This window comes from Streptomyces sp. NPDC000594 (assembly GCF_040299965.1).
Lineage (GTDB): Bacteria > Actinomycetota > Actinomycetes > Streptomycetales > Streptomycetaceae > Streptomyces.
The window spans coordinates 1-57,671 of record NZ_JBEPCY010000022.1 but is presented as its reverse complement, the minus strand read 5'-3'; the positions used below and the strand labels follow the sequence as shown (position 1 = coordinate 57,671).

The window sequence follows — 57,671 nt, the reverse complement described above, 5'->3', positions numbered from 1 at the left end:
GGTGCTGATGGAGCGCCACCCCACCCTGCGGGCCGGTTTCACCAGTGAGGGGCTGCGCCGCCCGGCGCAGTTCGTGGCCGGTGATCCGGCCGTCCCGCTGGAGGAGGCGGATCTGTCGGGGCTCGGCGAGGACGAGCGGGCCGGGCGGCTGCGGCTCCTGCTGGACGAGGCCCGCGCCCGCCGCTTCGAGCTGGCCCGGCCGCCGCTCTTCCGGCTGCTGCTGATCCGTTCGGGCGCGGCGGACGGCGGGGACCGGCTGCTGATCAGCCGTCATCTGCTGCTGTGGGACGGCTGGTCGGCCTGGCTCTTCCTGGACCAGCTCTTCGCGCTGTACGCCAACGGGGGCGATCCGGCCCCGCTGCCCCCGTCCGGCTCCTACCGCTCCTATCTGAGCTGGCTGGAGCGGCAGGACGACCGGGTCGCGCTCGATGTCTGGCGTGCGGCGCTGGCGGAGCTGGACGAGCCGACCCTGCTGCGGCCGGACGGCGCGGACGGGGAGGCCCCGGCCCCCGCCGTTCCCCAGCAGCTCGACCGCGAGCTGGACGAGGAGACCGGCGAGCTGCTGCGCCGCACCGCGCGCGGCCGGGGGCTGACCCTGAACACGGTCCTCACCGCCGCCTGGGCGCTGGTGCTCGCGGGCGCCACCGGACGGACGGATGTGGTCTTCGGGACCACGGTCGCGGGGCGGCCCAGTGAGGTCCCCGAGGTGGAACACACCCTCGGGATGTTCCTCAACACCGTGCCGGCGCGGATCGCCCTCGACCCCCGGGAGCCGGTGGAACGGCTGCTGCGGCGGATCCAGGACGAGCGGATGGAGCTGATGCCGTACGACTGGGTGGGCCTCGGGGTCCTCCAGGCCCAAACGGGCCACCGCAGGCTCTTCGACACCCTCTTCGTCCTGCGGAACGCCGACACCGAGGAGCGGCTCACCGCCCTGGCCGAACGGTACGGCGCCCGGGCGGTCGCCCAGGCCGACGCCACCCACTACCCCGTCAATGTAGTGATCACTCCGGGGCGGCGGATCCGCTGCACCCTGGCCTACCGTCCGGACGCGCTGGACCCGGCGGCGGCACAGCAGCTGCTGGAGCGGTTCACCCTGGTCGTGACGGCGCTGATCGCCGATCCCGAGGCCCTGGTGGGATCGGTGGACACGACCCTTCCGGCCGAACGGGAACGGCTGCGGCGCATGGACCGGGAGAGCCGACAGCCGGTTCCACGTGAAACGATCGCCGATCTGCTGGCCGCGCAGGCGGCCCGTACCCCCGGGGCGACGGCGCTGGTGTTCGGCGCGCGGACCCTCTCGTACGCCGAACTCGACGCACGCTGCAACCGGATGGCCCGGCTGCTGATCGCCCGGGGCGCCGGGCCGGAGACCGTGGTGGCGCTCGGGCTGCCGCGCTCGATCGACATGGTGGTGGCCCTCTTCGCGGTGCTGCGCACCGGCGCCGCCTATCTGCCGCTGGAGCTGGACCATCCCGCCGACCGGCTCTCGCTGATGCTGGCGGACGCGGAGCCGCTGGTGCTGGTCTCCACCACGGCGGTCGCGGCGACCCTCACCGGCGGGCGGCGCCGGGTGCTGCTGGACGACCCGGCGCTCACGGCGGAGCTGGCGGAGTGCTCCGGGGACCCGGTACGGGTGACGTTCAGCCCGGAGCACCCGGCGTATGTCATCTACACCTCGGGCTCCACCGGCCGCCCCAAGGGAGTGGTGACGCCCTATCGCGGGCTGACCAATATGCAGCTCAACCATCAGAAGGAGATCTTCGCCCCGGCCGTCGCGGCGGCGGGCGGGCGGCGGCTGCGGATCGCGCACACGGTCTCCTTCGCCTTCGACATGTCCTGGGAGGAACTGCTCTGGCTGGTGGAGGGCCATGAGGTCCATATCTGCGACGAGGAGCTGCGCCGGGACGCCCTGGCGCTGGTGGCCTACTGCGAGGCGCACCGGATCGATGTCGTCAATGTGACCCCCACCTATGCCCATCTGCTGCTGGCGGAGGGGCTGCTGGAGGGGCACCGCCCGCCGCTGGTGCTGCTGGGTGGCGAGGCGGTGACCGAGACGGTGTGGAACCGTCTCCGCGACACCGAGGGCACCTATGGGTACAACCTGTACGGGCCGACCGAGTACACCATCAACACCCTCGGCGGCGGCACCGACGACAGTGCGACGCCCACCGTCGGCCGTCCGATCCGCGCCACCCGGGCCCATCTCCTGGACACCTGGCTGCGACCGGTGCCGGACGGCGTCGCGGGCGAGCTGTACATCGCCGGAGTGGGGCTGGCCCGGGGGTATCTCAACCGGCCGGGGCTGACCGGGGAGCGCTTTGTCGCCGACCCCTTCGGCGCCCCCGGTGAGCGGATGTACCGCACCGGCGACCTGGTGCGGCGGCGCGCCGACGGCCATCTGGACTTCCTGGGGCGCACCGACGACCAGGTGAAGATCCGGGGCCACCGGGTGGAGCCCGCCGAGATCGAGACCGTACTGGACCGGCTTCCCGGGGTCGCCCGGGCGGCGGTCGTCGCCCGTCCGGACACCTCGGCCCCGGGCACCCAGCGGCTGGTGGGGTATGTGGTCCCGGCCGAACCGGACCGGGCGGCCCGGGAGGAGGCCGAGCGGGCGCAGATCGGCGAGTGGGAGGAGATCTACTCCGCCGAGTACACCGAGATCGGTACCGCCCTGTTCACCGAGGACTTCGCGGGCTGGGACAGCTCCTACGACGGGCTCCCCATTCCGCTGGAGCAGATGCGGGAGTGGCGGGAGACCACCGTCGAACGGATCCGCGCGCTGCGCCCCCGGCGGGTGCTGGAGATCGGTGTGGGCTCGGGGCTGCTGCTCTCCCGGCTGGCCCCGGCGGCGGAGGCGTACTGGGCCACCGACTTCGCGGCGCCCGTCATCCGCAAGCTGGGCGAGGAGCTGCGCCGGGGCGATCCGGCCCTGGCGGACCGGGTGGAGCTGCGCTGTCTGCCCGCCGGGGTCACCGAGGGGCTGCCGACCGGGTACTTCGACACGATCGTGGTCAACTCCGTGGTCCAGTACTTCCCCGGTCCGGACCATCTGGAGCGGGTGATCGCCGGGGCGCTGGAGCTGCTGGTGCCGGGGGGTGCGCTCTTCCTGGGCGACATCCGGCGGCTGCGGCAGGCACGGGCCTTCCACACCGGGGTCCAGCTGGCGCGGGCGGGCGCGGACCCGGATCCGGCGGCGCTGCGCGCGGCGGTGGACCGGGGGATCGCCCTGGAGAAGGAGCTGCTGGTCGACCCGGAGTGGTTCACCGCCCTCGGCCTGGCGGTGGAGGTGCGGACCAAGGACGGCCGGTACCACAACGAGCTGACCCGGCACCGCTATGACGTGGTGCTGCGCCGGAGTCCGCAGGACACCGGGGCGGTGGTGGATCTGGCCGGAGCGGCGACGGCCGTCTGGTCCGGCCCCGAGGAGCTGGCCGGACGGCTGGCGCGGATCCGGGGCCCGCTGCGGGTGGTGGAGGTGCCCGACCCCCGGATCGCCGGGGAGCTGGCGGCGGTCCGGGCCCTGGCCGAGGGGCGGCTGCCCACGGCGGACGAAGCGGGGGCAGGGACGTCGGCCGAAGGAGTCGAGCCGGCGGAGTTGCGGGAGCTGGCGGCCCGGTACGGGCTGCGGACCCTGACCACCTGGTCGGCGGAGCCGGGCCGGTACGAGGCGGTGTTCCTGCCGGCCGACCCGGCGGGGGCCACGGTGACCACCGGGCTCTACCGGCCGTCGGGCGCGCCCGGCCCGTACACCAACGCCCCGGCGCGGAACCGGGCATCGGCCGGGCTGGTCCGCCGGGTACGGGAGGAGCTGACGCGGCGGCTGCCCTCGTACATGGTCCCCTCCGCGCTGCTGGTCCTGGACCGGCTGCCGATGAACGACAACGGCAAGCTGGATGTCCGGGCGCTGCCGGAGCCGGAGCCCGCCGCCGCGCGATCGGCCGGGCGGGGCCCCCGTACCCCCGTGGAGGAGGTGCTCTGCCGGCTCTTCGGCGAGATCCTGGGGGTGGAGGGGGTCGGCGCCGAGGACCACTTCTTCGAGCTGGGCGGCCATTCGCTGCTGGCGACCCGGCTGGTCAGCCGGGCCCGTACCGAGCTGGGCACCCAGCTGGCCATCCGTGATCTGTTCGAGGCGCCGACCCCGGAGCTGCTGGCGGAGCGGGCGGTACCGGCCGGGAGCGCCCGGCCCGCGCTCACGGCCGTCCGCCCCCGCCCGGAGCGGATCCCGCTCTCGGCGGCACAGCGGCGGCTGTGGCTGGTGGAGCGGATCGCCGGGGGTTCGGTCGCGTACAACTTCCCGTTGGTGTTCCGGCTGCGGGGAACGCTGGACACGGCGGCGCTGCGGGCGGCGGTGCGCGATGTGGCCGGGCGGCACGAGTCGCTGCGGACCCGGTTCGCCGAGGAGGAGGGCGAGCCGTACCAGTGGATCGTCCCGGCCGGGGAAGCGGAGCCGGAGTTCACCCTCGGGGAGGGGACGGAGGCGGAGGTCCCGGCGTGGGTCGAGGGGGTCCAGCGCCGCCCGTTCGATCTGGCCGGGGAGCTGCCGCTGCGCACCTCGGTGCTGCGGCTGGCCGCCGATGACCAGGTGGTGGCGGTGGTACTGCACCACATCACCACGGACGAATGGTCCGACCGGCCGTTCCTCGCCGATCTCCAGAGCGCGTACACGGCGCGGGCGGCGGGCCGGGCCCCGGTGTGGGAGCCGCTGCCGGTGCAGTACGCGGACTTCGCGCTGTGGCAGGAGCGGCTGCTGGCCCAGGTGGGCGCGGAGCAGCTCGACTACTGGACCGGGGCGCTGCGCGGGCTGCCGGAGGAGGTGCCGCTGCCGCTGGACCGGCCGCGCGCCGCCCGGTCCACGGGCCGCAGCGGTACGGTGCGCGCCGGGCTCCCCGGGGAGTCGGCCGAGGCCCTGCGGGCGCTCTGCGCGGAGTGCGGCGCCAGTCCGTTCATGCTGTTCCAGGCGGCGACGGCGGCGCTGCTGCACCGCCTGGGCACGGGGGACGACATCCCGCTGGGGGCGCCGATCGCGGGCCGTACGGACACGGCGGTGGACGAGGTGGTCGGCTTCTTCGTCAACACCCTGGTGCTGCGGGCCGATCTGTCGGGAGATCCGACCTTCGCGGAGCTGCTGGGGCGGGTACGGGAGGGTGCGCTGGCCGCCTTCGAGCACCAGGACCTCCCCTTCGACCGGGTGGTCGAGGCGGTGAACCCGGCGCGGGTCGCGGACCGCAATCCGCTCTTCCAGGTGATGGCGGGGTATCACCACCGTCCGGGCGGCGACCCCCGGCTGCTGGGGCTCGCCACCGAGTGGTTCGACATGGACACCGGGATGGCCAAGTTCGATCTGGACTTCACCCTGGTGGACGGGGGTGAGGACGGGCCGATGACCGTACTCCTGGAGTACGCGGCGGATCTCGCCGACCCGGAGACGGCCGAGGCGCTGCTGGCCCGGATGGTCTCACTGCTGGAGCAGGTGGCCGGGGATCCGGGGCTGCCGGTCCGGGAGATCGAGGTGCTCACGGAGGCGGAGCGGTCGGCCGCCGCGGTGGAGTGGAACGCCACGGAGCTGCCCGGGGCGGTACGGACGGTGCCGGAGCTGCTGGCCGCCGCCGTCCGCGCGTACCCGGAGCGGACGGCGCTGGTCAGCGGGGAGTCCCGGCTGACCTTCCGGGAGCTGGCGGTACGGGTGGACACGGTCGTGGCGCTGCTGCGGGAGCGGGGCGCCGGGCCGGGGGCGGTGGTCGCGCTGGCGCTCCCCCGCCGGGAGACGGTCCCGGCGATCCTGGGGGTACTGGCCTCGGGCGCCGCCTATCTGCCGCTGGATCCCGGGTATCCGGCGGACCGGCTGGCGTTCATGCTGGCGGACGCGGCCCCGCATACGGTGGTGACCACCGAGGAGCTGGCCGCTCGGCTGCCCGCCACCGGCCATGACCGGGTGACCCTGGACGGGCTGGTGGAGCGGGCGCCGGTGGTGCCGGTGACCTGGGAGGCGCCCGATCCGGCGGGGGCCGCGTATGTCATCTTCACCTCGGGGTCCACGGGCCGCCCCAAGGGGGTCGTGGGCACCCATCGGGGGCTGGGCAATCTCTTCGCCTCGCACCACCGGGATCTGATCCTCCCGGCCGAGCGGGACGCGGCCGTACAGGACAAGGGCGGGCGGGACACGGCCGGGCGGCCCCTGCGGGCGGTGCATGCCGCGTCGTTCAGCTTCGACGGTTCCTGGGAGCCGCTGCTGTGGCTGCTGGCGGGGCATGAGCTGCATGTGGTCGACGAGGCGACGATGGCCGACCCGGCGGCGCTGCTGGCGGGCCTGGACAGCTGGGGCATCGACTTCCTCGATGTCACCCCCACCTATCTGCGCGAACTGGAACAGCTGGGCTTTCTGGCCCCGGGCCGGCGCCGTCCGGCCACCCTCGCCGTCGGCGGTGAGGCGACCCCGGCCCCGCTGTGGGACCGGCTGTGCGCACTGCCGGGGGTACGGGCCCACGATCTGTACGGCCCCACGGAGTGCGCGGTGGACGCCTACGGCTGGCACGGACCGGCCCCCGAGCACCCGGGGGCCGGCAGGGAACGGACGGGCCGCTGGGCGGAGCCGGTGGCGAACATCCGGGCCCATGTACTGGACGCGGGGCTGCGGCCGGTGCCGCCCGGGGTGACCGGAGAGCTGTATCTCGCCGGCGCCGGGCTCGCCCGGGGCTATCTGCGCCGCCCCGCGCCGACCGCCGAGCGCTTCACCGCCGACCCCTTCGGCGCCCCCGGTGAGCGGATGTACCGCACCGGCGATCTCGCCCGCCGCCGCCGGGACGGCACCCTGGAGTTCCGGGGCCGCGCCGACGGCCAGGTGAAGCTGCGGGGCTTCCGGATCGAGACCGCCGAGATCGAGGCGGTGCTGACGGACCGTCCCGAGGTGGCGACGGCCGCCGTGGTGGTACGGGAGGACACGCCCGGGGTCCGCCGGCTGGTGGCCTACACGGTGGCCGCGCCGGGCCGCACGGTGGACCCGGCGGTGCTGCGGGACCGGCTGGCGGCGGCCCTGCCGGGGCATATGGTCCCGGCGGCCTTCGTCGCGGTGGCCTCGGTCCCCCGGACCGTCAGCGGAAAGCTGGACCAGGCGGCACTGCCCGCCCCCGGCCTGGTCCGCGACCCGTCGGCGCGGGCGCCGCGCACCCCCCGGGAGGCGGCGCTGTGCGCGGAGTTCGCCACCGTGCTCGGTCTCGCCCCGGCACCGGGGACCGGTACGTCCCGGTCCGGCGATCCGGTCCCGCAGATCGGCGCCGACGACGACTTCTTCGTTCTCGGCGGCCACTCCCTGCTGGCGATGCGGCTGGTCGCCCGGGTGCGGGCGGCCCTCGGCGCGGAGATCTCGCTGCGGGACGTGTTCGACGCCCCGACCCCGGCCCGGCTAGCCGAGCGGCTGACGGGCGCCGGGCGGAGCGAGCGGCCCGCGCTGGCCGCCGGACCCCGGCCCGAGCGGCTGCCGCTCTCGTACGCCCAGCGCCGGATGTGGGTGCTCTACCGGGTGAACGGGGTCGACGCCACCTACACCATGCCCTCGGCCTGGCGGCTGCGGGGCGCGCTCGATCCGGGGGCGCTGCGCGCGGCGGTCCTGGATGTGGTGGGCCGGCACGAGACCCTGCGGACCGTCTTCCCGGAGCGGAACGGCAAACCGTACCAGCGGATCCTCACCCCCGCCGAGGCCGCCGTCCCGGTGACGGTGACCGGGGCCACCGAGGAGGAACTGCCCGCCCGGCTGGCCGCGTCGGCCGCCCGGGGCTTCGCGCTCGACCGGGAGGCGCCGCTGCGCGTCGAGGTGTTCCGGCTCTCCGACGAGGAGCATGTCCTGCTGCTCCTGCTCCATCACATCGCGGGCGACGAGTGGTCGGACGTACCGCTCCACCGCGATCTCGCCCTGGCCTACGGCGCCCGGTCGGCGGGCCTGGCGCCCGGCTGGGACCCGCTGCCGGTCCAGTACGCCGACTACACCCTGTGGCAGCGCCGGGTGCTGGGCGAGGAGTCCGACCCGGCGAGCACGACCGCCCGTCAGACCGCCTTCTGGCGGCGGACGCTGGCGGGGCTGCCGGAGGAGACGGCCCTTCCGCTGGACCGCCCGCGCCCGGCCGAGAGCACCCACCGGGGCGGCACGGCGGCGCTGGCCCTCGACCCGGAGCTGGCCGGGCGGCTGCGCCGGCTCGCCCGCTCCTGCGATGTCAGTATGTTCATGGTGGTCCAGGCGGCGGTGGCGACCCTGCTGCACCGGCTGGGCGCGGGGGACGACATCCCCCTGGGCACCCCGATCTCGGGCCGCTCCGACCAGGGTCTGGACGATCTGGTGGGCTTCTTCCTCAACACCCTGGTGCTGCGGAACGACCTCACGGGCGACCCGGCCTTCCGGGAGCTGCTGGCCCGGGTGCGGGAGACGGACCTGGCCGCCTTCGACCATCAGGAACTCCCCTTCGACCGGGTGGTCGAGGCGGTCAACCCGGTGCGCTCGCTGGCCCGGCACCCCCTCTTCCAGGTGATGGTGGTCTATCTCGCGGCGGGCGGCGAGGAGCCCGTCCTGCCGGGGCTGCGCTCGGAGCCGGCGGAGGTGGGGCAGGCCACCGCCAAGTTCGACCTCTCCTTCGACTTCATGGAACGGGCCGGGGACGGCGGGGTGGACGGGGTGCTCGAATACAGCACCGATCTCTTCGACGCCGCCACCGCGCGGTCGTTCGCGGCCCGGCTGCTGCGGATCCTGCGGGCCGTCGCCGACGACCCGGGGGTACGGATCGGCGCCATCGGGATCCTCGGCGGGGCCGAGCGCCACCGCCTTCTCGGGGAGTGGGGCGGCAGGCCCCCGGTGGCCGCGCCCACCACCGTACCGGCGCTCTTCGAGGCCCAGGTGCGGCGCTCACCGGAGCGTCCGGCGGTCGCCTCCGACGGGCTGGTCCTCTCGTACACGGAGCTGAACACGGGGGCCAACCGGCTCGCCCGGCTGCTGGTGGAGCTGGGCGCCGGGCCGGAGCGGACGGTGGCGCTGGCGCTGCCGCGCACCGCCCGGTTCCTGCTGGCGGTCCTGGCGGTGCAGAAGGCGGGCGCGGCCTATCTGCCGCTCGACCCGGAGAGTCCCGGACAGCGGCTGGCCGCCGTCGTCGCCGACGCCCGGCCGGTGCTCGCCCTGGCCACCCGGGAGACCGCCGCCGCGCTGCCGCCGGAGCTTCCCGTGGTGTTCCTGGACGACCCCCGGGCGGCACGGCTGGACGGCGGTGACCTCACCGACGCGGACCGTACGGCTCCGCTCACCCCCCGGCATCCCGCCCATGTCATCTACACCTCGGGGTCCACGGGACGCCCCAAGGGGGTCGTCGTCACCCATGGGTCCGTCGGCCGGCTCTTCCACAGCCACCGCGACACCCTCTACGCCCCGGCGGTGGCGGCGACCGGCCGCCGGCATCTGCGGGCCGGGCACGCCTGGTCGTTCTTCTTCGACGCCTCCTGGCAGCCGCAGCTCTGGCTCCTCGACGGCCACTGTGTCCATATCGTCTCCGAGGAGGTCCAGCGGGATCCGGCGCTGCTGGCGGCGGCGGTGACCGCGCACGGCTTCGACTTCCTGGAGGTCACCCCGTCGTTCTTCGCGCAACTGGCCGACCACGGGCTGGTGGACGGGGACCGCTGCCCGCTGGCGGTCCTCGGGGTCGGCGGCGAGGCGGTGCCCGCGCCGCTCTGGTCCCGGCTCGGGGCACTCACCGGGACCGAGGTGTTCAATCTGTACGGCCCCACCGAGTCCACCGTGGACGCCCTGGTGGCGAGGGTCGCGGAAAGCGAACGGCCGCTGGTGGGGCGGCCGGTGACGGGGACCCGGGTCCGGGTGCTCGACCGATGGCTCGCCCCGGTGCCCCCCGGGGTGCCGGGCGAGCTGTATCTGTCGGGCGGCGGGCTGGCCCGCGGCTATCTCGGCGACCCGGGGCTGACCGCGGAGCGCTTTGTCGCCGATCCCTTCGGCGGCCCCGGTGAGCGGATGTACCGCACCGGGGATCTCGCCCGCTGGACGGCGGACGGCCGGATCGACTATCTGGGCCGCGCCGACGACCAGGTGAAGATCCGGGGCTTCCGGATCGAACCGGCGGAGGTGGAGGCCGCGCTGCTGACCCATCCCGCCGTGGGCCAGGCGGTGGTGACGGTCCATCAGGAGGGGGTCCGGACCCTGCTGGTGGGGCATGTGGTGCCGGTTTCGGGGGGTACGGCGGACCCCGTGGCGGTCCGCGCGCACACCGCCTCCGCCCTACCGGACCATATGGTTCCGGCCGTGGTGACCGTACGGGACGGGCTGCCCCGGCTCGCCAACGGCAAGCTGGACCGGGCGGCGCTGCCCGCACCGGACCTGGGGGCGCTGGCCACCGGCCGGGAGCCGCGCACCCCGGTGGAGCACGCCCTCTGCGCCGTCTTCGCCGAGGTGCTGGAGGTGGCACGGGTCGGCGCCGACGACGATGTGTTCGCGATCGGCGGCGACAGCATGCTGGTGATGCGGATCGCCGACCGGGCGCGGTCGGCGGGGCTTCCGCTCACCCCCCGGCTGATCTTCCGGTACCGCACCGCCGCCGCGCTGGGTACCGTCTTGGTATCCGATGGCACCGACCGCACTGAAGGAGAGACACGGTGAGCAACCCGTTCGAGGACCCCGACGGCGTCTACACGGTCCTGGTCAACGACGAGAACCAGCACAGCCTGTGGCCGGACTTCGTCCCCGTACCGCCGGGCTGGGACCCGGTCCACGGGCCGGGTCCCCGGCAGTCCTGCCTGGAGTACATCGAGACCCACTGGACCGATATGCGCCCGGCGAGCCTGGTCCGCGCGATGGAGGGCTAGGAAGCTCCCCACGGATCAGGCCGCCGCTTGTATCCTGCTCGCCGTACCGCCCCTGGCCGGCCTCACTCCGGCCAGGGGCGGACGCGGAGCGGTTACGGCACCCGCACCGACTGGGCGTGCCGGAAGAAGTTCTGCGGGTCCCAGGTGGACTTCGCCCGCTGGAGCCGGGCGTAGTTGCCCTTGTAGTACAGGGTCTGCCAAGTGGTCCCCGAGGTGTTCAGGGCCGGGTCGCCGAGATCCTTGTCGGGATAGTTGATGTAACAGCCGTCGTTGATCGTGTTCGGCACCGGAACGCCCCCGGTCTCCGCGTACATCTGCTGATAGAGGTCGCGGATCCAGGAGAGGTGCAGAGCCTCCTGGGCGGGGTCGGTCCAGTAGACCTGGAACTGGAGCTTCATGATCGAGTCGCGCTGCGGCACGGCGGTGTCCGCCGACGGGACCGCGTTGATCCGGCCGCCGTACGAGTCGACCTGGACCAGGGCGCCATCGGGGTTCCGGTAGGTGGTGTACAGATTCCGGTGCAGCGCCGCGATCTGCGCCGGGGAGAACGGCTTGCGCGCGTACGACGACTTGTACTTGCCGTACTGGCCGGGGTTGCCGCCGCTGAGATGGTCGGTGGCGATGTACCAGGGCAGCTGGCGCGCGCTGCGGAACTGCGTCAGGGCCGCGTGCTCGCCCATCCGCTGGGTCATCGCGGTCGGCTGGACACCCACCCCGGCGGTGATCGCGGTGAGGTACTCGTGCAGCCGCTGCCGGGCGTTGGGCACCGAGGCGTCCATCTGGGTGATCAGCCCGATCTCGCCCGCCCCGCTGTGGGTCAGCTTCAGCAGACCGAAGAGGGATTCGTACGGGGAGCCGGGCGCGCTGTTCTGCTCGTGCCAGGTACCCCAGTTCTGCACCAGCCGGGTGAACGAGGTCTCGGTGAGGTCCGCCCACTTGAAGGCGCTGGCCTGGAGCAGCACCTCGGACGGCGGCCGGGGCAGCAGCTGACCGGGGTCGGTACTGGTCGAGCCGGGCTTCTTCAGCCAGTAGCGGGTGATCAGACCGAAGTTGCCACCTCCGCCGCCGGTATGGGCCCACCACAGATCCCGCAGATCCTGCTCGGGGGAGTTGCGGAACGCCTGGACCTTCTGGGCGGTGCCATTGCGCACCACGACGACCTCGACCCCATGGAGATAGTCGACGGTCAGTCCGTGCAGCCGGGAGAGCAGACCGTAGCCGCCGCCGGATATATGGCCGCCGACGCCGACGGAGGCACAGCTGCCCGCCGGGAGGGTCACCCCGTAGAGCTTGTACAGCTTCTCGTAGATGTCGAGGTTGGAGGCGCCGGCCTCGATCTCGAAGGCGTGGTGGGTGGGGTCGAAACGTATCTGGTTCATCGCCGAGAGATCGACGACGACCTGCACCGCGTTGTTGAAGACGAAGTCCTCGTAGCAGTGGCCGCCGCTGCGCACGGTCAGCCGCTTGCCCGCGGTGACCGCCTCCTGTACGGCGCTGACGGCATGGTCGGCCGTGGTGACGAGGACGACCCTCTCCGGGGCGGCCTGCCAGCGCATGTTGTTGCCGCGGACGAGGTCGGGGAAACGGGGGTCGGTGGGGGTGACGACGACCGGTGCGGCCAGGGCCGCGGTCGACGGGCGGGCGGCGGCGACGGCGGAGGCGGGGGCCGCCTGCGCGTTCGCCGGAAGGGCGGTGGAGAGGGCGGCCCCGCCGGCGACAGCCGCGGCACCGGCGAGAAGGGACCGGCGGCCGACGTTCTGTTCCGGGTTCTGCTTGCTCATGGTCATGACTCCAGGAGATCCGACGAGAGACGGAAGCTGATCGATAATCGATCAGTGCTGTGGAGCGGTCGAGCGTCGCCGTGCGGGACCGGCACCGCCCGTCGATCCTGGGCGTCATGAGGTCAACTTCCCCGCGTGATAAGGGAGTCGGCCCCGCCGCGGTATCCCGCTCGGCTGGTGAATCGTCCGGGAAGAGGGCCCGAGCGGCGAAGAGGTTGCGGCGGAACGGCGATTGATCGGCAACTCCCGGGAAGTCGGCCAACCCGCGTCGATTCCGCGCCAGAGAGGGGCGCGCGGGGTTTGCGCCGGGGCGCATCCGGAAACGCCGGGGCCCGCCCCCCGAGGGGGACGGGCCCGGTGCGCGGTGGCGGGGTCAGGAGGCGGGCTGCTCCACCGGGGTCTCCTTCTTGCCGTCGACGGCCGCGGCAAGCTGGGGACCGAGGCGGTCCAGGACATACGGCAGGCTCAGCACGGTGCCGAAGGTGGCGGCGTGACCGTAGTCGCTGGTCTCGTGGATATAGACCTCACGGCCCTCCTTGACGACCTTCAGATCGCCGTACGAGGGGTCCTTGCGGAGCTTGGCGCTGTCCTTGGCGACATCTCCCACCATCCAGACGATGGTGTCCTGGTCGAGGAGGTCGGTGCGCTCCTTGCTGATGTTGGCGCCGAACTTGCCGCCGATGGCCTTGTCCAGACCGGACGGCAGGGTGAAGCCGAGGTTGGTCAGCAGCCGCGAGCGGGGGTCCTGGCTGCCGTAGACGAAGATGCCCTCGTACGGGGTGCCCATCACGGCGGTGGCGTTCTTGAACTCCGGGCGCGCGGTGGCCTTGAACTTGGCCTCGACATCGGCGACGGCCTTGGCCGCCTGATCGGACTTGCCGAGCGCCTTGCCGATGATGGTGGCCTGCTCCTGCCACGGGACGCCGTAGTCCTGGTACTTCTTGGGCTGGGCGACGACCGGGGCGAACTTGCTCAGGGTCTCGTACTGCTCCTTGGTGAGACCCCCGTACACGGAGATGATCAGGTCCGGGTCGAGCGCCGCGACCTTCTCGATCTGCGGGCCGGTGCCGGTGTCCTTGAGGACGGTGGGCGGCTCGGCGTCGCCCAGCTCGTCCTCGGCCCAGGGGCCGACGGTGCCCTTGAAGTTGCCGATCCAGTCCATGGAGCCCACCGGGACCTCGCCCAGGGCGAGGACGGCGTCCTGGTCGGTGAGGCCGAGGGTGACGATCCGCTTCGGCTGCGAGGGGATCTTCGCCTCGCCGTACTTGTGCGCGATGGTGACGGGGAAGGCGGACCCGGAGGTACCCGCCTTCTCGCCGGTGTCGTCGGAGCCCTTGCTGTCCTCGGAGCCACCGCCACAGGCGGCGGTGGTGAGGATCAGCAACGCGGAGGTGAGCACGGCGGCGACGCGCGGTGCTCTCAGGGAGCGGGCCATGGACGGTCCTTCTGTTCTGTCGATGGTGCGGGACGGATGGTCTGGGGGGTGGCCCGGTCCTGCGCGGGAGGGCGACTCTCCGCACTGTCCGGCTCGGGACCGTCCACGGGGGGACGGTCCGGCGGGTGGGGACCGGACACCCGGGGGCCCTGGTCCTGGTCCTGGCCTTGGTCCCGGTCAGGGGCCATGTCATGGTCGGGGGCGCGGGGCGCGGGCGGCCGGGGGTCCGTGACCCGGCTGTCGGACCAGGCGCTCCAGAGGGTGGCGTACCGGCCCCCGGCGGAGCGCAGCTCGTCATGGGTGCCGCTCTCGACGATCCGCCCGGCCTCCATGACGACGACCCGGTCGGCGCCGGCCGCCTGGGTCAGCCGGTGGGCGACGATCAGCGCGGTCCGTCCGTCCACCGCGCGGGCGACGGCCTTCTCCAGGGCACGGGCCCCGGTGCTGCCCGCCTCGGCGGTGGCCTCGTCCAGGATGACCACCGGGGGGTCGGCGAGGACCAGCCGGGCGAGGGCGAGGGCCTGGGTCTGGGCCCCGCTGAGCCGGTGGCCGCCCTCGCCGACCACCGTGTCCAGCCCATCCGGCAGGGCGTCCACCCAGCTCAGGGCGGAGACCCGGTCGAGGGCCGCACGCAGTTCGGCGTCGGTGGCGGTGGGGGCGGCGAGCCGCAGGTCCTCGGCGAGCGGCCCGGCGAAGACATGGGTCTCCTGGGTGATCAGCGCGATATGGCGGCGGGCCGCCACGGGGCCGATGGCGTCCAGTGGGACGCCGCCGACGGTGATGGTCCCGGCGGTCGGCACATGGATGCCCGCGATCAGTTTGGCCAGGGTGGTCTTGCCCGCGCCGCTGGCGCCGACGAGGGCGACCCGCTCCCCGGGCCGCAGCACCAGGTCCACCTCGGAGAGGACCGGGTGGCCCGCGCGGTAGGCGTGGTGGAGACCGGCCACGGCGATGGAGGCGTCCTGGGGGACGGCGGGCCGCTCGGGGTCGCGGGGCTGCGGCTGGTCCGCGACGCCGATGATCCGGGAGAGGCTCGCCACGGCGGACTGGGCGTCGTCCAGGAGCCCCAGCGCGGAGTTGACCGGGGTGAAGAGGCTGTGGAAGTAGAGGGCCGCCGCCGTCGCGGTGCCGACCGAGGCCGAGCCGTCCCGCACCAGGAGGTATCCGGTGGTCAGCACGGCGGCCAGCCCGATGAACTCGGCGATGTGCAGCCTGCTGTAGAAGCTGATCACCAGGTCGATGCCCCGCATGATCAGCCGGACCATGGACCAGGAGCGCTCGGTGACCCGGTCGGTGTGGTCCCGCTCCAGCCGCAGGGCGCGCACGGTGGAGGAGCCGCCGATGGTGTCGAGGAGCTGCTGCTGCTGGGCTCCCCCGGCGACCCGCTGCGAGGCGAAGAGGGGCACGGCCCGGCGGAGGTACCAGCGCGCGGTCCAGATCTGGACCGGCAGCGCGAGCAGCGCGGCGAGCAGGAACCGCCAGTCGAGCAGGGCGAGCGCGCCGAGGGTGAGCACGATGGCGAGGACGGAGCGGGCCAGCTCCGGCAGGGCGTTGCGGACGCCGTCGGCGATGACGGAGACATCGCCGGTGACCCGGACGGTCAGATCGCCCGAACCCGCCCGCTCGACCTGTTCCAGCGGGAGGCCGAGGGCACGGGCGACGAAGCGCTCGCGCAGCTGGGCGAGGATGGTCTCGCCCAGCCGGGAGATCAGGCCGAGGCCGAGGCCGGTGGTGAGGCCCTGCACCACGGCGACGACCGCGAGCAGGACGACGGTGCCGGTCAGGGCGTCCGGGGGCCTGCGGTCGGCAACGAGGTCCACGATCCGGCCCAGCAGGGGCTGGGTGAGCAGGCCCACGGCGGTCGCGACGACCATGACACCGAAGCCGGTCAGGGCGAGTCGGCGGTGGGGGCGGAGCAGCTCGCCGACGGCGGCCCGGGTACGGGCGGCGGTGGCGATGGGGAGCAGGACGCGGCCGGAGCCGGTGGACGGCGCGGGGCCGGCCGCTTCGGGGGTCGTGTCGGGGTGCCGCTGGGGCTCGGTCATGAGAGCACCGCCGTCCGGTAGCCGTCGCGGTCGTGGACGAGTTCGGCGTGGGTGGCGTCGGCGACCAGCCGGCCGTTCTCCACGAGGACGACCCGGTCGGCCACCGCGAGCAGTGCGGGGCTGGTCGTGATCATGATCGTGGTACGGTCCCGGCGGATCTCCCGGATGCCGTCGGCGATGCGGGCCTCGGTGACGGTGTCCACGGCGGTCGCGGGTTCATGGACCACCAGGACGGGGGCGTCGGCGGCGAGGGCGCGGGCGAGGGCGACCCGCTGGCGCTGCCCGCCGGAGAGGGAGCGTCCGCGTTCGGTGATCTCGGTGTCGCCGCCCTGGGGCAGGGCGTCGGCGACATCGTCGGCCCCGGAGGCGGTCATCGCGGGTCCGATGTCGGCGCCGGGCGCGGCGGCGGCCCGGACATTGCCGGTGAGGGTGCCCTCGAAGAGGTCGGCGTCATGCTCGGCCACCAGGATGGCGCCCCGCACGGCGGCGGGGTCGAGGGTGGTCAGCGGGACGGTGTCGAGTTCGACGGTGCCGTGGTCGGGGTCGCCGTGGCGGCCGAGGAGGCCGATCAGGGCGGCGGCGTCGGCGGGGTCGGGGGCGACCACTCCGAGGACGGTGCCGGGGGCGATGTCGAGATCGATGTCCTGGAGCGGGCCGCTGGAGACGGAGCGGAGGCGGAGCCGTCCCTCGACGGGGTCGGGCGGGGTGCCGTCACCGGGGAGTACGGCCCGGTCGGCGGCGAGCACCGCGGCGATCCGGGCGGCGGAGGCCCGGCCCTGGGCCAGCTCGGCGTTGACCCAGGAGATCTCGGAGAGCGGGCCGATGAGGAAGAGGGCGAGGCCGACGGCGGAGACCAGCTCACCGAGGCTGATCTCGCCCTGGGTGGCGAGGCGCCCGCCGATGAGGGCGACCAGGGCGATGAAGATCCCGGTGAGGGTGAGGACGATGCCGTTCTGCCAGGCCTGGGCGCGGGCGGCGCGCAGGGTGGCGGTGAGGGAGTCCCGGCTGGTGCGGCGGTAGCGGGCGACGGCGGCGGGCTCGGCGCCGATGCCCTTGAGGACGCGCAGCCCGGCGACGAGGTCGGCGGCGACGCCCGAGGCATGGGCGGCCCGCTCCTGCTCGGCGCCGCTGCGGCGCTCCAGCGGCTTGCTGACCAGGTGGCCCAGCCAGAGCAGCAGGGGGGTGCCGAGGAGGACGAGCAGACCGAGCGGGAGCGAGATCCGCAGCAGGATCACGGCGGCGACGAGCAGGCCCATCAGGGCCCAGATGCCGACGATGAGCGCCATGGTGACCGCGCCGACGCGCTTGGCGTCCTGGGTGGCGATGTTGGTCAGCTCACCGGAGAGCCGCCCCTGGTCGGCACCGCCCTCGGGGGCCAGGATGCGGGCGACCAGGCGGGTACGGAGGCGGTGTGCGGCGGTCTCGGCGGCGCGCTCTCCGGCGCGGGCGCCGAAGCGGAAGCTGAAGGAGAGGGCGATGTAGACGAGGCCCAGGGCGGCCAGGCCGAGGACGAGGTCGCCGCTGTCGCCCCGGGCCACGGCCCGGTCGATCACGACGCCGATGAGTACGGGGACCAGGGCCTCGCCCGCCTGGTGGCCTGCGCCCAGGGCGGCGCCGACGACGACATCGCGGCGTTGTCCGGTCACCGCCTCCCGCAGAACTGTCCTGCCCGACAGATCTGTTGAAACCACCCGCACCCCTCCGGAGCCGTCCGGTGCCCCTGGAACGAGCACAGCAAGGAAGTAAGGTTAGCCTAAGCCGCAACCGTGGAGCCACCCGAACGCATCCCCCGGCCCCGGCGCGGCCACCGCGAGGGCGGCCCCGCCGGGCGGCGCTCTCCTTGTATAGAGGGAGAACCTCCGGAGGGTCTCCCTCGCTCCGTCCCCGCCGGGAATCCCTCCCCCGCCCGGGGCCACCCGACCGCCCGGCCCCGGCGGTGACCCGCCCGGCACGGCGGACCGCCCGGGCGACCGGGCGCGATCACCCGGGGATCACCTCGGCCGGTCGTGGTCGCACCGGGGCCGGGAATCCGGCGGCGGTACGTGGGCCGGGACCCGGCGGGGGTCGGGCCGCGCCCCGGTCGCGGGCGCGGCCCTGCGTGCGGCCTCCGGGGGCGGGACCCTCGGTCAGGGGCCTCGCTCAGGGGCCCTCCGGGGCGGGGTGCGACTCCGGGGTCAGGGTGTCCGCGGTGGCGCGGGGGGCCGGGACCGAGGGGGACGGGGTGGTCGACCCGTCCAGCCGGACCAGCCGGTAGCGCCGCTCGTAGCGGGGGGCGCCGCGCCGGTCGCCCTTGCGGGGGCGGGCCCGGCGGGCCGCCGCGACCAGGGCCGCGATCTCCGGCCGCTCCCGGCGCAGCCGGTAGAGCGCGCGCCCCGACATCCCGATGAGCGCCGCGGCCGGTGCGTGCAGCGCCCCCGCGCGCAGTGCGGTCAGCAGGACCCGCAGCGCCGCCGGGTTCAGCCCGGCCGGTCCCGGCTCGGCCCGGCGGGTGCGGGCGAGTTCGACCGCCGCCGCCATCGCCGCCCCGAACGAGGCGTCCCTGGCCTGCCAGTTGGCCAGCAGCCGCTCCGACACCCCGGCCGCCAGCGCGCAGGCCGCCGGACTCAGACCGAGGGCGGCGGCCCGCAGCGCGTCCGCCATCCGTGTGCTGTTCTCCTCCCCCAGCGTGGGGCCTCTGCCCAGCGCGCGACGGAGGGCACGGTCGATACCCTCATGCGCGTCGAGCCCGGCCAGTACCTCGTCCGCCCACGTATCCAGTCGGCTCGCGGGGACCTCTCGCCACTCGTCCACTCAGCAACACCTTCTTAGGTTAGCCTCACCTAAGCATAGTCATGATCGTGTCGGGCAATCCCGTTCGACACGGCGGAGTTACCGGAGCACCGGCCGGCACAGGACACCGGCGAGCGGGCCGGCACCGGGCTCCGACGGTTCCTGGGAAAGGAAGTGTCCGTGCTCTGCGCCAGATTCAGCAACGCGAACGTCATCACCATGGACCCCACCCGCCCCACCGCCCGTGAACTCGGTATCTGGCGTGGCCGGATCGTGGGCCTGGACGAGGAGGTCTCCGGCCTTCCGGCACGGCGGGTCGTCGACCTCGACGGAGCCACCGTACTCCCGGGCTTCATCGACAGCCACACCCATCTGACCTGGGCGGGACTCAAAGCCCGCGCGGTGAGCGTCGCCCCCTGCGCCCGGATCGAGGAGGTGCTCGCGGCGGTCTCCCGGGCGGTCGCCGCCGCCCCGCCGGGCGGCTGGGTCGATCTGGCCGGATACGATCAGCGCCCCCTCGGCCGTCATCTCACCGCCCGGGAGCTGGACGGGGTGAGCGAGGGCCGCCGGGTCCTCATCGGGCATGTCTCCGGCCATGGCTGCGCCGTCAACTCCGCGGTCATGGAGGCGCTGCCCGCCGCCATCCGCACCGAGGGCTTCCTCGCGGAGGAGGCCATGGGCGCCGCCCGCGCGCTGCGCCCGCCGTACACCCTGGCCGAACTCGCCCGCGCCATCGGCACCGCGGCCACCCAGTGCCGTGCCGAGGGGGTGACCGCCTGCGCCGAGGCGGGCATCGGGAGCACCCTCTTCGCCCATGGCCCGCTGGAGGGCGCCGCCCATCAACTCGCCCTGGAGAGCGGCCGGCTGCCCATCCGGCTGCGGCTGATGGTCTCGGCGGACACCCTGCGCCCGGTGGCGGCGGCGCCCGAGGACACCACCCCGTACGCCCTCGGACTCGGTCTGCGCACCGGCTTCGGCGAGGGCGGCGAGCTGTCGCTGGGCGCGCTCAAGATCTTCACGGATGGCGGGATGATGGCCCGTACCGCCGCGCTGACCAGCCCCTATGTCGGCTCCGAGGATTCCGGGCAACTCCAGCACACCGACCGCCCGCTGGACGAGACCATCATCGATGGGCATCTGGCGGGGTGGCAGCTGGCCGTGCACGCCATCGGCGACCGCGCGGTCGATGTGGCGCTGGACGCCCTGGAGCGGGCCCAGCGGCTGCTGCCCCGGCCCACCGCCCGGCACCGGATCGAACACGCGGGGCTGGTACGCCCGGATCAGCTCCCCCGCTTCGCCGCCCTCGGCGCGACCGCCGTCGTCCAGCCCTCGTTCCTGCGGTACTTCGGGGACGACTACGCCGACATCATGGGTCCGGAGCGGGCGGAGTGGCTCTACCGGGGGCGGGGCTTCCTCGACCACGGGGTGCGGATCGCCGGGAGTTCGGACCGCCCGGTCGCCGACGGCGCACCGCTGCGGGCCATCCAGTTCATGGTGGAACGGGCCTCGCGGTCGGGGCGGATCATCGGCCCGGCGGAGGGGATCACCGTCGAGGAGGCGCTGCGCGCCTACACCGCGGACGCGGCCTACGCCTGCCACTGGGAGGAGAGCGCCGGGACGATCGCTCCGGGCAAGCGCGCCGACCTGGTGGTCCTCGGCGACGACCCGAGGCGGGTGGCGCCGTCCCGCATCGGGGAGATCGAGGTGATCCGTACCCACGCGGCGGGGGACGACGGGATCTAGGTCGTCTCCTTCGGATCTCGCTGGGCTCCGGAAGAGCGTCCCCGACCGCCTCCGGCCGGCTCCGCCGTCACCCGGTGCGCGGAGCCCGGGCCGAACTCCCCCGGTGGGCGCGCCCGTTCAGCGGGTGAACGACGCCCAGACCGTCTTGCCGCGCGGCGGGGTGAGCGACCAGGACCAGTGGGTGCTGAGCGCGCCGACCAGCGCCAGTCCGCGCCCGCCGGGGGCGCAGGTCCCGGCCTCCCGGGGGCGCGGCGGCCGGGAGCTGGGGTCGGTCACCGCGAGGACCACGTCCGAGGGGTGGAGGAAGACACCGAGCCAGACGGGGTAGTCACCGCGGTCGGTGCCGTCGGGGTCGAGGGCGTGCCGGACCGCGTTGGTGACCAGCTCGCTGACGACGAGGGCCGCGTCGGGCACCAGCCGGGAGAGCCCCCAGCCGCCGAGGGTGAGTCCGACGAAGCGCCGTGCCTGGGAGGCGTTGCGCAGGGTGCCGTCGAGCCCGCAGGCGGCGAAGCCCGCCGGGCCCATGTCCCGCTCACGCCCCCACAGCGGCTCGCTCGCGCCGGTTAAGCCGAGCGGCCAGTCCATTCCGGGGTCGGGAGCGGCGAGCTTTCCGCCTCCTCCGAAGCCCGTGCCCGCCGAGGCTGCCACATGGGTCGTCACTGGTCATGTCCCCCTGAAGGTTTAGGACTTCACCGCTGCCGCCGGTGCCGCGGAACGAGTATGGTCGAGTATCACGCGGGAATGCAATTGCATCTGAGATTGCAAATGGGATTGCATGACCCTTCGGTCAAGATGAGCGAACCACCGTACGGAGAGCAGGGGGCTGTTGTAATGGAACGTTTCGCCAACGGCATGCGGGCCAGCGAGCTGACCACCGCCGCATGGACCAAGAGCAGCCACAGCAACGCGACGGGGAACTGCGTGGAGCTGGCGAAGCTGCCCGACGGCTCCATAGCCCTGCGCAACTCCCGCGACCCCCAGGGTCCGGCGCTGATCTACACCCCGGACGAGATCGCCGCGTTCGTGGCCGGCGCCCGCAGTGGCGACTTCGATGGATTCGTTGGCTGAAAACAGCCCGAACGGACCCAACTCCCCTGCTCGACCGGCCCAGGTGAGGGATACTGACGGCTTCCGTCAACGTCCGTAGGAGCGCCCGATGGCAGCAACCGACCCGTCCGAGTCGTTGTTCCTACGCCCCCTGGGTGCGGTCGAGAAGAACCCGACCGCCCTCAAGCTGATCCTCGGCGGCAAACTGCGCGAGCTGCGCGTCGCCGCCGGACTGGACCCCGCCGACGTCGACGGGCGGCTCGGGTTCTCCCGATCCAAAACCAGCCGAATCGAACTGGGGCGCCATGGCTGCAAGCACGACGACGCCGTGGCGCTGCTCGATCTGTACGGGGTGGAGAACCCCGAGCGCGTCGAGGAGTTCCTCAGACTGGTGGACCAGTCCAGAAGACCGGACTGGTGGCGTTCGTTCAACGATGTGCTCTCCGACTTCTTCACCCCGCTGGTCGCGCTGGAGAGCGCGGCGGAACGTATCCGCACCTATGAGCCCTTCTATGTGCCGGGTCTGCTCCAGACATCGGCGTACACCCGTGCCGTCGTCCAGGTCGGCCCGGGGCATCTGCTGCCGCACGATGTGACGCGCCGGGTGGAGCTGCGCCAGGAGCGGCAGACCCAGCTCGACCGGCCGGATGCCCCGTATCTGTGGGCCGTGATCGACGAGTCCGTCCTGCTGCGCTCGGTCGGCGGGCGCGAGGTCATGCGCCACCAGCTCGAACATCTCATCGCGCTGATGGAACGGCCGAAGATCACCCTCCAGATCGCCCCGCTCGATGTGTCGGCCGCGGCGGGCGTCGGCACCGGTGTGACGTATCTGCGGTTCGCACTCGGCGATCTGAAGGACGCGGTCTACATAGAGCATCTGACGGACTCGACCTTCACCCAGAAGCCGCAGATCGTGGAGGAGTACCGCAATATGCTCGACCGGGTCGGCGCCTGTGCGCTCACCCCGGCGAGGACGATGCGGGTACTGCGCGAGCGGCTGGCCCAGTACTGACCGATACCGCCGGGACCGCCGCACCGACCGATACCGGCGGGTCCGCCGCGCCGGAGCGGTGGCGCGGCGGACCCGGGCGGACGGGCGGGCTCAGCCGAGCCGGGCCACCCCGCCCCACTCGATCCACTCGTCGGTCTGCTGCACCGGGGCGAGATCGCTGTCCGGACGCCAGGTCGAGACCTCCACCAGACCCGGCTGGAGGAGGTCGAAGCCGTCGAGATAGGCGGCGACCTCGCGCTGTTCGCGCACCCGCCCCCAGTGGCCGCCGGTGGCCTCGGCCATGAAGTCGGTGACGTACTTCCGGATCTCCGGCCGCTCACTGACCAGCTGGCACACGACGAGGAAGCTCCCCGGCGCCAGCCGCTCCGCCACCCGGCGGATCAGCCCCGCGGGGTCGCTCTCGTCCGGGATGCAGTGGAGCACCGAGACGAAGAGCGCGGCGACCGGCTGCTCGAAGTCGATCAGCCGCACGGTCTCGGGATGGCCGAAAATACCGTCGGTGTCCCGCATATCGGCCTGGATGACCGCGGTGCGGTCGTTCTCCTCCAGGAGGGCCCGGCCGTGCGCCAGCACGATGGGGTCGTTGTCCACATAGACCACCCGGGAGGCGGGATCCACGGCCTGGGCGACCTGGTGGACGTTGTCCTGGGTGGGCAGACCGGAGCCATGGTCGACGAACTGGCGTATGCCGTGGTCGGCGGCGAGCATCCGTACCACCCGGCGCAGGAAGCGGCGGTTGTTGACCGCCAGCACCTTGGTACTGGGGACCGCCTTCAGCAGCTCCTCACAGGCCACCCGGTCCGACTCGTAGTTGTCGTCGCCCCCCAGGTAGTAGTCGTACATGCGCGCCACGCTGGGCACGGTCGTGTCGATGGCGTCGGGGCGCCACGACTCCTCTTGCATACGGTCTCACCTGTGTCGTCGGTACCGTTCCCCACAGGGGGGATTGCCGGGGGTCATGCTAGGGAGCACGGGGGGTCCGGCATAGGGAGACGCCGAAGAAGGCTCGCCGTGGGGCCGTCTTTCGGCCGCCGCCCCCTCGGCCCCCGCATCCACCCCTTCCCGCCCCTCCCGGCTGAGCTGCGCCGATTCCCCCCGGGCCGGGAGAAGGGGCACGGAGTGTCCGCCAGCGAACGGCCTGGGAACGCCCGGAAGCCACTTGCCCGAATTTGCCCAGTTGGTTGAGTTTTCTCCTGAAAGACTGAGTCCGACCCGTGACCTCCGGGGCCCCGGACTCGGTTGAACGCGGCAACAGACATAGCTTAGGGTTGCCTAAGTCGATCAGCGCCGCGGTCTCCGCGTCGGAGGGCGTGCCCTCCCATGACAAGGGTTCCCCCTTTCCATGGACGCCCGGTCGGCCCCTTCGAACACCAAATCTTGAGGAATCGTCCATGCTCGGGTTCACTCGCGTGGGTCGCCGCGCGCTCGCCGCCGCGGCCACCGCCACCGCCGTTGTCCTCACCATCGGCGGCTGCTCGTCGTCCGACAGCGAGGACAAGAAGACGGACGGCGCAGCCGAGAAGAAGAGCGGCGGGGCGTTCCCGGTCTCCATCAAGAGCGCGCTCGGCACCGCCACCATCGACCAGCAGCCCAAGCGGGTCGTCACCCTGGGCCAGGGCTCCGCCGAGACCGCCATCGCGCTCGGCCACACCCCGGTCGGCATCGAGAGCTACCCGTGGGGCGCCGACAAGACCGGCTACCTCCCCTGGATCCACGAGGCCGTGACCAAGAAGGGCGAGAAGCTGCCCAAGCAGTTCACGGGCGGCGAGGAGCTGGACACCGAGGCCATCCTGGAGCTGGAGCCGGATGTGATCCTGGCGCCGTGGTCCGGCATCACGGAGAAGCAGTACAAGATCCTCAAGGACATCGCCCCCACCGTCGCCTACCCCGACCTGCCCTGGTCCACCAACTGGGACCAGCAGATCGACATCATCGCCAAGGCGCTGGGCAAGCCGGCCGAGGCCCCGAAGCTGATCGCCGACATCGAGAAGCAGCTGGCGGACGCCGGCAAGACGCGTCCGAACTACAAGGACCTGACCTTCTCGTACATCTACAACACCGGCCCCGGCACCCTCGGCGTCTTCAAGCCCGAGGAGCAGCGGGTCAAGATGGTCTCCTCGCTGGGTCTGAAGGTCGACCCGGTGGTGAACGGCTTCAAGGAGACCAAGGGCACCGACTCGGCGCTCATCGGTCTGGAGAACGCCGGCAAGCTGAAGGACAGCGACCTGATCTTCACGTTCTACACGGACGAGAAGAACCGCAAGGAGATCGAGGGCCAGCCGCTGTACGGCAACATCCCGGCGGTGAAGAAGGGTGCTGTGGTCGTCGGTGACAACAACTCCTTCGTGACGGCCTCCTCCATCATCAACCCGCTGACCGTGCCGTGGACGATCGACCGGTACCTGCCGCTGATCGACAAGGCCGTCAAGGCCGCCGGAAAGTAACGGCGCCGACGACCGCCGACTCACCGGTCCACACGGAATACACGGGACAGAACGCCTGATGGCCACCGTTTCCCCGCACCCGCCGAGCAGCGCCCCCGTCAAGGGCACCGCTCGGCGGGTGTACGGTTTGTGCGCCGCGCTCGCGGCCCTCGCGCTCGCGCTCTTCGCGAGCATCATGTTCGGCAGCCGGACCACGTCCTTCGGCGATGTGGTCGAGGTACTGCGCGGCACCGCCGACCTCCAGCTCACCACCGTGGTGGAGAGCCGCTACCCACGGACCGCGCTCGGTGTGCTGGCCGGGCTGGCGCTGGCGGTCGCGGGCACCCTCATGCAGGGCATCACCCGCAACCACCTGGCCGAACCGGGACTGCTCGGCATCAACGCGGGCGCCTCGGCCACCATCGTCACCGCGACCGCCTTCTGGGGCGCCAGTGGCAGCACCGCCGCCATGTGGTGGGCACTGCCCGGCGCGCTGGCGGCGGGTTTCCTGGTGCAGGCCATCGGCGGCGGCCGGGCCGGCCGCAGCCAGGTACGGCTGGTGCTGGCCGGAGCGGTGCTCTCCGCCGTGCTGATGGCCTATATCCAGGCCGTGACCCTCACCAAGCCGCAGGTGTTCGACAGCTACCGCTACTGGGTGGTCGGCGCGCTCGGCGGCCGGGACTTCGATGTGCTGAAGTCCATGCTGCCGTTCGTGGCGATCGGTCTGCTGCTGGCGCTGCTGCTGGGCCGCGGGCTGAACGCGCTGGCGCTGGGTGACTCCACCGCCGCCGCGCTCGGTGCCAACCCCGCCGTCGTCCGGGCGGGCGGGCTCGCCGCCGCCACCCTGCTGAGCGCGGCGGCCACGGCGGCGGTCGGCCCGATAGCCTTCGTCGGCCTCGCCGTCCCGCACATCGTGCGGGCGCTGGTCGGGGTGGACTTCCGCTGGCAGATCGCGTTCTCGGCGGTGGTCGGCCCGACACTGCTGCTCGCCGCCGATGTCCTCGGCCGGGTCGTGATGCGCCCGCAGGAGCTGATGGTCGGTGTCGTGACCGCGTTCGTCGGCGCTCCCGTCCTGCTCATCGCCGTCCGCCGGATGAGGGGGAACGCATGATCACGAAGATGGACCGGGACCCGGCCCGCAGGCCCACCGGCGGGCCTGCGGAGTCCGGTGCGCCCGGGGAGCGGGGCGAGCACGGCGCCCCGGCGGGGGCGCGGACCTCGCCCAAGGGGCTGGTGACCCTCGGCCCCCGGTTCGCGGTCCCGCTGCGGCCCGCCGCCCTGCTGACCGCGGTGGGACTGCTGGTCCTGCTGGTGGCCGCCTCGGCGGCGACCCTCTCGCTGGGCCGGCTGGGGATCCCCCTCGCCGAGCTGGGCGAGGCGCTGCGCGGTGAGGCCACGGGCAAGAACGCCTTCGTCCTGGAGCGGCTGCGCGGCCCCCGGCTGGTGGTGGCGCTGGGCACCGGCTGTGCGCTGGGGCTCTCCGGTGCGCTCTTCCAGTCCGCCACCCGCAACCCCCTCGGCAGCCCCGATGTGATCGGTCTCGGCTCGGGCGCCGGGGCCGGTGCGGCCATCGCCGCGCTGATGTTCCCCGGCACGGTCTCCGTGCCGCTCGGTGCGCTCGTCGGCGGTGTGCTGGCGATGGTGCTGGTGTATGTCTCCACCGGCACCGGCTTCCGCAACCCGGCGCGCCTGGTGATCGCCGGTATCGGGGTGGCGGCGATCTGCACGGCGGTGACCCAGTACGTCGTGTACGCGATGGAACGGGACAACGCCACGGCGCTCACCGCCTATGTCAACGGCAGCCTGTCGTCGCGCTCCTGGGAGGATGCCACCACGATCGGTCTGGTGCTGCTGGTCACGGCGCCGCTGACCGTGCTGATCTCCCGGCGGCTGAGCATCGGGGAGATGGGCGACGACATCGCCCAGGGGCTCGGGGCGGAGCCGCTGCGCACCAAGTCGTACGCGGTCCTGCTGGCCATCGCGCTGTCGGCGGGGGCGGTCAGTGTCGCGGGCCCCATCGCCTTCATCGCGCTGACCGCTCCACAGATCGCCAAGCGGCTCACCCGGCTGACCGGGCCGCATCTGATGCTCTCGGGTCTGATGGGGGCACTGCTGCTGGTGCTCGCCGATCTCTGTGCCCAGCAGCTGCCGCTCTTCGAGGATCTGCCGGTCGGTATCTACACCATGGCGATCGGTGGCGCCTATCTCGGGTATCTGCTGATGCGGGAGCGGCGCAAGGGCGCCCTCTGAGGGAAGCGGACGGCCGAGGGGGCCGTGTCCGGCGGATCGCGCCGGACACGGCCCCTTTCCCGTTCCCCCCTGCTCTCCCCCGTTCCCCCTGTTCGGTCCTCGGGGCTCCAGCGCCGGGGTCACCGGTCCGCGAGCACCCGCTCCGCGTTGGCGAGCTGGGTCCGGATGTCCCGGGCCACGGCGGCCAGCTCGGAGCGCCTCTCCCCCATCGCACGCCGCTGGTAGGCGGCGTCCACCGCCGACCAGACCCCCACCACATTGGTCGTCCGCTTGCACTCCACGTCCGCGACGGCCAGCGCGATCTCCGTACGGGACGGTACGGGCCCGGCGGCGCGGTCGCCCGCGCCGGGCACCCGGACGGGGTCCGGGTAGTCGTACCCCCGGGCCGCCATACAGCGGGACCAGGCCCGGAAGACGGCCCGTACCCGGGGATCGCGCCGGGAGCGCTGATAGCTCCCGATGTTGATCTCCCCCACCAGCTCGCGGTTGCCGATCCGGTCGGGGTCGCCCGACAGGGCGGCGGTGGCCTCGCCCAGACAGCCCCCGGGCGGGACGGCACGGCCCCGGGGATCCCGGGTGACCGGGGAGCCGTCCGGCCCGAACCCGGTCAGCACCCGCATCGCGGCGGGCACCGGCCGGGGCCCCCGGTCCTTCGCCCGGGGCCGGAGGACGGTGTCACCGGCCGGGTGGTAGCCGTGCCGGGCGGCGACGGCCGCACTGGTCAGCCCGTACCGATGGGCCGTATTGGCCGGGTTGAGCGTCCCGGTCTCCCCCGACGGCCCCGACGGCGCGGGCCAGGAGTGCCCGTACCGCTCCATGCACACCGCCGCGAGCTTCCCCCGGGCCCGCAGCACCCCGGCGATCTGCCGGTCGGTGAAGAGATACGGCTCGATCGGGAGCACCAGATCCCGCACCGAGAGCATCAGGGGCACCGTGGCGACGGGCGGCGGACCGGATTCCTCCGCCGCCGGGCCCGGAGCCCCGGACGGCGGGGCGCACGCGCCGGAGGCCCCCACGGCGGCCAGCAGCAGGGCCGTGGCCACCGTACGGAGGGCCAGCGCGCGGGCCCGGCTGTGGATCAGCGCCACCAGCTGAGCGAGGCGTTGTTGTTACGGACGGAGGGGATCAGCTGACGGGCGTTGCCCGGGAAGAAGTCGTCGTACGGCGCCGGGCCGCTCGCGTTCTGGTTCTCGTTGTAGTGGATGCGCGCGGTGTGGTTGGCGTCGTTGTTCCAGGCACGGTTGACATTGTTCTTCACCGCCCGGCCATGGCCCTCGCCACCGGCGGCGAAGGTATGGCCGGCGAAGTCGTTGACCCAGTCCCCGTACTTGCTCCAGGAGCTGTTGGGCGACGCGCTGTAGTAGAGGTAGATATTGCCGTCCCAGGCGGCGGCCCGCTGCGGAGCGGCGGCGGGTGCGGCGACCGCCGGGGCGGCGGGCGGCGCGGAGGCCGTGGCGGGTGCCGCCCCCAGCGCTGCGGCGGCGGTGGTCAGCAGCGCCGCCATGGCACCCAGGGCGCCGGTCAGTCGTCGTGCGGTGGTCATAGGTGTTCCTCCCGTTGGGCGAGGCGGCGACGAAGCCTGTACGGCCCTGGCCGCCCCGTGGTCCGTGTACCGGAACCTAGGGCGGCGGCCGGCGAAGCGGAATCTCCTTCGGCGGTGGCCGAAGAACGTCGGTTGGCGGATTACGGGCTACCGCCCCGGGGGACGAACCGGAAGAGTGGGACACAGAGGAGAGCACCTTGTCACGGGGGTACGTCGGTGCTGCGCATCCACTTCAGTCCGGCCGACCTCGGCCGGATCCATCTCGCGCCGGGTCCCGATCCCGCCTGGGAGACCCTGCTCAGCCTGCATGTGCTGGGCAGCAATGACCAGGATCCCGGTATGCGTTCCTGGCGCGCCCGGGTGGGTGGCTCGCTGGACACGGCAGCCCGCCCGCTGCTGCGGCTGGCCCCGCCCCGCGGTTACTCACCGGACTTTCTGACACCGGCCCAGGGCGCCGACTGCATGGAAAGCGGAATCGAGCTGATCGTCTCGACCTCCCGCACACAACTGCGAACGGATATGGCCACTCTGGGACAGCAGCGGCGGTTGCCGCCCTGGGCCGAGGTGCTGGCGAACGGCCGTGCGGAGGCGCTGCGCGGACTCGGCACCGCGCTGCGCCGCTACCATCAGCAGGCGCTGGCCCCGTACTGGCCGCAGCTCCGGGCCACGGTGGACGCCGAGCGCGAGCTGCGGGCGCGGGCCTTTCTGGCCGGGGGCACCGACCGGCTGCTGGGCAGTCTGCATCCCACCATCCGCTGGGAGCCGCCCGTGCTGCTGGTCGCCTATCCCGTCGACAGCGAACTGCGACTGGAGGGGCGGGGGCTGCGGCTGGTGCCGTCGTTCTTCTGCCGGGGGACGCCGATCACCCTGCGGGACACCTCGCGCTCGCCGGTGCTGGTCTATCCGGTGGCCCGGGGCATCGGCGCGCTGGAGCCCGCCGGGGCGGGGACGGGGGCGGACACCCTGGCCCGGCTGCTGGGGCGGACCCGGGCGGCCACCCTCTGCACCATCGCGGACGCGGAGCACACCACCGGCCATGAGATCGCTCGGCGGCTGGACATCTCCCCGGCGTCGGCGAGCGAGCATGCGACGGTGCTGCGGGACGCGGGGCTGATCCGCAGCCTGCGGGTGCGGAACACGATCCGCCATACGCTGACACCGCTGGGGATAGAGCTGCTGGAGGGGCGCTCCTGGGCACCGGGCGGCGACCGCGCGCACGCGCTGGCCGGCCGGACCGGGCCCTGAGGGAAAAGAGGTGGCGGGCGCGGGTGGAGACCGCAGATGCTCGCACCATGACCACCGACTCCGCCCCTTCCGCCGACTCCCCCGATCCCACCCCCACCGGCTCCGAGCCGGTCCGGGACCGGGAACGGTCCACCCTGCTCCGATATCTGCGCGACCAGCGGCTGACGCTGGAGAGGACGTGCTCCGGCCTGGACGCCGAGCAGCTGGCGCGCCGCTCCGTACCGCCGTCCACGCTCTCCCTGCTGGGCCTGATCCGCCATCTGACACGGGTGGAGCACTACTGGTTCCGCCAGCTGATGGAGGGCCGGGAGCTGCCCATGCTCTACCGCACGGAGGACGACCGCGACGGGGACTTCAACGGCGCGGTGGCCGACCCGGAGGTGGTCGAGCGCGCCTGGGCCGCCTGGCGGGAGGAGGTGGCGCACGCGGAACGGTTCCTGGCGACGGCCCACGACCTCCTGGTCACCGGGGACCACCGGGGCCAGCCGATCACCCTGCGGGATGTGCTCGTCCATATGATCGAGGAGTACGCCCGGCACAACGGCCACGCGGATCTGCTGCGCGAGCGGATCGACGGCCGGGTGGGCCGGTAGACGGGGAACAATCGCCAGGGCGGCCGGTGTTGAGGGCGATCATGAAACACCATGACAGCGCGGCGATCCCGGCACGGGACCCGTACCGCAGACACCGTGTCCGGGTCGACGGAATCGGCATGGCCTACATCGACGAGGGGCAGGGCGACCCGATCGTCTTCCTGCACGGGAACCCGACGTCCTCGTACATCTGGCGCAATGTGCTCCCGCATCTGGTGGACCACGGGCGCTGCATCGCTCCGGATCTGGTCGGCATGGGGGATTCCGACAAGCTTCCCGACAGCGGGCCGCACTCCTACCGCCTGGTCGAGCACCGCCGCTATCTGGACGGGCTGCTGGAGACCCTGGGGGTACGGGAGCGGGTGACCCTGGTGGTGCAGGACTGGGGTTCGGCCCTGGGCCTCGACTGGGCCCGGCGGAACGCCTCCGCGATCCGGGGGATCGCCTGCATGGAGGCGTTCGTGGCCCCGATCCCCTCCTGGGACGACTGGCCCGAACAGGCCGTCCCGCTCTTCCGGGCGATCCGCTCCGCGGCGGGCGAGGACATGGTCCTCGAACGGAACTTCTTCGTCGAGGAGATGCTCCCCGCCGGAGTGCTGCGCGGACTGTCGGACGAGGAGATGACCGTCTACCGGCGCCCCTACCGGGAACCGGGCGAATCCCGCAGGCCGACCCTGACCTGGCCGCGCGAGGTCCCCGTCGCGGGCGAGCCGGCGGATGTCCACGACATCGTCACCCGTTACGGGGAGTGGCTGGCCACCTCGCCGGTCCCCAAGCTCTTCATCGAGGCGGTTCCCGGAACGATGTTCGAGGCACATCGCGCCGTCGCCCGCTCCTGGCCACGGCTGACCCATGTCACCGTCCCCGGCGGCCATATGCTCCAGGAGGACGCTCCCGACGCCGTCGGAACGGCCCTCGCCTCCTGGCTGCGCACGCTCCCCTGAGGGCTCTCCCCCGGAGGCTCTCCGCTGAAGGGCTTCTCCCTTGAGGGCCCTGCCGGGCACCCGCCGCGAAATCCCGTGGACGGGCCCGGCGGGGCCCGCTAGCGTGCTCCTCATGCGCAGCCCGGAGTCCGACCAACGCAAGCCACCGGCCGTCCGGTGGCTTCCCGCACTGTCGAGGTGACCTCCCCCGACCGGTGATCCACCGGAGCGGGTGCCGGGTGTGCCCGGCGGGTGTTCCGGGTGCCGCCCACGGCCCATGCCGTCCTGCTTCTCTCGGTCGTGGCTGTGGAGTTTCCCCGTGCCCTTCGTTCTGTATCTCCTCGGACTGGCGGTCTTCGCCCAGGGAATGTCCGAGTTCATGCTCTCCGGTCTGATCCCGGACATCGCCCGGGACCTCGATGTCTCGATTCCCGCCGCCGCCTCGCTGACCTCGGCGTTCGCCGTCGGCATGGTGGTCGGGGCGCCCATGATGGCGTTGCTGGGCCGCCGTTGGTCCCGGCGGAACGCGCTCTTCGTCCTTCTGCTGGTCTTTCTGCTGGTGCATGTGGCCGGTGCGCTGACCACCAGCTATCCGCTGCTCCTGGCGACCAGGGTGATCGCCGCGCTCGCCAACGCGGGCTTCCTCGCGGTGGCGCTGTCGACCGCCGTGGCGCTGGCCCCGCCGGGCGCCACCGGGCGGGCCACCTCCGTCCTGCTCGGCGGGATCACCCTCTCCTGTGTGGTGGGCGTCCCCGGTGGCGCGCTGCTCGGGCAGCTGTGGGGGTGGCGCTCGGCGTTCTGGGCGGTGGCCCTGCTGTCGGCGCCCGCCCTGGTGGCGATCCTCCGCTGGGTCCCGGCGGGGGGCGGCGGGGGCCCCGCCGTCACCGGGGTACGCGGCGAGCTGACGGCGCTGGGCAGGCCGCGCCCCCTGACGCTGCTGCTGCTCGGCTCCCTGGTCAACGGCGCCACCTTCTGCGCCTTCACCTATCTGGCGCCCCTGGTCACCGAGGTGGCCGGGCTGGGCGGCGGCTGGGTCCCCGCCGTGCTGGCGCTCTTCGGCGCGGGCGCGTTCGCCGGTGTCTCGGTGGGTGGCCGACTCGCCGACCGTTACGGGGTACGCCCGCTGCTGGGGTGCGGCGCGGCGCTCCTCGCGGGGTGGGCGCTCCTCACCGCGGGCGCGGGCCACACCGCGGCGCTGCTCGTCCTCGCCCCCGTCCAGGGAGCGCTCTCGTTCGCGGTCGGCTCCGCCCTGATCTCGCGGGTGCTGTACGAGGCCCAGGGCGCGCCGGCCCTCGGCGGTGCGAGCGCGACCGCCGCCTTCAATGTCGGGGCGGCGCTGGGTCCCTGGCTCGGCGGGACGGCGATCGGGGCGGGGCTCGGCTATCGCGGCCCGGTCGGGGTGAGCGCCCTGCTGAGCGCGGTCGCCCTGGTGATCGCGGCGGTGGCGCTCGTACGGGCCCGTAGCGGTGTACGCGGGGACGCCGGTGAGACGGCCGGACGGTCCTGGGGACCCTCCTCCGACGATGCCCCGGGGAGATCGTCATCGGCCACCCCCCGGCCGTAACACGACTGCGGTGGCGTACTGGCCCGCTGTACAGTAAGCGGGCCTTCCTTGGGCAGCGGCGACCCGGTCGGGGGGCCGGGCCGCCCCTCGCCGGCGGCGGATTCCCCCGGCGGTGCCACCCCCGTATGCCGGGCCCCGGAGCACCGGGCCGGCCGGCGGCCAGGCTGAACCGCCCGGCCGGCGGGGACCGGGGCCGCATGCCCCGGTCCCCGCCGCCGGCCCGGGGTCAGCCGTCGAGCAGCGGGATCAACTGCTCCTCCTCGTACCGCAGATGCTCCTCCAGCTCGGCGGCGAGCCGGTCGACCTCGCGGGCCACGGTCGCCCGGTCGGACTCCCCGCCCAACAGGAGCCGCTGCACCTCGGCGAGGAGGGCGGCTATGTGGTCGTGCTCCTCCCGCAGCCGCTCCAGTACGGGGGCGAGCGCGGGATCCCGCTGGGCCAGCGCCGGGAACATCATCGTGTCCTCGCCCGTGTGGTGGTGGTGCAGCCCCTGGCAGAGGGTGAGGCAGTTGATCCTCAGCTGGGCGCCGAGACCGGGGCCGGAGGCGGCGATCTCCTTGCGGATCAGGTCGATCTCCCGGCGGAATCCATCATGGACGAGCCGCATGGCGGCGCTCATCGAGCCGGCGGCGAACCGGGGCGGTCCGGGGATCTCCTCCAGGGCGACGACGGGCAGGGTCCGGTCGGTCCGCGCCTGGTAGTCGGCCCACCCCTGGTCCGCCTCGACCGCGCGGGCGAAGGCGCGGTCGCGCTCCTCGCCGGTGAGGACGACGGCCTCGGCGTCATAGGTGAAGACCCCGGTCTCCACGGTCACCTGTGGGTGGGCGACGAGATTGTGGTACCAGGCGGGGTGCCGGGGCGCGCCCGCGGCCGAGGCGATGACCAGGGTCCGCCCGGCGCCGTCGGGCAGCATGCCGAGCGGGGTGGTGTGCGGGGCACCGGTCCGGGCGCCGGTGGTCGTGAGCAGCAGCAGTCGGGCGCCCTCGAAGGGGCCGCCGACCCGGCCGGCGTTGGCCCGGAACTCATCGATGACCTGCTGGTTGAAGTCGTGGGGCATACAAGGCTTTCTGTGAAAGGGCACGCCGAACAGCCGCCGGTGCGGCGGATGTACGCGAGCACGGGGAGAGGAGGGAGGACAGGCGCGGACGGCACGACGGCACGCACGCGGGCGTGAGAAGGGAACGGTGGATCGCGTCGGCCCATCGGGGAACGCGAAACAGGCGCGCTCTCGGCGCGCGAAGAAAAGAGAACGTCAGGCGGGGCTCGCACCCGCCCCGGAATCACTCCGAGGCCGGGAACCCTGCTCGCTTCTGGCCCAAGGCCGACCCGGCAGTCACGGGGAGGACTTTATACGGCCAGGTCACGGCCGTGCAATGGGTTCCCGGGCGCCACCCGTGCACCATGCTCGTGGCTCCGTACCGCACCGGTCGGTCCATGGACCCCGTACCGACGGGGCGCGGGCGGCGCGCGGGCCCGTCCCCGGACGCCTCCACACGCCCCCCGGGACAACGCGCCGACGGGAACCGGCAGTCGGCGCGATCCGGTCTGCTCTGGCGACGGCCCAAGGGGTTAGCGTGCGGCAGCACGCCGTACGACGGCGCTGTCCGGCACGGCGTGAGACGCCGCGCGGCGGGCCCCGAGGCCCTTGGAGGGCGGGATGAACGCGTGGACGGTACCCGGGTACACGGATTCCCGGGAGCTGGGCTCCGGCACGAGCGGACGGGTCGTCCTCGCCGTCCATGAGGCCACCGGGGTGCCGGTGGCGATCAAGTACCTCGCCGAACGGCTCCGCCGCGACCACTCCTTCGTCGTGGGGCTGAGATCGGAGGCCCGGCTGCTCGCCGCGCTGGGATCCCCCCATGTGGTGGGCCTGTACGAGTACGTGGAGTCGCCGGACGGCGCCGCCATCGTCATGGAGCTGGTGGACGGGGTGTCCCTGCGGGTCCTGCTGCGCGAGGAGGGCGCGACCGGCCCCGAGGCGGCGCTGGTGGTGCTCAAGGGGTCGCTCCTGGGGCTCTCGTCGGCCCATGGCGCGGGGGTGGTCCACCGCGACTACAAACCGGAGAATGTGCTGGTCCGCGCGGACGGCGTGTCGAAGCTCGCGGACTTCGGCATCGCGACGGGCCTCGGCGACGAGCCGGAGGTGGCGGGCACCCCCTCGTACATGGCCCCGGAGCAGTGGCAGGGTGCCGTCGCCTCCCCCACCGCCGATGTCTACGCGGCGACGGTGACCTTCTTCGAGTGTCTGACCGGCCACAAGCCCTACAGCGCGGGGAATCTGGCGGAGCTGGCGGTGGCGCACATGAGTGCGCCGGTCCCCGACGAGGAGGCGCCCGAGCCGCTGCGCCCGCTGATCGCACGCGGGCTGGCGAAGGACCCCGGGGACCGGCCGGCGAGCGCCTCGGTGTTCCTGGCCGAGCTGGAGGAGATCGCCCGGAGCGCGTATGGCGAGGCCTGGGAGGAGCGGGGACAGCACCGACTGGCCGCGCTGGTGGCCCTGTTCCCGCTGCTGCTGCCGTCGGCCGAGGGCCCTCGGCCGGGCGGTCCCGAGACGGCCACCACCGCGTTCGGGCGCCGGAAGGGTCCCCGGACGGGTCTGCGGGCCGCCGGGCCGGTCTCCCTCGCCGCCCGGTTCGCGGGCCGTGGCGCGGGGCGGGGGACCGCTCGTGGGACGGGGGCCATGGCGCCCGTCGCCGGGCGGTCGGCGCGGCGGGAGGCGCTCTGGACCGCCGGTTCCCTCTGTGCGGCGGCGGCCGCCGCCGCCGGACTTTTCGCCCTGATGGTCGCCGTCGAGCCGGACAGCACGGGCAGCGCCGGGGCGGCGGGACGATATCTGGCCACCACGAGCGCCGACCCGTCCGGCACTCCGACGGCGTCGCCGCCCGGGGAGCCCACCGTCACCCCGGGCGCCCGCCCCGGACGGTCGCCGGCCGCTTCGGACGCCGCCGCCGGGATCCGCACGCCCCGGGCGTCCGCCCCGGCCCCGGGCACACCGGCCGCAGGTGTCCCCAGCCGGTCGGGGCCCCCGGCGCCGACGCGTTCCCCCTCGGCGGGGCGCCCGGTGGACCCGCCACCCAGGACCACACCGCCGCCGACCCGGACCACACCGCCCTCGACCCCGCCGAAGCCGTCGCCGAGCGAGACGACCCCCGCGCCGTCCCGGGTGCGATCGGTGCAGATCTCCAGCCTCGAACAGACCTCCGGCTCCGGCCGGATCCCCGGCTCATCGGTCTCGGTGACCTTCGAGGTGACCACGGACGGAACCGGTCCGGTCACCCTGGTGCTGACCTGGTACAGCGGCGATGTCCCGGGCGAGCTGGGCGAGGCGGACACGGTGGAGACCCTCAGCCGCAGCGGGGCACGGACGTACACGGTCACCGTGCCGCATGTGTACACGGGCGACGGCTGCTATCTGGCGGTGGTGGCCTCGGCCGCTCCCGCGCCCTCGGGCGGGGAGACCTCGGGGCAGATCCTCGATCGGAGGTGCGCTTCCCATGACGAGTCCCAGACCCCCTCATGAGCGCTGCCCGGACCTCGCGGACGGCGGTGACGACAGCGCGACCGCACTGGGCAGCCACTGGTTCGAACGACCGGCCGGCCGGCCCCCGGGGGCGGAGCACCCGACCCTGGTCCAGGGCGGCGACCCCGATGACGCGGTCCCCGACCGGGTGGAGGGGGAGGTCCGGCGGTTCGGCCCGGGGGTGACCGTCCCCACCGGGCCCCCGCAGGACGCGGGGACCACGGCGGTCGGAGTGTGGCGGGACGGCCCGCCGCCCGGTGAGCCGCGCCACCGCAGGGGCGGGCGGCTGCGCGGGCTGCGGCGCTACGCCCTGGCGGCCGTGGTGCTGCTGACCGTACTGGCCCTGCTGGCCTGGCAGCGCTACGGACGGTCGATCGAGGTCGAGGCGGTCTCGGCCCGCTCCGGCAACGGGACGCTGGGGTGCGAGCAGACGGCGAGCGTGGTCGGCACCGTGGCCACCAATGGGCGGCCGGGGACCCTGGTCTATCGCTGGATCCGCAGCGACGGCACCTCCTCGGGGCTGCTGCGGGAGCGGCTGGGGCGGGGGCAGGAGCGGGCGACCCTGCGGATGCTGTGGTCGTTCACGGGCCGGGGGGACCACCGGGCCCGTGCGGAGCTGCGGATCGTCTCGCCGTCGTCGCACCGGGGCGAGGCCCGGTTCGTCTACCGCTGTCCCTAGGTCGTCTCCTTGGCCCGGTCCTCCTCGCTGCCCCAGTCCCCGTCGCCGTCCCCGGCCCCGCTCCCGGCGGGGTCGAGGACCCTGCGGAGGAAGTTCCGCGTCCGTTCCTGGCGGGGGGCGCCGATCATGCGGGCCGCCGGGCCCTCCTCCACCACCACGCCCTCGTCCATGAAGACGACCCGGTCCGCGACCTCCCGGGCGAAGGCCATCTCATGGGTGACGACCATCATCGTCATCCCGTCGTCGGCCAGCCCCCGCATCACCCCCAGCACCTCGCCCACGAGTTCGGGGTCGAGCGCGGAGGTCGGCTCGTCGAAGAGCATCACCTCGGGCCCCATCGACAGCGCGCGGGCGATGGCCACCCGCTGCTGCTGACCGCCGGAGAGCTGGGCGGGGTAGGCATCGGCACGGTCGGCGAGCCCGACCCGCTCCAGGTTCTCCCGGGCGACGGCGCGCGCCTGCTCCCGGCCGCGCCCGAGGACCCGCCGCTGCGGGAGGGTGAGGTTCCCGGCCACATCGAGGTGCGGGAAGAGATGGAACTGCTGGAAGACCATGCCGATCCGGCGGCGGGCGGCGTCGATGTCGACCTCCGGGTCGGTGATCTCCGTACCGCCGACCACGACCCGGCCGCTGCTGGGTTCCTCCAGCAGATTCACACAGCGCAGCAGGGTGGACTTGCCAGAGCCCGAGGGGCCGATCACACAGACGACCTCGCCGGGCGCCACCTCCAGATCGATACCGCGCAGCACCTGGCGGTCCCCGAAGGACTTGTGCACCCCCTGGACCGAGATCCCTGCTCCCTGCGGCGGCGTTGCGCTCGACGCCATGGGACGCCCTCCTTCGTCAGCGGTCCCCGGGCCGGGCGGCGCGGGCCTCCAGGCGGCGCACCACCAGCCCGAGCGGCACCGTCACCAGCAGATAGCAGACCCCGGCGACCAGGATGGGGGTCGAGTTCGCGGTCTGGCCCGCCAGGTCACGGCCGAATTTGGTCAGCTCGCGCTCGTTCAGGGTGACCCCCAGGAAGAGCACCAGCGAGGAGTCCTTGAAGAGCAGGACGAGTTCATTGGTGAGCGGCGGTACGACGATCCGGAACGCCTGCGGAATGATCACCGAGACCATCGCCCGGGGATAGGAGAAGCCGAGCGAACGGGCCGCCTCCAGCTGTCCCCGGGGCACCGCCTGGATGCCGGCCCGAAAGGTCTCGGCCATGTACGCGGCGGCGACCAGACCGAGGCCGAGGGCGACCTTCCCGTACGTACCCCCGGGTATCTCGGTGCCCGGGAAGGCGAGCGGGACCGCGACCCCCACAAAGATGAAGATCAGCAGTGCGGGGAGCCCCCGGAAGAACTCGATGTAGACGATGGCGGCCCAGCGGTAGGGGGCGACGGAGGAGAGCCGCATCAGGGCGACGACCAGGCCGAGGACCAGCCCGAGGGCGAAGCCGGAGAGGGTGTAGAGCACGGTGTTGCGCAGGGCGACGGTAAGGATCTCCGGGAACAGCTGCCCGACCAGCTCCCCCTGGGCGAACTGCTCCGCCAGCCTCCCCCAGTCGGCGAGGAGGCCCACCGCCGCGACGGCCGCGGCGAGGACCGCGTACTGGATGCCCCGGACCGCCCGGCGGCGCTGCCGGCGGGTGAGCCGACGGCCCGCGGGGCGCGCGGCCGGACCGGGCGGCGGGGAGATCACCCCTGGTCCTGGGGGAGCGGTCCGATCCACTGCTCGTAGATCCGGTTGTAGCCGCCGTCGGCCCGGGACTCCTTGATGACCTTGTCGATGGCGGCGCGCAGCTTGTCGTTCCCCTTCTTCACGGAGATTCCGTACTGCTCGCCGGTCTGGATGTGCTCACCGAGCCGGAAGGCCTGGGCGTTGGCGGGGTCCTTGAGCCAGCTCTGGACGACGGGGTAGTCGATGACGACGGCGTCGACCTGTCCGGTGCGCAGTCCGTTGAGCACCGCGTCGGAGCTCTCGAAGGCGACCGGGTCGAAGCCCTGCTCCTTGGCGTGGCTCTCGCCGGTGGTCCCGCTCTGCGCGCCCAGGGTGCGCTTGCCCGTCTTCACCCCGGCCAGGGAGGTGACCTTGCTCTTCGCCGTGGCCAGCAGGGCCTGGGTGGCGTCGAAGTACGGGACGGAGAAGTCGACGTTCTTCTTCCGCTCGTCGGTGATGGTCATGCCGGCGGCGGCGAGATCGCACTCTCCGGAGTTGAGGAAGGCACCGGTCTTGAAGTTCTCGAACGGTGTGTCGACGATCTTCTGCTTGACGCCCAGCTCCTTGGCCACCCGGTCGATCAGGGCCACATCGAAGCCGACGACCTTGCCGTCCCGTTCGAACTGGAACGGCGGGTAGGGCAGATGGGTACAGGTGGTGAGGGTGCCCTTGGCCACCAGGGGGACCCCGCCGGAGGTGGTCTCCCCCTCGTCGTCCGAGGCGCAGGCGGTGGCGGTCAGCAGCGCCCCCGCCGCCAGCGCGGCGAGGGCCGCCGTGCGCCCGCGGTGGTGGTGCGATGGCGTGGTCGCCGTGGTGCGGTGCGGTGCTGTGGTCCGTCTGACGCGTGCTGTTGCCTTCCCGAACACGTACGACCTCCATCGAAGGGGGTGGAGCGCGGGCAGGCGGTCATCGGTGCGCGACCGTCCGTCGGAGATCGTAGGCAGCGCGCCCGCCCATGACGGGGCTGTTCACGAGGCGTTCACACGCGGGGCGACGGGGAGGACGGCGGGTGGATCGCCTACGCTGAGGGAGATCAGGGGCCGGTCCGGGGCCGAGCCGGGGAGCAAAGGGGGGCGGATGGGACAGCGTGTGTGCCCCCGTATCGTCGCCGCGGTCTCGCCGGTGCTGCTGGGTGTGTGGAGCGTGGTGCTCCTGCTGACCGGTTCCGGTCCGGTGTCGGCGGGCCAGGTGGCCGCCCCGGTGTCGGTGGTCCCGGCGGCTCCCGTGCGGAGCGAGTCCGTGCAGCGCTCCACCACCGCCCGGCCGGAGATCCGGCGCGCGCCGACGGCGCCGACCGCCGTGGTCGCGACGGACCGGGAGCGGAGCGGCCCGGCCCACTCCCTCTCCCCCGAGCTGGCGGCGCCGGTGGCGTTCGCCGCTCCGCCGGTGCTCGGCGGGCGGATCGCAGCCCAGCCGCGCCAGGGCAGGGCGCCGCCCCAGCCGGCCCATGAGCCCCGGCAGTCCCGGGCACCACCCCACTCCACGAGCAGCTGACGTTCTGACGCGTCCGCCGCCCGTCGCCCCGGCATGTCCGCGGGCGCCGGCGGCCGGGACGCGCTGTCTCCCCTTCCTTCGCGCCGGCCCGTCCACGGGCGGTCCGCGCGGCTGCTCCTGGAGTGCACCCATGTCCTCCCGTGCCACCTTCTGGCGCGCGCTGTTCGCGCTCGCCGTCATCGCCGTCTCCTTCACCGTCGCCCTGCTCGTCCCACCCCGGCTGGGACTCGATCTGCGCGGCGGCACCCGTATCGTCCTGGAGACCCGGGACTCCCCCACCGTCCGCGCCGACGCGGCCGCCACCGACCGGACCCTGGAGGTGCTGCGGCAGCGGGTCGACGCCCTCGGGGTCGCCGAGCCCACGCTCGCCCGCTCCGGGGAGCGCCGGATCGTCGTGGAACTGCCCGGGGTGCGCGACCCCCGGGAGGCCGCCGAGGTGATCGGCCGGACCGCCCAGCTCACCTTCCATCCGGTGGCGGGGGTGACCGATGGACCCCGCTCCGGCCCCGGGCGGGACGGCTCACAGGTGCTGCCCGACCCCGACGCGCCGGGGAGTTTTCTGCGGCTCGGGCCGACCGCGCTGACCGGCGAGGGGGTCAAGGGCGCCGAGGCGATACTCGACACCCAGTCGGGCCGGGGGTGGACGGTCGATCTGTCCTTCCGGAACAACGGCGAGGAGTGGGCCGCCCTCACCGGCGAGGCGGCCTGTGCCCCGCCCGGCGACCCGGCCCGCCGGGTGGCGATCGTCCTCGACGGCGCCGTGGTCTCCGCACCCGGGATGGAGTCCTCGGTGGCCTGCGGAACGGGCATCCCGGGCGGCTCCGCGCAGATCACCGGCTCCTTCTCGGCCGATGAGGCACGCGATCTGGCGGCGCTGGTCGAGGGCGGGGCGCTGCCGGTGCCGGTGACCACCGTCGAGCAGTCCGTCGTCGGCCCCACCCTGGGCAAGGAGGCGATCAAGGCCAGCGCCTGGGCCGCGGTGATCGGCCTGGCCTGCACCGGCGCGTTCATCATCGCCGTCTACCGGCTGGTCGGGGCGCTCGCCACGGTGGCGCTGCTGCTGTACGGAGTGATCTCGTACGCCGCGATCCTCGCCCTCGGGGCGACGCTCACCCTGCCGGGTCTGGCCGGCTTCGTCCTGGCTATCGGGATCGCCGTGGACGCCAATGTGCTGGCGTTCGAACGGGCCCGGGAGGAGTACGCCCGGTCCGCCTTCCGCTCCACCGATCTGCGCCGGCCGCTGCGGACCGGTTTCCGGCAGTCCTGGAGCGCGGTCACCGACTCGCATGTGACCACCCTGCTCGCGGCGGGGCTGCTGTTCGTCTTCGCGACCGGCCCGGTCAAGGGGTTCGGGATCACCCTCTCCGTCGGTGTGCTGGCCTCGCTGGTGTCGGCGATGGTGATCACCCCGCTGCTCGCGGAGTGGGCGGTGCGCCGGGGCGCGATCCGGCGGCGGCCGGCCTGGACCGGGCTGACCGTACGCGGACGGGTGCGCACCCTGCTGGAGCGGCGGCCCCCGAGGCTGATGCGGTACCGCCGCCGCTGGCTCGGGATCTGTCTGGGTCTGGTGCTGCTCGCACTCGGCGGGATCGCCGGGCGGGGGCTGGAGTTCGGCGTGGAGTTCACCGGCGGGCGGCAGATCCACTACGCCGCCGAGCGTCCGGTGGACGCGGACCGGGCCCGGCAGGCGGTGGCGGACGCGGGCTTCCCCCGGGCCGTGGTCCAGGCCGACGGCGAGCACGGGGTGACGGTCCGCACCGGTGAGCTGAGCAACGCGGAGCAGGAGACCATCCGTACGGCGCTGGGGAAGACGGTGGGCGAGGTCACCGTGGAGCGGGACGAGAAGATCGGCCCGAGCCTCGGCGCCGAGCTGCGCCGGCATGCGCTGATCGCGCTGGGCGTCGCGGTCGCCGCCCAGCTGCTCTATCTGACGGTGCGGTTCCGCTGGACCCTGGCGGTGGCCGCCGTGGTGGCGATGGTGCAGGACGTGCTGCTGGTGGTGGGTTTGTTCGCCTGGCTGGGCAAGCCGGTGGACAGTGTCTTCCTCGCGGCGCTGCTGACGGTGGTGGGCTACTCGGTCAATGACACGGTGGTGGTCCTGGACCGGCTGCGGGAGCTGCGGCGGATGTCGCCGCGCGGAGAGTGGCCGGAGCTGGCGGACCTGGCGGTGGCGCAGACCCTGCCCCGGACGGTGAACACCGGGATGGGGGCGCTCTTCGTCCTGGTGGCCCTCGCGGTGCTGGGCGGGGACTCGCTGGCGGACTTCTCGCTGGCGCTGCTGACCGGGGTGGTGGTGGGAATCGCGTCGACGATCTTCACCGCGATGCCGCTGGCGGTGGGGCTCCAGCTGCGCCACCCGGAGAAGCCCCGGGCCGCGCGGCCACCGCGTACGGGGACGGGCGCGGTGGTCTGATCCCCGGCGGTCCCCGGGGCGGCGCCGACCCCGCGCCGCTCCGGGGACCGGGGGACGGCCGCCCGGTGGGGCCCGGTGGGGTTCAGCCCGCCGGTGCGACCCGGAAGACCAGTTCGGGGCGTTCCCAGGTGATCTTGGGGAGCACCGCCGGGGAGGTGCCGACGCGCTCGGCGCCCACGCTGCGGTAGAAGCCCTCGGACGGCGGGTGCGAGACCACCCGGACCTCGGTGATTCCTGCGGTACGGGCCTCGCCGAGCATATGGCCGATGAGCCGGCGGCCGATGCCGAGGCCCTGGGCGTGGTCGGCGACGAACATCAGATCCAGCTCGGGCGGGCTGAGGACCAGGGAGTAGAAGCCGAGCAGGGTGTCCTGGGCGTCGACCGCCAGGAAGACGGGGTGGGTCGCCAGATACGCGGGGTCCACGCGGTAGCCGGCGACCATCGGCGCGTAGGCCCCTCGGTAGGCGCTCGCGCCCTGGACCATGGCGGTGAGCCGCTCGCCGTCCCGGGCGGCGGCCCGGATGATCCGTATCTCCTCCGGCAGGACCGGACCGTCACCACCTGTCATATGTGCACTCATGGATTGAGTATTACATCGCCCACTGTCGAGCCTGGCGGTCCAGGGTCGACAGTGGGCGGTATGAGGTGGTTCAGCGGGATACGGGAGGCTCCCGGGGGCGGTCAGGGCTACGGGTGGTCAGGGCTACGGGTGGTCAGGGGCGCCAGTACCCCAGGGCGTTGACCCGCTCCTTGGGCAGCCCCAGCTCCTTGCGGGCGTGCCCGGCGAGGGAGCGGGTGGTCACGGTGTCACAGGCGATCCAGAGATACGGGTCGCCGTCCCCCGCCAGCAGGGCGGGCAGGGCGGAGGTGACCTCGGCGACCAGATGGCGCCCGCCGTCCCGGCGCGGGATCCTGCGCACCTCGTGGCAGGCGGGGTCGGCACGGAGCGGCAGCGCGTCGTCCGCCGGGTCCGGGGTCTCGAACCACACGGTGGCGGGGACCCCGGGGAAGGCGTCGAGCAGGGAGTTGAGGGCGGGGAGCGAAGCGGGGTCGGCGACGGCGAACAGCCGCCCCGGCGGCGGCTCGGGGGCGCTGAAGCCAGTGCCCTGGAGGGTGGCGTCGACGGTGTCGCCCGGCCGGGCGGTGCGCGACCAGTCGCTGGCCGGGCCGTCGTGCAGGGCGAACTCCAGGGCGAAGGTCCCGGCGACCGGGTCGGCGTCGACCAGGGTGTACGCGCGCTGATGGGGCCTGCCCGCGTTGGGGAACCAGACCCGTACCCACATCGTGGGGTGGACGCCGGTCTGGGCCAGCATCCCGCCGTCGGTGAGATGGACACGCCGGAAGTTCTCGCCGACCTGCTCCGCACCGGTCACGGTGAAGGTGAAGTCCTTGCCCCGCATCAGTTTGAGGACGACGCCCTCCCAGCCATGGCCCATCGCCGTTGCCTCCTCGTATATCGCGGTCGCTCCCGGCTTCTCCGGGTTTGCCCACCGAACACCTGTGCATTAATTTAGGCCAGCCTAACCTAAAGCGAAATTGACACGCGTCAGTCATGGGCGGGGAGAGCTCTGTGAACTTCAAGGTCTACCGGGACGACTGGGGCATCCCCCATCTCCGGGCCAGCGGTGCGGAGGAACTCGCCTTCGCCCAGGGGTACAACGCCGCCGTCGACCGGGCCTGGCAGATCGAGGTCGACCGCCATCGCTCCCAGGGCACCTCCGCCTCCTTCCTCGGCGAATCCGCCGTCGACTGGGACCGCTTCGCCCGCCAGGCACGGCTCGACGACACCGCGCGGCGCTGCTTCGAACGACTGGATCCCGCCACCGCCGCCTGGGTCACCCGCTATGCGGAGGGCGTCGACGCGGGGCTCGCCGAAGGGGCCGCCCGCGCGCCGCAGTTCGCGGCGACCGGCCTCACCCCCGACCCCTGGCGGCCCTGGAGCCCGCTGGGCATCTGGCTCACGGCCCATATCCTCTTCGCCGGCTTCCCCACCAAGTTCTGGCGGGACGAGGTGGGCCGGGTCCTCGGCGACGATCTGATCGGCCTCTTCGCCACCGACGCGGGCGGCTCGGGCAGCAACGGCTGGCTGGTGACCGGGGAGCGCACCGCGAGCGGTGCCGCCCTGATCGCGGGCGATCCGCACCGGATCATCGAGGACCCGGGCGTCTACCAGCAGATCCGACTCGCCTGCGACGAGTTCGACGTGGTGGGCCTGGCGATGCCCGGAGTACCCGGTATCGCCCACTTCGGCCATGCCGGCCCGGTGGCCTGGGCGATCACCAACGCCATGGCCGACTACCAGGACCTGTACCGGGAGCGGCTGCGCACCACCGCGACGGGGGTGGAGGCGCTGGGCCCCGACGGCTGGCGGCCGGCCACCGCGCACACCGAGACCATCGAGGTCGCGGGGGGCGACCCGGTGACGGTCGGGATCGTGGAGACCGAGCGGGGCCCGGTGATCATGGGCGGCCCCGGCGACCCCGAGAGCTACAGCCTGCGCACCCCGCCCCGGGTCACCGGGGAGCTGGGGTTCGACGTCCTGCCCGCGCTGCTGCGCGCCAGGACCGTCGCGGACATCGACCGCGCCGTGGACCGCTGGGTGGAGCCGGTCAATGTCGTCCAGGCCGCCGACACCTCGGGCGGGGTGCTCCACCGGGTGGCGGGCCGGGTCCCGCTGCGGCACCCGGACAACCGGATGCGCCCGGTCGACGCCTGGGCACCCGGCCACACCTGGCAGGGCTGGCACGAGCCGCCGCGACGGGAGGTGGACGGGGTGGCCGTGATGGCCAATGAGCGAGGCCTCGCCGCGCCGCTGGGCGCCGAGTTCGCCCCCGCGCACCGGGCCGAGCGCATCCGCGCACTCCTCGGCGAGCATCAGGACTGGTCCGCCCCGGCGATGTCCCCCATCCACATGGACACCCGGCTGGACTCCGCCGGGCCCCTGCTGGCGCTGGTCGCCGGGCTCGACGGGCTGAGCGGACCGGCCGCCGCGCTGCGGGACCGGCTCCTCGCATGGGACCGCCGGATGGACGCGGAGAGCGCCGACGCCGCCCGGTACGCACAGGTGCGCTCGGCCGTGGCCCGGATCCTGGGCTCCGACCCCGTCCTGGCGCCGCTGGCCGAACGGATCGCCGCCACCGGCCACCCCCGGGAGCTGCGGCCCTGGCTCGCCTTCCTCCCCCGGGTCGGCTTCGCCCTGGAGGGGCTGCTGACCACCGGGGCCCTGCCGGAGCTGGACCGGGCCGGTGCGGCCCGTACCGCACTGGAGGAGGTCGCCGCCGAAGCCACCGACGAAGGCACCGACGGGAGGCCCGATGCCGACGTGTCCGGCGGGGGCGGCGGGCCGGAGGCCGTCTGGGGCGACACCCACCGGCTCGCCCCCTGGCAGGCGCTGCCCGGGAAGGAGGCCGAGGCATGGCCCGGACTCTCCGGCGACCAGGACTGCGTCCTCTCCACCAGCAGCGTGCCCGGCGTGACCGATCTGAGCTGGCGCGGCCCTGCCGCCCGCTACGTCTGGGACCTCGCCGACCGCGACCGGAGCCTCTGGGTGGTGCCGTTCGGCGCCTCCGGGGCCGAGGGCGACCCGCACCGCCGCGATCAGCTGCCGCTCTGGCTGACCGGTGGGCTCATCCCCGTACTCACCGACTGGAACAGACTCACCGAGGAGAACCGTGTCCGTTGATTCCCCCGTGCGCACCCGTACGGCCGTGCACGAGCAGACCGTCGAAGGTTTCGGCACCGTCCGCATCGTGCCGCTGGACCCCGCCGCCGACGCCGAACTGGTCCATGGCTGGGTCTCCGAGGAGCGCGCCCGCTACTGGGGGATGGTGGGGCACACCGTCGACCAGGTACAGGAGATCTACGCCTATGTGGACTCCCTCAGCACCCACCACGCCTTTCTCGCCCTGCGGGACGGGGTACCGGTGGCGCTCTTCCAGACCTATGACCCCGCGGCCGACCCGGTCGGCGAGTGCTACGAGGTGCAGCCGGGCGACTTTGGTGTCCATCTGCTGATCGGGGCCTCGGGCGGGGAGGCCGAGCGCGGGTTCACCGGCGGTCTGCTCCAGGCGTTCATCGGGTTCGTCCTCACCGACCCCTCGGTCCAGCGGATCGTCGCCGAGCCCGACACCCGCAACGAGCGGGCGCTGGCCCGGCTGGTCCGGGCCGGCTTCGAGCTGGGCCCGGAGATCGACAAGCCGGAGAAGCGGGCCCGGCTCGCCTTCCTCCAGCGGGCGGCCCTGGAGGGCCGGGGCTGATCCCGTGCCGCGCCCGACGGCCGCCGTCCCCGCACCGGGGCGGCGGCCGTCCCTTTCACCCGGAACAACGGCTGCCCCCTTTGCCCGGAACAGCGGCGCCTCCCCACCCGTGCCGACGGCCCTTCGGCGTGACCGGGGCATATGCCCCGGCGTGTCGTACACCAGTCCCTCCTTCGGACAGCCGTCAGGAGCGCCGGCCGCCCTCCGCGCCGGGGACACCCGGCCCGACCGGGGCGTCCCGGGCGGGCCGCTCCGGCGTGTCGCACCACCACGAGCTGGGCGGGGACACCTTTCCCCCGGCCGGCCCGGCGGAGCACCCGGGTGCTCCGCACGCCCTCCCGGGACACCACCGTCACCGTCGGCACCTCCGGAAGCACCGTCAGGGGGAGTCGATTCCACGCCATTCGCACACCCTTCAGGGGGGTCATCCACCCCGGGCGGGTCACTGGCCGGTTCATGACGCATCACCCTCTCGGGTCCGCCCGGTCACCGGGGCAACGCCGGTCCTCCGCCGACCCACCGGGAAGGGCCGGCGCGGCACCCCGCACCACGGCCCCGCGCCCTGGCCCGCCCCTCCCCCGAAGCGACACCGGCGCAGCTCACCCGGGGCGCCCGACCGGTCCGGCCCGCTCGGCGGCCCCACCCGTACCCACGGCACCGGACCCCTCCGGTCCCCTCGCCCGACACCGCTCCCTCCGGCGCGCCCCGGGTGTCCGGGAGCGCCGCGCCGAGGCGTATCCTGTACCCAACAGCCCACGGTATGGCCGGAATTCAGCGCATCAGAATGCGCGCCGACGACATATGACTCGGGCACCACCGTATCGAGTGTCGCCGAATCGCTTACAGCCCCTGGCTCCCTGTGCAAGAGTCGTCACGGCCCCTTGCTCAGACCGTGTCTCAGACCTGGCCTCGGCCACGCCTGTATCGGAGTACGACATGCCGTCCCATGTGTTCGCGGACCCCTCCGCCTCACAGCCTCCCGAGCGCGGCACCGTCGACGCTCTGATCAGCCGGACCCGCCTGCTGCGCGGCGATATGGACGCCGTACGACAGGACACCGCCCTGGACGAGGACGACCCACGCCTCCGCTGGCAGCGCGCCCTGTGCGATCTGGCCGTCCATCAACTCGACGACCTCGGCGCCCATCTGGACCAGCTCCGGGAGGGGCTGCCGGGGCCCGACGGCCCACCCGCGCACCCCGCCGGCGGAGGATCCGCCCCGGGCGAGGGGGACCGCGACGGTGTGGACGCCCTCGCCCCGTACGACACGCGCGGTGGTACCCGCCACGCCGAGGGCCCCGGCCTGTCCGACCCCTTCGGCACGCCCGACCCCTTCGGCGCGCCGGGCGCGTTCGTCCCCTCGCAGGCCTACGCGGCCGAGCTGGCCCCGTACGAGGCGGACAGCGCCCAGCGCCCCGGCTCGCTGCTCAGCCGGGTGGGCAGCGCCGAGTGGAACCTCCTCACCGACGAGGTGAGCTGGTCCGAGGAGCTGTACCAGATCCTCGGGCGCTCCCCGCTCAGCGGGCCCATGACCCTGGACGAGCTGCCGTCGGTGGTCTTCGCCGAGGACCAGCCGCTGCTCACCGCGCTGGTGACGGGCTGTCTGGTGGACGGGCGCCCCATCGACGGCGAGTTCCGGATGGTGCGGCCCGACGGCCGGGTGCGCACCGTCCATATGACGGGCGAACCCGTCCTGGACGCGGACGGCTCCACCGCCGCCATGTGGGCGGTCTTCCGGGATGTGAGCGAGCTGCGCCGCAGTGAGCGCGCGGTCCGGGAGAGCCGGGACTCGCTCCGCCGCCACCGGTACGCCGAGCGCACCGAGCACCGGCTCGCGGTGGAACTCCAGGAAGCGGTACTCCCGTTCGGCCCCGGCTCCTTCCCACTGCCCGACGACGGCAGCGGCGGGCTCGATGTCGCCGGCCACTACTTCCCCTCCGGGAACAGCGCCCTGGTCGGCGGCGACTGGTACGACGCCTTCCCGCTGCCGGGCGGCTCCACCCTGCTCGGGGTCGGCGATCTCACCGGCCATGGGGTCACCGCCACCTCGGCGATGGCCGTACTGCTCGGCGCCATCCGGGGGATGGGACTCGCGGGTGTGGCACCCGGGGCGCTGCTGGGCCATCTCAACCAGGTGCTGGAGACCTCGGCACAGCCCACCCTGGGCAGTGCGGTCTGCTGCCGTTTCGACCCGGAGAGCCGCACCCTCTCCTGGGCGCAGGCGGGCCACCCCGCCCCGCTGCTCTTCCGCGGCGGGACGGGACGGCCGCTGACCCCGCCCGAGGGGGTGCTGCTCGGTGCCGGGCCCGCCAGCCGCTACGAGCAGGCGGACACCACCCTCCTCCCGGGCGATCTGCTGATCCTGCACACCGACGCACTGGGCCGGACCGGGCCCGCCGAGGGCTCCCTCTCCACCGCCGGGCGACTGCTGGCGCTGGCACCGCGCTTCGCGGCGGCCCGGGACGCGCAGGAGTGTCTGCGCGCGGTGGTGGAGACCTTCGGCGGCGAGGACCGCGAGGACGACGCCTGTGTGCTGGTCGCACGGGTGGAGTACTGACCTCTCGTGCGGGAGACCTCTCGTGCGGGGGGTCAGATCTCCGCGTTCCTGGCCCTGAGCGAGGGGCTGTTGGGCAGGGCCAGCCGGATCTCGCGGCGCAGCTCCTCGATCCGGCCGAAGCCCGAGAACTCGCCGGTGAGGCGGTACATCTCGCGCAGCCGGTCCCAGGTCCGATGGGAGGAGGTCTCCCCCATGGAGACCAGGGCCAGCCGGGCGTACCGGTCGGCCTGTTCGGGGTCGTCGGCGATGAAGCTGGCCGAGGCCATGGAGATGTAGTCGAAGATCTTGGAGCGCTGACGTCCGCCCTCCCGCAGCTCCAGCGCCTTGCGGGCATGGCCCTGGGCGATGGAGGCGGCGGTGGGATCGTGCTCGGCGAGGGTGCGATAGGCGAGCGCCTCCATGCCGTGCAGATCCGCCTCGTCGAACATCTGCATCCAGCTCGGCGGCGGCACATCGCCCTTGTCGGAGACGAACAGCTCCTCCGCCTTGCCGAGGGTGCGGCGGACGGCCTGGCCCTGACCCATGGACGCCTGGGCCCAGGCCTCGATGGTGAAGAGCATCGCCCGGGTGCGCGGCAGGGTCTCGTCGCCCGATCCCGACTGGGCGAGTTTCATCAGATCGAGTGCGTCGTCGGGGCGGCCCAGGTGGACCATCTGCCGGGCGGCCCGGGAGAGGGCCTCGCCGGCGCGGGGCCGGTCGCCGCCCTCACGGGCCGCGTGGGCGGCGATGACGAAGTACTTCTGGGCGGTGGGCTCCAGGCCGATGTCATGGGACATCCAGCCCGCGAGGACCGCGAGATTGGCGGCGACCCCCCACAGCCGGCGCTGGAGGTGGTCGGGGTGGCGATAGGAGAGCATGCCGCCCACCTCGTTGAGCTGTCCCACCACGGCCTTGCGCTGGAGACCGCCGCCCCGGGAGGCGTCCCAGGCGCGGAAGACCTCGACCGAGCGCTCCAGGGCTTCGATCTCCTGGGACCCGATGGGAGCGGCCTCGTAGCGGTCGTACCCGGCGGGGTCGGCGTGCAGGGGGTTCTCGGAGTAGGGGGCGTCCTGGGCGAGGGCGGGGTCGGTGTTCAGCCAGTCGTGCATGGCGCTGCTGAGCGATGATCCCGCGGCGAGCGCGGCGCCCGCGCCCACCAAGCCGCGTCGGTTGAGCATGAGGTCCATTCCCGTGAATTCGGTGAGGACCGCGGCCGTTCGGCCGGGTGGCATCGGCAGGCCGTCAGGGTCACCGGCGCCCTGCGCCTCCTTCCGTCTGCCGGCCCGCCCGTTCCGTACGAATCCGAGATCCTCGATGGTCACGACACGGCCGAGGCGCTCGGTGAACAGGGCGGCCAGCACCCGGGGCACGGGATCGCGGGGGGTCTCCCCCATGTCGATCCAGCGCCTCACCCGCGAGGTGTCCGTCGCCAGCTGGGGGTGGCCCATGGCCGCCGCCTGCCGGTTCACCAGTCTCGCGAGTTCGCCCTTGGACCAGCCGGCCAGGCCGAACAGGTCGCACAGACGGGTGTTGGGTACTCCGGTCACGTCAAGCCCCCAGGTTCTCGGCTGAGTTGACAGTAGCCCCCTGTCAGGGGGGTGGCGACTATTCGCCAGGGTTCGCCAGGGTTCGCCAGATGGTGTGCCACCCGCCTTCTGGTGTGACGTAGGAACGCGTCGTTCCCGTCCCGGCGTCCCTCGCATTCCCCAGGGTGCGCCGGGCCGCCGGGACGGGACGGCCCATGCACATCCGTCGGCGCACGAAGGGATCTGTCACCCCCATGTACACAGCATCGTCCTCCGTGTCCGCCCCGTACCGGCCACGGCGTCCGGTCACCGCGGCCGGGGCCGGACCGTACGGGGATCCGGTGGGCGCCGCCCGGCCGCGGCGGGCGTTCGCGTCCCCCGGCGCGCCCCTGAGCGGGAGAATCGACCTGTCGGGCGCCCAGGGCACACAGCTGCGCATGGCGGTCGCCTCGGTGCACCGGATCTGCCCGGAGTTCCATCCGGTCCAGGTGCTGCGCCGGAGCGGCCGGTCCGTGCTGATCGTCGGGACAACGGGGCGCACCACCGCGGTCGCCAAGTGTCTGCTGGACCGTTCCTCCGTATGGGTGGAGCGGTTCCGGCACGAAATAGCGGTCTACCGGACCTTCGTCCGGCAGCGGCCCCCGGTCCGCGCGCCCCGGCTGATCGCCGCGGACCCGGAGAACTGCACCCTGGTGATCGAGCGGATGCCGGGCCGTCCGGCGGCGCTCTCCCGGCATCCGGCGGAGGCCCCGCCGCGGGCGGACTCGACCGCCGTACTCGCCGCGATCACCCGGCTGAACAGCTGGCGGCCCCCGGGCGAGATGTTCGACCGGCCGCTGGACTACGCCTCCCGGATCACGCGCTACCACGAGCTGGGCCTCTTCACCGACCGTGATCTGGGGGACCTCCAGAAGCTGTTGCACGGTCTGGCGCAGTCGGGCGGACGCCAGGGCATCGGCCAGTTCTGCCACGGTGACGCGCTCCTCTCCAATGTGCTGCTCTCGCCGGCCGGTCCGGTGCTGGTGGACTGGGAGCACGCCGGGTGGTACCTGCCGGGGTACGACCTGGCGACGCTGTGGACGGTGCTCGGGGACGCCCCGGCGGCGCGCCGGAGGGTCAGTCAGGCGGCGCAGCTGGCCGGTCCGGACGCGCGGGACGCCTTTCTGGTGAATCTGATGCTGGTGTTGACCCGTGAGATCCGTACCTATGAGACGGCGGTGCAGCGCACCATGCGGGAGGCGGCGCCCTCGGGGCCGGTCGCCCTGTCGTCCAGTGGTCTGTCGGCGGGTGAGGAGCAGCGGCTGCTCCTGCGGCGGCTGCACGACGACTGCGCGCTGGCCCGCCGGGCGGTACGGGCGGCGGTGGGCACCCGCTAGAACCACGGGAGCCAGGTCTACGAGGAACGGAGCCGCGAGGAACAGCGCCGCGAGGAGGGGAGAGGCGCCGAGCGTCCGGGACGACCGGGCGCCCGGCGCTTCCGTGTGCGCCGAGCGGCCGGACCTCTCCGGTACGCGGTCCGGTGTCCGGTTCCGGTACGCGGTCCGGTGTGCGGTTCCGGATACGGCCGAAAGAAGCGGTCGGGCGGGGCGTACCGGCACGGCCTGATTGACGGCGGGGTCCGGGGGTGGATATGCGTGAGGTCCCGTGCCCTGGGCGCGGGTTCCCCCCGTACCCCGTCCGCCGCAGGAGGCCGCTGTGCCCGCTCCGTTTCGCGTACGAACACCTCTTCGCGCACGTACACCGTCCGGGGCGGTTCCGTCCCGGGTGAGGTCGCTTCCGCGCCGGGCGGGGACGGGGGCGGCGGTGGTGGCGCTGCTGCTGCCGCTGCTGGCGGCCGAACCGGGGGTCGCCGACGCGGGGCCGCCGGGGCGGTCCGATTCGCTGGTACGGGCGTTCTCCGCCGCCTCGGCGGAGTACCGGGTGCCGCGTTCGGTACTGCTCGGGGTCGCCTATCTCCAGTCCCGCTGGGACGGGCACGGGGGCGCGCCCAGTGTCTCCGGCGGGTACGGGCCGATGCATCTCACCGACGCACGGACGGCGCTGGCGCGGTCGGCGCGCCATCACGGTGCGGCGGGGCACGGTCCGGGCGAGGACCGGCGGGGTGACGACCGGCGGCCGTTGCCCGCCGCCGCCCGGGCGGAGCGAGCCCCGGTGGCGGGCCGGGTACCGGCACGGCTGCGGACCCTGGAGCGGGCGGCGCGGCTCTCGGGCATCGGCGCGGAGCGGCTCCGCGCCGACCCCGCCGCCAATGTCCGGGGCGGGGCGGCGCTGCTGGCCGACGCCCAGCGCAGGCTCGGCCGTCCGGCGGGCGGCTCCCCGGCCGCGTGGTACGGGGCGGTGGCGCTGTACTCCGGGGCCGGGGAGCGGACGGCCGCGCGGGCCTACGCGGACGAGGTCTTTTCGGTGATCCGCTCGGGCATGGCGCGGACCACGGACAGCGGGGCGCGGATCACGCTGGCGGCGGATCCGTCGGCGGTCCCCCCGCGCGGAGAGCGGGCCGGGGCGGGGCCACGGGCGCGGCGCGCGGACGGTGACGACGGTTCGGGCACGGCCGGTGTTCCCGAGTGTCCCCGCACGGTGTCGTGCGAGTGGCTTCCGGCCCCGTACCAGGAGTTGCCGGGCGGTGGGTACGGCAACCACGACAAGGCGGACCGCCCCGCATCGCAGCGGGTGCGGTACATCGTGGTCCATGACACCGAGGCCACCTGGGAGACCACCCTGCGGCTGGTGCGGAATCCGGCGTATGTGTCGTGGCAGTACAGCCTGCGGGCGTCGGACGGGCATATCGCCCAGCATGTGCCGCTGAAGGATGTGGCCTGGCACGCGGGGAACTGGTTCGTCAACGCGCACGCGATCGGGCTGGAGCACGAGGGCTTCCTGGCGGACCCGGACGCCTGGTACACGGAGGCGATGTACCGGTCGTCGGCGCGGCTGGTGCGTCATCTCGCGCACCGGTACGACGTCCCGCTGGACCGGCAGCACATCCTGGGGCACGACAATGTCCCGGGGACGACTCCGGCGACGATCCGGGGCATGCACACCGACCCGGGTCCGTACTGGGACTGGGCGCACTACTTCGAGCTGCTGGGGCGGCCGTTCGAGGCGACGGCGGGGCCGCGGGCGCGGGCGGTGACCATCCGTCCCGAGTACCCGGTCCATCAGCCGGTGTACACGGGGTGCGTGAAGCCGGGTGAGGTGTGCGCGCCGCACGGTTCGGGCGCGGTCCGGCTGCACACGGCACCCTCGGACGGGGCGCCGCTGGTCCGGGACATCGGGCTGCGGCCGGACGGCGGGGAGTCCACGACCCAGGTGAACGACACGGGGGCGCGGGCGTCGACGGGGCAGCGGTACGCGGTGGCCGAGCGGCGGGGCGACTGGACGGCCGTGTGGTACCTGGGGCAGAAGGCGTGGTTCCACAACCCGGCCGACCGGCCGACGGCGGTGGGGTCGCGGGCGTTGCTGCTGACACCGCGTCCGGGTCTCGCGGAGGTGCCGGTGTACGGGAGGGCCTATCCGGAGCCCGCGGCGTATCCGGAGGGGGTGCCGGTCCAGCCGCTGGCACCGCTGCCGTACACCCTGGCGGCGGGACAGCGGTATGTCGCGGGTGATCTGCTGCCCGGGGAGTACTTGTTCGCCAAGACCTTCGATCCCTCGGGCCATCGGGTGGTGCGCGGCGAGGAGCTGTACTACCAGGTGCAGTTCGGCCATCGGGTGGCGTTCGTGAAGGCGTCCGACGTGCGGCCGGTGCGCTGATCCCGGCGGGCCGCCGGTTCCCCGACGGGTTCCCGGCCGGGTTCCCGACCGGCGGCCCATTCATCATTTCGGATGACTGTCGCGGTGTTCGCCTACCGCACCGAAGTGACGGTTCATGCTGGGCGGATCACCTCCCTCCCCGGCCCGGAAGGTCCCGCACGCCATGGCCCAGCCCTTTGTCCTCCCCGACTTCTATGTGCCGTACCCGGCACGGCTCAACCCCCATGTCGAAACGGCCCGTTCGCACACCCGTGAGTGGGCGCGGAGCATGGGCATGCTGGAGGGTTCGGGCATCTGGGAGGAGCACGATCTCGACGCCCACGACTACGCCCTGCTCTGCGGCTACACCCACCCGGACTGCGACGCCGAGGTACTGAACCTCATCACCGACTGGTACACCTGGGTCTTCTTCTTCGACGACCACTTCCTGGAGCTGTTCAAGCGCACCCATGACCGCGAGGGCGGCAAGAGGTACCTGGACCGGCTGCCCGCCTTCATGCCCCGGGATCCGCTGCGCCGGACACCCCGTCCGGCCAACCCCGTCGAGGCGGGGCTGGCCGATCTGTGGACCCGTACGGTTCCGGCCATGTCCCCGGCGTGGCGGGCGCGGTTCACCGTATCCACCCGCAATCTGCTCAACGAGTCCCTGTGGGAGCTGTCCAACATCAACGAGGGGCGGATCGCCAACCCCGTCGAATACATCGAGATGCGCCGCAAGGTCGGCGGCGCCCCCTGGTCGGCCCAGCTGGTGGAGTGCGCGGTGGGGGCGGAGGTGCCAGACGCGGTGGCCGCCTCCCGGCCGCTGCGGGTGCTCACCGACACCTTCGCCGACGCGGTGCATCTGCGGAACGACCTCTTCTCCTACCAGCGGGAGGTGGAGGACGAGGGCGAGCTGAGCAATGGCGTCCTGGTCCTGGAGACCTTCCTGGACTGCACCACCCAGGAGGCCGCCGAGACCGTGAACGACCTGCTGACCTCCCGGCTCCAGCAGTTCGAGAACACCGCCCTCACCGAGGTCCCCGCGCTCTGTCTGGAGCTGGGGCTGCCGCCCGCCGACTGTGCCGCCGTCGCGCTCTATGTGAAGGGGCTCCAGGACTGGCAGTCCGGCGGCCATGAGTGGCATCTGCGCTCCAGCCGCTATATGAACGAGGGACCGGCCGGGGGGCTCCCGCTGACCGCTGGTGTACCTCTGGCCGGTGGCGTACCCCTGACCGGTGGGCTGATCGGCACCACCGCGCTGGACATCCGCAATCTCCTCGGCCGCCCGGCCCGGCAGCGGCTGCGCACCCTCACCCATGTGCCCCACCGGCCGGTCGGCCCCTCGCTCCTGCCGGAGTTCGACCTGCCCTTCCCGCTCACCCTCAGCCCGCACCACCGGGACGCGCGGGAGAAGTCGGTGGAGTGGGCCGGCCGGATGGGACTGCTCACCGATATCTGGGACGAAACGATGCTGCGCGGCTTCGACCTCGCCCTCTGCTCGGCGGGGCTCGACCCGGACGCCACCCCCGAGGAGCTGGAGCTGAGCGCCGAATGGCTCACCTGGGGGACCTACGGCGACGACTACTACCCGTTCGCCTTCGGCCGCCCCCGCAATCAGGCCGGCGCCCGGCTCTGCCATGAACGGCTGCTGGCCTGCATCCCCGTGGACGAGCCCGCCCTCGGGCGGCTCGCGGCCGCCTCCCCGCTGGAGCGGTCACTGGCCGATCTCTGGGCCCGTACGGCCGAGCCGATGGCGGCGGGCGCCCGGCGGCAGCTCGCCTCGGCGATCGAGGTGATGCTGGAGAGCTGGCGCTGGGAGCTGCACAACCAGGCGCAGCACCGGATCCCCGACCCGGTGGACTATCTGGAGATGCGCCGCACCACCTTCGGTTCGGAGCTGACGATGCTGCTCGCCCGGCTGCGGCACGCGGCGCGGCTCCCCGCCGCCGTGCTGGACAGCGGGACGGTACGGAGTCTGGAGCGCTCCGCGCAGGACTACTGCGTCCTGCTCAACGACCTCTTCTCGTACCAGAAGGAGATCGAGGCCGAGGGCGAGGTGCACAACGCGGTCCTGGTCGTCCGGACCTTCTTCGACTGCGACTACCCCTCCGGTGTCGCCGTCGTGGACGATCTGATGCGGGGCCGGCTGCGGCAGTTCCTCCATGTGCGGGACCATGAACTGCCCGTACTCTGCGCGGACTTCGGCCTGGACCAGGCGCAGCGGGCGGCGTTGGACGCGTATGTCCGGGAGATCGAGGACTGGCATGCGGGCATCCTCAACTGGCACCGGCGGACCAGACGGTACGGGGCGGACGAGCTGGCGACCGGGGCGGGTACGCCGCTGCTGCGCGGCCCCCGGGGGCTCGGCACCTCCGCCGCCCGGCTCGCCTCCGGGGGACGGCCCGCCGCAGAGGGACGGCTCACCCCGGCCGGCTGACCCGGTCCCCACGCGTCCCCCGAGCGTGCCCAGGGACATGGAACGGGGGTGCGCCCGGTGAACCGGGCGCCCCCCCCCCCCCCCGTGGGGGAGGCGCCAGAGGGCAAGGGTAAGGCGGCCGCCGCGGGGAGAGACACAAATAAAAAAACCTGAGTGT

38 protein-coding genes (1 of these 38 running past the window's edge) are annotated in these 57,671 nt (G+C 73.4%); 22 read left to right on the top strand and 16 right to left on the bottom strand.

Features of this window, described 5'->3' with window-relative positions; all coding sequences use genetic code 11:
* Together ABT354_RS25865 and ABT354_RS25860 are read left to right on the top strand one after the other, a co-directional pair.
* Positions 1 to 10,639, top strand: partial view of a non-ribosomal peptide synthetase gene (locus ABT354_RS25865; protein ID WP_351497902.1) — the 3' portion only. It extends 7,388 nt beyond the left edge of the window; the window shows 10,639 of its 18,027 coding nt (coding positions 7,389–18,027); its start codon lies off the left edge, out of view; the stop codon is at positions 10,637 to 10,639.
* On the top strand, positions 10,636 to 10,845 hold the full coding sequence (locus ABT354_RS25860) for an MbtH family protein (protein ID WP_351497900.1): 210 nt from the start codon (positions 10,636 to 10,638) through the stop codon (positions 10,843 to 10,845). The genes ABT354_RS25865 and ABT354_RS25860 overlap by 4 nt, the downstream gene beginning before the upstream one ends.
* A gap of 92 nt (positions 10,846 to 10,937) precedes the next feature.
* Here ABT354_RS25860 and ABT354_RS25855 read toward each other — a convergent pair whose 3' ends face one another.
* The 5 genes from ABT354_RS25855 to ABT354_RS25835 form a co-directional block, all read right to left on the bottom strand.
* Positions 10,938 to 12,626, bottom strand: a complete 1,689-nt coding sequence (locus tag ABT354_RS25855) for an FAD-binding oxidoreductase (RefSeq protein WP_351497898.1) — start codon at positions 12,624 to 12,626, stop codon at positions 10,938 to 10,940.
* A gap of 373 nt (positions 12,627 to 12,999) precedes the next feature.
* Positions 13,000 to 14,061, bottom strand: a complete 1,062-nt coding sequence (locus ABT354_RS25850; RefSeq protein WP_351497896.1) for an iron-siderophore ABC transporter substrate-binding protein — start codon at positions 14,059 to 14,061, stop codon at positions 13,000 to 13,002.
* Positions 14,046 to 16,106 (bottom strand): ABC transporter ATP-binding protein, encoded by a 2,061-nt coding sequence (locus tag ABT354_RS25845; protein WP_351497894.1) that lies wholly within the window; start codon positions 16,104 to 16,106, stop codon positions 14,046 to 14,048. Before ABT354_RS25845 ends, ABT354_RS25850 begins: the two co-directional genes overlap by 16 nt.
* On the bottom strand, positions 16,103 to 17,797 hold the full coding sequence (locus ABT354_RS25840; RefSeq protein WP_502983497.1) for an ABC transporter ATP-binding protein: 1,695 nt from the start codon (positions 17,795 to 17,797) through the stop codon (positions 16,103 to 16,105). The genes ABT354_RS25845 and ABT354_RS25840 overlap by 4 nt, the downstream gene beginning before the upstream one ends.
* A 448-nt stretch (positions 17,798 to 18,245) precedes the next feature.
* A complete protein-coding gene (locus ABT354_RS25835; protein WP_351497889.1) occupies positions 18,246 to 18,896 on the bottom strand; it encodes a hypothetical protein in 651 nt (216 codons plus the stop codon).
* Positions 18,897 to 19,055: 159 nt separating this feature from the next.
* On the opposite strand from ABT354_RS25835, the gene ABT354_RS25830 reads away from it, so the two are divergent.
* The gene (locus tag ABT354_RS25830) at positions 19,056 to 20,618 is read left to right on the top strand and encodes an amidohydrolase (RefSeq protein WP_351497887.1); all 1,563 of its coding nucleotides are present in this window, start codon (positions 19,056 to 19,058) and stop codon (positions 20,616 to 20,618) included.
* 117 nt (positions 20,619 to 20,735) lie between these two features.
* Here ABT354_RS25830 and ABT354_RS25825 read toward each other — a convergent pair whose 3' ends face one another.
* Entirely contained in the window at positions 20,736 to 21,278 is a 543-nt protein-coding gene (locus ABT354_RS25825; RefSeq protein WP_351497885.1) for an ATP-binding protein, read from the bottom strand.
* Between the two features lie 171 nt (positions 21,279 to 21,449).
* On the opposite strand from ABT354_RS25825, the gene ABT354_RS25820 reads away from it, so the two are divergent.
* Together ABT354_RS25820 and ABT354_RS25815 are read left to right on the top strand one after the other, a co-directional pair.
* A complete protein-coding gene (locus ABT354_RS25820; protein WP_351498007.1) occupies positions 21,450 to 21,686 on the top strand; it encodes a DUF397 domain-containing protein in 237 nt (78 codons plus the stop codon).
* A gap of 88 nt (positions 21,687 to 21,774) precedes the next feature.
* Complete coding sequence (locus ABT354_RS25815; RefSeq protein ID WP_351497883.1) at positions 21,775 to 22,677, top strand: helix-turn-helix domain-containing protein; 903 nt, start codon at positions 21,775 to 21,777, stop codon at positions 22,675 to 22,677.
* Positions 22,678 to 22,767: 90 nt separating this feature from the next.
* On the opposite strand, the gene ABT354_RS25810 is transcribed toward ABT354_RS25815, so the two are convergent.
* On the bottom strand, positions 22,768 to 23,580 hold the full coding sequence (locus ABT354_RS25810) for an SAM-dependent methyltransferase (protein WP_351497881.1): 813 nt from the start codon (positions 23,578 to 23,580) through the stop codon (positions 22,768 to 22,770).
* Positions 23,581 to 24,068: 488 nt separating this feature from the next.
* On the opposite strand from ABT354_RS25810, the gene ABT354_RS25805 reads away from it, so the two are divergent.
* Genes ABT354_RS25805 through ABT354_RS25795 form a run of 3 tightly spaced genes read left to right on the top strand, consistent with a single transcriptional unit; the run spans position 24,069 to position 27,350 of the window.
* Entirely contained in the window at positions 24,069 to 25,121 is a 1,053-nt protein-coding gene (locus ABT354_RS25805) for an iron-siderophore ABC transporter substrate-binding protein (protein ID WP_351497879.1), read from the top strand.
* Between the two features lie 58 nt (positions 25,122 to 25,179).
* A complete protein-coding gene (locus tag ABT354_RS25800; RefSeq protein WP_351497877.1) occupies positions 25,180 to 26,211 on the top strand; it encodes a FecCD family ABC transporter permease in 1,032 nt (343 codons plus the stop codon).
* Positions 26,208 to 27,350, top strand: a complete 1,143-nt coding sequence (locus ABT354_RS25795) for a FecCD family ABC transporter permease (protein ID WP_351497875.1) — start codon at positions 26,208 to 26,210, stop codon at positions 27,348 to 27,350. Before ABT354_RS25800 ends, ABT354_RS25795 begins: the two co-directional genes overlap by 4 nt.
* A gap of 119 nt (positions 27,351 to 27,469) precedes the next feature.
* Here ABT354_RS25795 and ABT354_RS25790 read toward each other — a convergent pair whose 3' ends face one another.
* The gene (locus ABT354_RS25790; RefSeq protein WP_351497873.1) at positions 27,470 to 28,438 is read right to left on the bottom strand and encodes a hypothetical protein; all 969 of its coding nucleotides are present in this window, start codon (positions 28,436 to 28,438) and stop codon (positions 27,470 to 27,472) included.
* Positions 28,429 to 28,893, bottom strand: a complete 465-nt coding sequence (locus ABT354_RS25785; RefSeq protein WP_351497871.1) for a hypothetical protein — start codon at positions 28,891 to 28,893, stop codon at positions 28,429 to 28,431. The genes ABT354_RS25790 and ABT354_RS25785 overlap by 10 nt, the downstream gene beginning before the upstream one ends.
* A gap of 216 nt (positions 28,894 to 29,109) precedes the next feature.
* On the opposite strand from ABT354_RS25785, the gene ABT354_RS25780 reads away from it, so the two are divergent.
* The 4 genes from ABT354_RS25780 to ABT354_RS25765 all read left to right on the top strand — a co-directional run bounded on the left by ABT354_RS25780 (position 29,110) and on the right by ABT354_RS25765 (position 33,218).
* The gene (locus ABT354_RS25780) at positions 29,110 to 30,138 is read left to right on the top strand and encodes an ArsR/SmtB family transcription factor (RefSeq protein ID WP_351497869.1); all 1,029 of its coding nucleotides are present in this window, start codon (positions 29,110 to 29,112) and stop codon (positions 30,136 to 30,138) included.
* Between the two features lie 47 nt (positions 30,139 to 30,185).
* Positions 30,186 to 30,731: a DinB family protein gene (locus tag ABT354_RS25775; protein WP_351497866.1), complete on the top strand. Its 546-nt coding sequence runs from the start codon at positions 30,186 to 30,188 to the stop codon at positions 30,729 to 30,731.
* A gap of 41 nt (positions 30,732 to 30,772) precedes the next feature.
* Complete coding sequence (locus ABT354_RS25770; protein ID WP_351497864.1) at positions 30,773 to 31,675, top strand: haloalkane dehalogenase; 903 nt, start codon at positions 30,773 to 30,775, stop codon at positions 31,673 to 31,675.
* A gap of 298 nt (positions 31,676 to 31,973) precedes the next feature.
* Positions 31,974 to 33,218, top strand: a complete 1,245-nt coding sequence (locus ABT354_RS25765) for a Cmx/CmrA family chloramphenicol efflux MFS transporter (RefSeq protein ID WP_351497862.1) — start codon at positions 31,974 to 31,976, stop codon at positions 33,216 to 33,218.
* A 226-nt stretch (positions 33,219 to 33,444) separates the two neighbouring features.
* Here the strand turns inward: ABT354_RS25765 and ABT354_RS25760 are convergent, their stop codons facing one another.
* The gene (locus ABT354_RS25760) at positions 33,445 to 34,275 is read right to left on the bottom strand and encodes a nitroreductase/quinone reductase family protein (RefSeq protein WP_351497860.1); all 831 of its coding nucleotides are present in this window, start codon (positions 34,273 to 34,275) and stop codon (positions 33,445 to 33,447) included.
* A gap of 600 nt (positions 34,276 to 34,875) precedes the next feature.
* Between ABT354_RS25760 and ABT354_RS25755 the strand changes: the two genes are divergently transcribed.
* Both ABT354_RS25755 and ABT354_RS25750 read left to right on the top strand, forming a co-directional pair.
* Positions 34,876 to 36,738 (top strand): serine/threonine-protein kinase, encoded by a 1,863-nt coding sequence (locus ABT354_RS25755; protein WP_351497858.1) that lies wholly within the window; start codon positions 34,876 to 34,878, stop codon positions 36,736 to 36,738.
* Entirely contained in the window at positions 36,713 to 37,417 is a 705-nt protein-coding gene (locus tag ABT354_RS25750; protein WP_351497856.1) for a hypothetical protein, read from the top strand. The genes ABT354_RS25755 and ABT354_RS25750 overlap by 26 nt, the downstream gene beginning before the upstream one ends.
* Here the strand turns inward: ABT354_RS25750 and ABT354_RS25745 are convergent.
* From ABT354_RS25745 to ABT354_RS25735, 3 genes are read right to left on the bottom strand one after another with little or no spacing between them, the layout of a single operon-like run.
* Complete coding sequence (locus tag ABT354_RS25745) at positions 37,414 to 38,244, bottom strand: amino acid ABC transporter ATP-binding protein (RefSeq protein WP_351497854.1); 831 nt, start codon at positions 38,242 to 38,244, stop codon at positions 37,414 to 37,416. The genes ABT354_RS25750 and ABT354_RS25745 overlap by 4 nt on opposite strands.
* 16 nt (positions 38,245 to 38,260) lie before the next feature.
* On the bottom strand, positions 38,261 to 39,103 hold the full coding sequence (locus ABT354_RS25740) for an amino acid ABC transporter permease (protein WP_351497852.1): 843 nt from the start codon (positions 39,101 to 39,103) through the stop codon (positions 38,261 to 38,263).
* Positions 39,100 to 39,879 carry an ABC transporter substrate-binding protein gene (locus ABT354_RS25735; RefSeq protein WP_502983502.1) on the bottom strand — a complete coding sequence of 260 codons (780 nt, stop codon included), beginning with the start codon at positions 39,877 to 39,879 and terminating at the stop codon, positions 39,100 to 39,102. The genes ABT354_RS25740 and ABT354_RS25735 overlap by 4 nt, the downstream gene beginning before the upstream one ends.
* Before the next feature lie 319 nt (positions 39,880 to 40,198).
* On the opposite strand from ABT354_RS25735, the gene ABT354_RS25730 reads away from it, so the two are divergent.
* Entirely contained in the window at positions 40,199 to 40,615 is a 417-nt protein-coding gene (locus tag ABT354_RS25730; RefSeq protein WP_351497850.1) for a hypothetical protein, read from the top strand.
* 130 nt (positions 40,616 to 40,745) lie between these two features.
* Positions 40,746 to 43,028 (top strand): protein translocase subunit SecD, encoded by a 2,283-nt coding sequence (secD, locus tag ABT354_RS25725; protein WP_351497848.1) that lies wholly within the window; start codon positions 40,746 to 40,748, stop codon positions 43,026 to 43,028.
* 82 nt (positions 43,029 to 43,110) lie between these two features.
* Here secD and ABT354_RS25720 read toward each other — a convergent pair whose 3' ends face one another.
* Entirely contained in the window at positions 43,111 to 43,608 is a 498-nt protein-coding gene (locus ABT354_RS25720; protein ID WP_351497846.1) for a GNAT family N-acetyltransferase, read from the bottom strand.
* A gap of 133 nt (positions 43,609 to 43,741) precedes the next feature.
* Positions 43,742 to 44,464, bottom strand: coding sequence for a siderophore-interacting protein (locus ABT354_RS25715; protein ID WP_351497844.1), 723 nt, complete (start codon positions 44,462 to 44,464; stop codon positions 43,742 to 43,744).
* 134 nt (positions 44,465 to 44,598) lie between these two features.
* Between ABT354_RS25715 and ABT354_RS25710 the strand changes: the two genes are divergently transcribed.
* From ABT354_RS25710 to ABT354_RS25700, 3 genes are all read left to right on the top strand, one after another.
* Positions 44,599 to 46,710 (top strand): penicillin acylase family protein, encoded by a 2,112-nt coding sequence (locus ABT354_RS25710; protein ID WP_351497842.1) that lies wholly within the window; start codon positions 44,599 to 44,601, stop codon positions 46,708 to 46,710.
* The gene (locus ABT354_RS25705; RefSeq protein ID WP_351497840.1) at positions 46,700 to 47,284 is read left to right on the top strand and encodes a GNAT family N-acetyltransferase; all 585 of its coding nucleotides are present in this window, start codon (positions 46,700 to 46,702) and stop codon (positions 47,282 to 47,284) included. The genes ABT354_RS25710 and ABT354_RS25705 overlap by 11 nt, the downstream gene beginning before the upstream one ends.
* 936 nt (positions 47,285 to 48,220) lie before the next feature.
* A complete protein-coding gene (locus ABT354_RS25700) occupies positions 48,221 to 49,840 on the top strand; it encodes a PP2C family protein-serine/threonine phosphatase (RefSeq protein ID WP_351497838.1) in 1,620 nt (539 codons plus the stop codon).
* 32 nt (positions 49,841 to 49,872) lie between these two features.
* Here the strand turns inward: ABT354_RS25700 and ABT354_RS25695 are convergent, their stop codons facing one another.
* Positions 49,873 to 51,366, bottom strand: coding sequence for a DNA-binding protein NsdB (locus ABT354_RS25695; RefSeq protein WP_351497836.1), 1,494 nt, complete (start codon positions 51,364 to 51,366; stop codon positions 49,873 to 49,875).
* Between the two features lie 233 nt (positions 51,367 to 51,599).
* Here ABT354_RS25695 and ABT354_RS25690 point away from each other — a divergent pair, with 233 nt between their 5' ends.
* From ABT354_RS25690 to ABT354_RS25680, 3 genes are all read left to right on the top strand, one after another.
* Positions 51,600 to 52,721 (top strand): aminoglycoside phosphotransferase family protein, encoded by a 1,122-nt coding sequence (locus tag ABT354_RS25690; protein WP_351497834.1) that lies wholly within the window; start codon positions 51,600 to 51,602, stop codon positions 52,719 to 52,721.
* Between the two features lie 388 nt (positions 52,722 to 53,109).
* On the top strand, positions 53,110 to 55,098 hold the full coding sequence (locus tag ABT354_RS25685) for an N-acetylmuramoyl-L-alanine amidase (RefSeq protein ID WP_351497832.1): 1,989 nt from the start codon (positions 53,110 to 53,112) through the stop codon (positions 55,096 to 55,098).
* Positions 55,099 to 55,261: 163 nt separating this feature from the next.
* On the top strand, positions 55,262 to 57,514 hold the full coding sequence (locus ABT354_RS25680; RefSeq protein ID WP_351497830.1) for a terpene synthase family protein: 2,253 nt from the start codon (positions 55,262 to 55,264) through the stop codon (positions 57,512 to 57,514).
* Positions 57,515 to 57,671: the final 157 nt, after the last annotated feature.

Coding starts and splice junctions, on each gene's coding strand:
- secD (WP_351497848.1), top strand. CDS start 40,746: ATGTCCTCCCGTGCCACCTTCTGGCGCGCGCTGTTCGCGCTCGCCGTC.
- ABT354_RS25750 (WP_351497856.1), top strand. CDS start 36,713: ATGACGAGTCCCAGACCCCCTCATGAGCGCTGCCCGGACCTCGCGGAC.
- ABT354_RS25730 (WP_351497850.1), top strand. CDS start 40,199: ATGGGACAGCGTGTGTGCCCCCGTATCGTCGCCGCGGTCTCGCCGGTG.
- ABT354_RS25785 (WP_351497871.1), bottom strand. CDS start 28,893: ATGACCACCGCACGACGACTGACCGGCGCCCTGGGTGCCATGGCGGCG.
- ABT354_RS25775 (WP_351497866.1), top strand. CDS start 30,186: ATGACCACCGACTCCGCCCCTTCCGCCGACTCCCCCGATCCCACCCCC.
- ABT354_RS25795 (WP_351497875.1), top strand. CDS start 26,208: ATGATCACGAAGATGGACCGGGACCCGGCCCGCAGGCCCACCGGCGGG.
- ABT354_RS25855 (WP_351497898.1), bottom strand. CDS start 12,626: ATGAGCAAGCAGAACCCGGAACAGAACGTCGGCCGCCGGTCCCTTCTC.
- ABT354_RS25845 (WP_351497894.1), bottom strand. CDS start 16,106: ATGACCGAGCCCCAGCGGCACCCCGACACGACCCCCGAAGCGGCCGGC.
- ABT354_RS25850 (WP_351497896.1), bottom strand. CDS start 14,061: ATGGCCCGCTCCCTGAGAGCACCGCGCGTCGCCGCCGTGCTCACCTCC.
- ABT354_RS25815 (WP_351497883.1), top strand. CDS start 21,775: ATGGCAGCAACCGACCCGTCCGAGTCGTTGTTCCTACGCCCCCTGGGT.
- ABT354_RS25805 (WP_351497879.1), top strand. CDS start 24,069: ATGCTCGGGTTCACTCGCGTGGGTCGCCGCGCGCTCGCCGCCGCGGCC.
- ABT354_RS25715 (WP_351497844.1), bottom strand. CDS start 44,464: ATGGGCCATGGCTGGGAGGGCGTCGTCCTCAAACTGATGCGGGGCAAG.
- ABT354_RS25690 (WP_351497834.1), top strand. CDS start 51,600: ATGTACACAGCATCGTCCTCCGTGTCCGCCCCGTACCGGCCACGGCGT.
- ABT354_RS25680 (WP_351497830.1), top strand. CDS start 55,262: ATGGCCCAGCCCTTTGTCCTCCCCGACTTCTATGTGCCGTACCCGGCA.
- ABT354_RS25700 (WP_351497838.1), top strand. CDS start 48,221: ATGCCGTCCCATGTGTTCGCGGACCCCTCCGCCTCACAGCCTCCCGAG.
- ABT354_RS25800 (WP_351497877.1), top strand. CDS start 25,180: ATGGCCACCGTTTCCCCGCACCCGCCGAGCAGCGCCCCCGTCAAGGGC.
- ABT354_RS25755 (WP_351497858.1), top strand. CDS start 34,876: ATGAACGCGTGGACGGTACCCGGGTACACGGATTCCCGGGAGCTGGGC.
- ABT354_RS25745 (WP_351497854.1), bottom strand. CDS start 38,244: ATGGCGTCGAGCGCAACGCCGCCGCAGGGAGCAGGGATCTCGGTCCAG.
- ABT354_RS25820 (WP_351498007.1), top strand. CDS start 21,450: ATGGAACGTTTCGCCAACGGCATGCGGGCCAGCGAGCTGACCACCGCC.
- ABT354_RS25760 (WP_351497860.1), bottom strand. CDS start 34,275: ATGCCCCACGACTTCAACCAGCAGGTCATCGATGAGTTCCGGGCCAAC.
- ABT354_RS25770 (WP_351497864.1), top strand. CDS start 30,773: ATGAAACACCATGACAGCGCGGCGATCCCGGCACGGGACCCGTACCGC.
- ABT354_RS25720 (WP_351497846.1), bottom strand. CDS start 43,608: ATGAGTGCACATATGACAGGTGGTGACGGTCCGGTCCTGCCGGAGGAG.
- ABT354_RS25810 (WP_351497881.1), bottom strand. CDS start 23,580: ATGCAAGAGGAGTCGTGGCGCCCCGACGCCATCGACACGACCGTGCCC.